This window comes from Streptomyces sp. NPDC087440 (assembly GCF_044744005.1).
Lineage (GTDB): Bacteria > Actinomycetota > Actinomycetes > Streptomycetales > Streptomycetaceae > Streptomyces.
Window position 1 is genome coordinate 1 of sequence record NZ_JBIUXN010000019.1, and the last position, 56,535, is coordinate 56,535.

The window sequence follows — 56,535 nt, forward strand, 5'->3', positions numbered from 1 at the left end:
CCAGATGTGGAAGCCCGGTAACGGGTGGAGCTGACTGGTACTAATAGGCCGAGGGCTTGTCCTCAGTTGCTCGCGTCCACTGTGTTAGTTCTGAAGCAACGAACAGTTGCTGGTAAGAGCAGAACCCACTTAATTGAAGAGTGTGCTTGTTCGCTCGAAACCGATAGGGTTTCGGTGGTCATAGCGTTAGGGAAACGCCCGGTTACATTTCGAACCCGGAAGCTAAGCCTTTCAGCGCCGATGGTACTGCAGGGGGGACCCTGTGGGAGAGTAGGACGCCGCCGAACAATCTTTCAAAAGGACCCTTGGTCCCAGCGTTCATGCTGGGACCAAGGGTCCTTTTTGTTTTTCTGCCCGAAGCGCGTCGGATGCCCGACTGCGCGAGAATGACTGCGTTGCCCGAAGACTAGGAGTCACCCATGTCCACCAACTCTCCTGACGATCGTCCGGAGCGCGAGCCGCGTCACCGCGACAACAACGGTGACCGGGGCGGATACCGCGGTGGTCGTGACAACGACCGCGGCCCCCGCCGTGACAACGACCGGGGTGGCTTCCGTCGCGACGACCGTCCCAGCGGTGAGCGTGGCGGGTTCCGTCGCGACGACCGTGGTGGGGACCGCCGGGACGACCGTGGTGGTCGTCCGTCCGGTGGTGGCTACGGCCGGCGCGACGACAACGCGTCCGGTGGCGGCTTCAGCCGCGACGACAACCGGGGCGGTGGCGGCGGGTTCCGTCGCGATGACCGTTCCGGTGGTGGCGACCGCGGGGGCTTCCGTGGGCGTGACGACCGTGGTGGGCGTCCCAGCAGCGGTGGCGGCTTCGAGCGTCGCGACGACCGTCGTGATGACCGGGGCGGCGACCGTGGGGGCTTCCGCCGCGACGACCGGCCGACCGGTGACCGCGGTGGGTTCCGTCGTGATGACAACCGTGGTGGGCGTCCGGGCGGCTTTGAGCGTCGGGACGACCGGGGCGGGGAGCGAGGCGGCTTCCGTCGCGATGACCGTTCCGGTGGCGGCGATCGCGGGGGCTTCCGTCGGGACGACAACCGTTCCGGTGGCGGCTTCGAGCGTCGGGACGACCGCGGTGGCGACCGTGGGGGCTTCCGCCGTGATGACCGGCCGAGCGGTGACCGCGGTGGGTTCCGTCGCGATGAGCGTTCTGGTGGTGGCGACCGTGGGGGCTTCCGTCGGGACGACAACCGTTCCGGTGGCGGCTTCGAGCGTCGCGACGACCGCTCCGGTGGCGACCGTGGCGGGTTCCGTCGTGATGACAACCGTGGTGGGCGTCCGGGCGGCTTTGAGCGTCGGGACGACCGGGGCGGGGAGCGGGGCGGGTTCCGTCGCGATGACCGTTCCGGTGGTGGCGACCGCGGGGGCTTCCGTGGGCGTGACGACCGTGGTGGGCGTCCCAGCAGCGGTGGCGGCTTCGAGCGTCGCGACGACCGTCGTGATGACCGGGGCGGCGACCGTGGGGGCTTCCGCCGCGACGACCGGCCGACCGGTGGTGGCTTCGAGCGTCGGGACGACCGCTCCGGTGGCGACCGTGGCGGGTTCCGCAGGGACGACCGTGCGCCCAGGCGTGACGACGACCGTGGGTTCCGTCGGGACGACCGGCCGAGCGGCGACCGTGGTGGGTTCCGTCGGGACGACCGCCGGGACGACCGGGGGCCGCGTCGTGACGACCGGTCCGGTGGTGGCTTCCGTGGTCGGGACGACCGGGGCGGGGACCGTGGGGGATACCGGGGCGGGCGGGACGACCGTCGGGACGACCGCGGTGGTGACCGGGGCGGCTTCCGCCGCGAGGACCGCGACCGTGAGCCGATCAAGCGGCTGCCGATCCCGGACGACGTCACGGGCCACGAGATCGACCCGGACGTGCGCCAGGAGCTGATGAGCCTGCCGAAGACGCTCGCCGAGGACGTCGCCAGGAACCTGGTGATGGTCGCCAAGCTCATCGACGACGAGCCGGAGGAGGCGTACGCGTACTCGCGCATCGCCCTGCGGCTGGCGTCGCGAGTGGCCGCCGTGCGCGAGGCCGCCGGCTTCGCCGCGTACTCGACGCAGCGGTACACCGAGGCGCTCGCCGAGTTCCGGGCGACGCGTCGGATGACGGGGACCGTCGACCTGTGGCCCGTCATGGCGGACTGCGAGCGTGGCCTCGGCCGCCCCGAGCGTGCGCTGGCCATGGCCGGTGAGCCCGAGGTGCAGAAGCTGGACAAGGCCGGTCAGGTCGAGATGCGGCTCGTGGCGGCGGGCGCACGTCGTGACATGGGGCAGATCGACGCCGCCATCGTCACGCTGCAGGGCCCGGAGCTGGGTTCCAACTCCGTACAGCCGTGGACGGCGCGACTGCGGTACGCGTACGCCGACGCTCTGCTGACGGCGGGGCGTGAGGACGAGGCGCGCGAGTGGTTCGCGAAGGCCGTCGAGGCGGACAAGGACGGCACGACCGACGCGTCCGACCGGCTGGCCGAGCTGGACGGCGTCGAGTTCGTCGACGCGCTGGCCGAGGACGAGGACGACGAGCCCGCGGTGATCGAGACCGTCGTGGTCGAGACCGCCGAGGCCGAGACGGCCGAGGACGTCGTCGAGGTGCCGGTCGAGGAGGAGCCCGTGGCGGCTCCCGCCGAGGCCGAGGCGCCGGTCGAGCGTGAGGCCGACAAGGGCTGAGTGTGAAAAAGGAAGGGCGGCACTCCGGGATTCCGGGGTGCCGCCCTTCTGTGCGTTCAGGGGAGGTGCGTCAGGTGACGTCGAGGCTGCGCAGGACCAGGCCGGTGGCGGGTTTCGGGCCGAAGGACGTGGACTTGCGGGGCATGGTGACGCCCTGGCGGGCCAGGTCGCGTACGACTTCCTCGCGGACCGGGTGCATGAGGACGGCGGTGGCGTTGTTGCGTTCGGCCTGCTCGACGGCGGCCTGGGTGTCGTGGATGTAGGCGATGTCCTCGGGGGCGTCCGGGACGTGCCAGACGTGGGCCAGGAGGGTCTCGTGCAGGACGGCCGCGTCCAGGGTGCGCCAGGCGTCCGGGCGGTCGCGGCGGACCGTGCGGGAGAGGAGTTCGGGGTCGGGCCGGTCCAGGAGGTGGTACGAGCCGTCGCCCGCCAGGAGGAACGCGTTGCCCTGCGTGGCCGACTCGGCGAGGGCCGCCGTGGCCTCGGAGAGCGGCACCTCCAGGTGACGTACCCGGAAGGAGTGGCCGACCGCGGCCAGTGCCTCGGACACCGGGAGGCGGTGCAGCAGGCGGTGGATGGCACGGACCTGGAGGGGGTGACGGGCCGTGTCGACCAGGAGGACCAGGCCGTAGTCCCAGGCGCTGGCGGCGGGGCCGTGCTCCTGCTGGAGGCGCAGGTAGGTGGCCCAGCGGTGGTGGCCGTCGGCGATGAGCGCCTGGTGGCCGGAGAGGTCGGAGGCGGCCTCGGCGATCTCGGCCTCGTCGGTGATCGCCCACAGGCGGTGGTGGAAGCCGTCCTCCGTGGTGGTGGCGAGGAGCGGGGGGCGGGCGACCGTGCGGTCGATGACCGACGCGGTGTCGGCCGGGCCCGGGGTGCCCCGGTAGGTGAGGAGGAGGGGCTCCAGGTTGGCGGCCGTCGCGCGCATCAGGGCGGCGCGGTCCGCCACCACGTGCGGCATGACGTCCTCGTGAGGGAGGACGACGCCCGCCTCGGGGGCGGACAGGGCGAGGGCGCCGATCAGGCCGCGTTGCAGGAGGCCGTCGCGGGACTGCTCGTAGACGTACAGGGCGGGGACCGGGTCGGGGGCGAGGATGCCCTCGGCGATCCAGTCGTGGAGCGTGCGCGCGGCCTGCTGGTGGCGGGCGGCGGCGGTGTCCGCCTGGGGGAGGATCAGCCGCACGATGTTGTGCGGGTCCGCGGACTCCAGGTGGAGCAGGCCGTCGGGGCGGACCACGACGTCGTACGGAGGAGAGGTGACGGCGGACAGACTGCCGACCGCCTCCGGGACGTAGCGAAGTCCGCGCAGGGGGACTAGTCGCAGGCCGTGGTCCCCGTCCGGCCCTGGTGTGGTCATTGGTGCATCGTAAGTGGGGTGGGGAGATGGGTGATGATCGGGGGAAAGGCAGCGAGCGAGGAGCGGACCAGAATGAGTCAGCGGCAGGGCAGGAACCGTCCGGGCAGCAGTGAGAAGGCGCTCCGGGAGGCCTATGACACGGCGCTGTTGGACCTCGACGGGGTGGTGTACGCCGGGGGCGAGGCGATCGCGCACGCGGTGGACGCGCTGGGGGTGGCGCGGGACGGCGGGATGCACCTCGCGTACGTCACGAACAACGCGCTGCGGACGCCGGAGGCCGTCGCGGCCCATCTGACGGAGCTGGGGGTTCCGGCGGAGGCGGGGGACGTCATCACGTCGGCGCAGGCCGTGGCGCGGCTGATCTCCGAGCAGGTGCCGGAGGGTTCGCGCGTGCTGGTGATCGGTGGGGAGGGGCTGCGGGTCGCGCTGCGGGAGCGGGGGCTGGTGCCGGTGGAGTCGGCGGACGACGAACCGGTGGCGGTGGCGCAGGGGTACGGCGGGCCGGACATGGCGTGGAGCCGGTTCGCGGAGGCGTCGTACGCGATCAGGGCGGGGGTGCCGTGGTTCGCGTCGAACACCGATCTGACGATTCCGAGTGCGCGGGGGATCGCGCCGGGGAACGGGGCGGCCGTCGAGGTCGTACGGATCGCCACCGGGGCGGAGCCGCAGGTGGCGGGGAAGCCGTTGCCGCCGATGCACCGGGAGACGATCCTGCGGACCGGGGCGGAGCGGGCGCTGGTGGTCGGGGACCGGCTCGACACGGACATCGAGGGGGCGAATGTGGGGGGTGTGGATTCGCTGCTGGTGCTGACCGGGGTGACGGATGCGGTGCAGCTGTTGAGGGCGGAGGCGAAGTACCGGCCGACGTATGTGGACGCGGATCTGCGGGGGTTGCTGGTGGGGCAGCCGGAAGTGGTGGAGCGGGGTGGGGGGTTCGGCTGTGGGGGGTGGACGGCTTCGGTGAAGGGGGAGGCGTTGGTGGTTGAGGGGGAAGGGGATGCGATGGATGGGCTGCGGGCGATGTGCGCGGTGGCGTGGGGGGCGGCGGGGGACGGGGCGTGTGGGGTGGAGGTGGGGGAGGCGGTGAAGAGGGTGGGGTTGGCGTAGGGGGTACAGGGGTGGGGCCCTTTGGTGGGGCGCCCGGTGCGGGTGCGGGGCGGGGGTTCCCGGGGTGGGCCGGGAGCGGGAGGGGCCGCCCCCTTGCCCGCCCGTTCCGCCCCCGGGGGGCGGCCCCGCCGCCCAAGGGGGCTACGGGGAAGGGGAAGGGCGGTCCCGCCGCCCAAGGGGGCTCAGGGGGAGGGCGGCCTCGATGCCCAAGGGGGCTCAGGGGGAGGGCGGCCTCGATGCCCAAGGGGGCTGAGGGAAGGGGAGGGTAGGCTAGCCTTACTGGGTGTTGGTTGAGAGTGTCGTTGAGCAGGGCGTGGAGCGTGATTCCGCTCCGGCGTCGGGACGTAAACGGAATTCCGTCCGGACGCTCGGGCTCCTCGTAGCCCTGGGTGTTCTGGTGCTGGTGGTGCTGGCGAGCATCGCGGTCGGGGCGAAGAACATTCCGCTCGGGGACGTGTGGCACGGGCTGTGGCACTACTCCGGGACCGGCAACGACGTCATCGTGCGGGACGTCCGGGTGCCGCGCACGATCCTGGGCATCCTGGTGGGCGCCGCCCTCGGTACGGCCGGTGCGGTGATGCAGGGGCTCACCCGCAATCCGCTGGCCGAGCCGGGAGTCCTGGGCGTGAACGCGGGGGCGTCGGCCGCTGTCGTGAGCGCGATCAGTTTCCTCGGGGTGACGTCGCTGACCGGGTACGTGTGGTTCGCGTTCCTCGGGGCCGGGGTCGCCTCCGCCGTCGTGTACGTGCTCGGGGGCAGCCGGGGGGCCACGCCCGTGCGGCTGGCGCTGGCCGGTACCGCGGCGACCGCGGCGCTCTTCGGGTACGTGAATGCCGTACAGCTGCTGGATTCGGCGGCTCTGGAGCGGCTGAGGTTCTGGACCGTGGGGTCGCTGGCGTCCGCGGACATGGCGGTCGTCGGGAAGGTGTGGCCGTTCATCGTGGCGGGGCTGGTGCTGGCGCTGGTGCTGGCACGACCGCTGAACGCGATGGAGATGGGCGAGGACAGCGCGCGCTCGCTCGGGGTGCACCTGATGCGTACGCGAGTGCTGTCGATGGTCGCCGTGACGCTGCTGTGCGGAGCGGCCACCGCCGCGTGCGGGCCCATCGTCTTCGTCGGGCTGATGGTGCCGCATCTGGTGCGGGCCGTCACCGGCCCGGACATGCGGTGGATCCTGCCGTACGCGGCCGTGCTAGCGCCCGTGCTGCTGCTGGGCTCCGACGTGGTCGGCCGGGTCGTGTCCCGGCCCGCGGAACTTCAGGTCGGGATCGTGACCGCGCTCATCGGCGGGCCGGTCTTCATCCACCTCGTACGGCGTCGGCGGATGGGGCAGCTGTGAGCATCGACATGGACAAGCGGGCAAGCACGCGGAGCAAGCGCCGGGCGCTGCGGTTCGGCGGCGGGCTCTCCGTGCGGTACGACGCCCGGGCGGCGCTGTTCGCGCTGCTGATCGGCGGGGTGGCGCTGGCCGTCGCCGTGGTGCTCGTCCTCGTGGGCGGCGGCGACTTCCCGATGTCGCCCGGCGACGTGGTCCAGACGCTGCTGGGCAACGGCGCGATGGCCCAGGAGTTCATCGTCCTGGACGTCCGGCTGCCCCGGGTGCTGACCGCGCTGCTGGTCGGTGCGGCGCTCGGGCTGTCCGGGGCGGTCTTCCAGTCGGTCTCCCGCAACCCGCTCGGCAGCCCCGACATGCTCGGATTCAGCCAGGGCGCGATGGTGGGCGCGCTGGTGATGATCGTGGTGTTCCGCGGGAACAGCTGGACGATCGCCCTGGGAGCCCTCGTCGGCTGTCTGATCACGGGTGTGCTGGTCTATCTGCTCGCCTGGAAGCGGGGCGTGCACGGCTACCGCCTGGTGCTGGTCGGCATCGCGGCCTCGGCCATGCTGACCGCCGTCATGCAGTACCTGCTCACCAAGGCCAACCTGGCGGACGCGACCGAGGCGATGGTGTGGCTCACCGGCTCGCTGGACGGGCGCGGCTGGGAGCAGGTGTGGCCGCTGGCCGCCGTGTGCGTCGTGCTCGTACCGCTGGTGCTGCGGCACGGGCGGTCGCTGCGGATGATGGAGATGGGCGACGACGCGGCGCACGCGCTGGGAGTGCCCGTGGAGCGGACCCGGGTGGCGCTGATCGTGCTGTCCGTGCTGCTGATGGGCGCCGCCACGGCGGCCGCCGGGCCGATCATCTTCGTGGCGCTCAGCGCGCCGCAGGTCGCACGACGCCTGACGCGGGCGCCGGGGCCGAACCTGGTGGCCTCCGCGCTGATGGGCTCGGCGCTGTTGATCGTGGCGGACTGGGCCGCCCAGTCGGCGTTCGGCGAGCGGCAGTTGCCGGTGGGCGTGGTCACCGGTGTGGTCGGCGGCTGCTATCTGCTGTGGCTGCTGGTGACCGAACGCAAGGCAGGCCGGATATGAGCAAGAACGATCAGAGGAGTACAACGTCCATGCAGCGCCTTGCCGCCGAATCGGTCACTCTCGGCTACGACGAGCGGGTCATCGCCGAGAACCTCTCGGTGGAGATCCCGGACAACTCCTTCACCGTCATCGTCGGCCCGAACGCCTGCGGCAAGTCCACGCTGCTGCGGGCCCTGTCGCGGATGCTGAAGCCCGCGCAGGGGCGGGTGCTGCTCGACGGACAGGTCATCCAGTCGCTGCCGGCCAAGAAGGTCGCCAGGACGCTCGGGCTGCTGCCGCAGTCGTCGACCGCGCCCGACGGGATCACCGTCGCCGACCTGGTGGCCCGCGGCCGCTACCCGCACCAGGGCCTGCTGCGGCAGTGGTCGCCCGAGGACGAGAAGATCGTTGACGAGTCGATGGCCGCCACCGGGGTGGGCGAACTCGCCGAGAGGTACGTCGACGAGCTGTCCGGCGGGCAGCGGCAGCGGGTGTGGATCGCCATGGCCCTGGCCCAGCAGACGCCCCTGCTGCTGCTGGACGAGCCGACCACCTTCCTCGACATCCAGCACCAGATCGACGTACTGGACCTGTGCGCGGAGCTGCACGAGACGCAGGGGCGCACCCTCGTCGCGGTCCTGCACGACCTCAACCACGCCGCCCGCTACGCCACCCACCTGATCGCCCTGCGCGACGGCGAGGTGGTCGCCGAGGGCGCGCCGTCGGACATCGTGACGGCGGAGCTGGTGGAGCGGGTCTTCGGGCTGAAGTGCCAGGTGATCGAGGACCCCGAGACGGGGACGCCGCTGGTGGTTCCGGCGGCGCGGAGGGCACGTACCGCTGTGGCCTCTTGACGTGTGCGCGAGCACCACGACCGGTGCTCGCCATGCGGCGTGCGCGAGCGCCACGAGCGGTGCTCGCCGCTACAGCAGTTTCCTGAGGTGCAGCAGGTCGCGGAAGCCCGCCTCCAGGCGGACCCGGCCGGACGCCCACGCCTTGGCGAAGTTCAGCTCGCCGCCGACGAGGGCGACCAGGTCGTCGCCCGTCATCGCCAGGCGGATCTGCGCGCGCTCGCGCGGGGGGCCGGGCCGGGTGTCCTCGACGGTGATCCGGCCGTCCGACAGACGACCGGTGAAGGTCGTGTCGAGGTCGGTGATGTGGCAGCTGAGCGTGCGGTCGAAGGCCGCGACGCCGCGCACGCCGTCGTGGTCGGAGCGGGTGAGGTTCTCCGAGAGTTTGTCGAGTGCGTCGCGGCACTCCTGCATGGTCGCCATCACGGCCGACCGTACCGCAGGCCTTCGCGGTAGCGTCATGACCATGGACGAAGAGGACGCAAGGGCCACCGGGGACGCGGGCGGCGAGGCCGCCGGCATGGTGGCGTACGACCCGGCCGCCCCGGCCCCGCTGGAGGTCGTACGCACGCCGACGGGGCATCCCGAGGTGGACGCCCGCCTGGAGCGGCTGGCCGACGTCGACCACCTCACGGCCGACGGACACATCGAGGTGTACGAGGATGTACACCGGGGGCTGCGCGAGACGCTGACCGCACTCGACGCACGCCCGGGACCTCCGGCGCCCCCCGCTTCACCGCACGACAACAGGAGCTGAACGCACGTGGCAGGAGTGGCACGCCGCCGCCTGGACGCCGAGCTGGTCCGCCGGAAGCTCGCCCGCTCGCGGGAGCACGCGAGCCAGCTCATCGCCGCGGGCCGGGTCAAGGTCGGCAAGACGGTGGCCACGAAGGCCGCGACGCAGGTCGAGACGGCCGCGGCCCTGGTGGTGCTCCAGGACGACGACGACCCCGACTACGTCTCGCGCGGCGGCCACAAGCTGGCCGGGGCGCTGGCCGCCTTCACCCCGCTGGGCCTGAAGGTCGAGGGACGCAGGGCGCTGGACGCCGGGGCCTCCACCGGCGGGTTCACGGACGTACTGCTGCGCGCCGGCGTGGGGCACGTCGTCGCCGTGGACGTCGGGTACGGGCAGCTGGCGTGGTCGCTCCAGTCGGACGAGCGGGTGACCGTCAAGGACCGTACGAACGTCCGGGAAATGACCCTGGAGATGATCGACGGGGTGCCCGTCGACGTGGTGGTGGGCGACCTGTCGTTCATCCCGCTGGGGCTCGTGCTGCCCGCGCTGGCGCGGTGCGCCGCCCCGGACGCGGACCTGGTGCTGATGGTGAAGCCGCAGTTCGAGGTCGGCAAGGAGCGCCTGGGCAGCGGAGGAGTGGTGCGCAGCCCCGAACTGCGCGCCGATGCCGTACGCAATGTCGCGCGGCAGGCGTGGGGGCTCGGGCTCGGGGTGCAGGGCGTGACGGCCAGTCCGCTGCCCGGGCCTTCCGGGAATGTCGAGTACTTTCTGTGGCTGAGGGCCGGAGCTCCCGAGCTCGACCCTGCGGATGTGACGCGTGCGGTGGCGGAGGGGCCTCAGTGACCACGACAGGGACGACCGGAACGTCAGGTGCGCCGGAGGCGGCGCGGGTGCTGGAACCGGCTGCGGAGCGGACTGTGTTCCTGCTCGCGCACACCGGGCGGCCCGCCGCCATCCGCAGCGCGGAGCTGGTCGTGGAGGGGCTGCTGAAGAGCGGCCTCGGCGTGCGCCTGCTGGAGTCGGAGGCGGTGGACCTGCCGCTTCCCTCGTCCGTGGAGACGGTCGTCGAGGCCACCCCCGACGTGCTCGACGGGTGCGAGCTGCTGATCGTGCTGGGCGGCGACGGCACGCTGCTGCGCGGCGCGGACATCGCCCGTGCGTCCGGGGTGCCCATGCTGGGCGTCAACCTGGGCCGGGTCGGCTTCCTCGCGGAGGCCGAGCGGGACGACCTGGACAAGGTCGTGGACCGGGTCGTCACCCGTTCGTACGAGGTCGAGGAGCGGATGACGCTCGACGTCCTGGTGCACAACAACGGCGACGTCGTGCACGAGGACTGGGCGCTGAACGAGGCCGCCGTCCAGAAAGTGTCACCGGAGCGGATGCTCGAAGTGGTGCTGGAGATCGACGGGCGCCCTGTCACCGGCTTCGGCTGCGACGGCATCGTGTGCGCGACACCGACGGGGTCCACTGCTTATGCCTTCTCCGCCGGTGGCCCTGTGGTGTGGCCGGAGGTGGAGGCCCTGCTGATGGTGCCCATCAGCGCGCACGCACTGTTCGCGAAGCCGCTGGTGACGTCACCGACGTCGGTGCTCGCGGTGGAGGTGCAGCCGCACACCCCCAACGGGGTGCTGTGGTGCGACGGGCGCAGGACCGTGGAACTGCCTTCGGGGGCGCGCGTGGAGGTGCGCCGGGGAGCCGTTCCCGTACGGCTGGCCCGGCTGCACCACGCGTCGTTCACCGACCGCCTGGTGGCCAAGTTCGCGCTGCCGGTGTCGGGGTGGCGGGGCGCGCCCCACTGACGGCCGCCGCACGAGGGGCAGTTACGCCGTCGCGCCGACCACGGTGATCGCGCGGCGGCGCAGTGCCGCCCCCACGGGCACCGCGGTGGCCAGCACCGTCAGCAGCAGGACGCCACCGCCGACGCAGGCCACGACCTGCCACGGCAGGTACGGCAAGGGCGAGCCGAAAGCCTGCACCAGCATCGGTGCCATCGTCGCGAGGGAGATCAGCCCGCCCAGCACCAGCGCAGTCACCGCGACCGTCGCCGCCTCCCAGCAAGCCATCGCCCGCACCTGGCGCGGCAGCGTGCCGACCACCCGCAGCAGGGCGATCTCCCGGCGCCGCTCGAAGGAGATCATCGCGAGGGTGTTCGCGGCGGCGATGGCGGCGAACCCCGCATAGAGCCCCGTACCGACGTAGTCGAGCCAGACCTCGCCCGGCGCGCCCGCGCTGCCCGAGTGGTGCGCGGCCGTCGTCCGCATCCCGATCTTGGTGAGGCCGAACCCGGTCACCAGAACCAGCGGAACCATCGCCGCGGCGAACCTGCGCGGCTGCGCCCGGACGTTCAGCATCGCCAGCCGTGCGCTCCCGCCGAACTTGCGTACGGGCGCCGACACCAGCCACGCCGCCGGGCCCACGATCCGCGGCCCCAGCAACCCCACCCCGGCGCAGAACAGCAGCAGGACCAGGAACGACGCCTGCCCCGCCTTGTCCGACTGCGTCTTCGTCAGCAGTACGGACAGCAGCACGCCGCCCGCGACCGCCAGGACGCCCAGCGCGGCCCGCAGCCACCCGAGGCCCGTGCGCTCCGCTGCCGCCTCGTCCAGGGCCCGCGCGGGGCGCAGCAGCGAGAACCGTACGGAGGACAGCAGGGCGGCCAGCGGGGACGTCACCACGGCCACGCCCAGGCAGACCGGCAGCGTCACCCAGCTGAAGCGCAGGACGGTCCCGGCCGGGATCATCCCGCACGCCTGCATCCCCGCGAACCAGGGACGCGCCAGCAGGGCGCCGAGCGCGCACCCGACCAGCGCCGCCGGGGCGGCCGCCGCCACCGCCTGCACGACCACCGCACGCCGGACCTGGCGGGGGCGGGCACCCACGGTGCGCACCAGCGCCAGTTCCTTGTGCTGCTGGGCGACGGCCGTGCCCATCGTGGACGCCACCACGAAAATCGACATGTAGATGGAACCGATCAACAGGACAACCGCCATGTCACCCACTTCGGCCAAAACTCCGGGAGCGGCCGTCACCGACAGCATCGTCGTCGCCGCGCTCACCACCGTCGCGGCGAAGAGCGCGGCCACCGCCGTGCCCACGAAGGCCGGTCGGTGGCCGCGAAGTGCAGATCGTGCGAGTCCTGTTGTCATGGATCAAGGCTCCGTCGGCCGGGCAGGTGCGCACCATGACGCAAGCCGCAGAGATCAAGGTGGGGATTTCCCCAGATTCCGTACCGCTCCGGAAGAGGGCGGCGGACGGGGGCCGTCGCACGGGGGGCTTCGGACCTCGTAAGGTCGTGTCCGTGTTGGAGGAGATGCGGATACGGTCGCTCGGAGTCATCGACGACGCTGTCGTCGAGCTGTCACCCGGCTTCACGGCGGTGACCGGCGAGACCGGAGCGGGCAAGACCATGGTCGTCACCAGTCTCGGGCTGTTGCTCGGAGGCCGGGCCGACCCTGCCCTGGTACGGCTCGGGGCCAAGGCGGCGGTGGTGGAGGGGCGGCTCACCGTGCGCCCCGGCGACCCTGCCGCGCTGCGTGCCGAAGAGGCCGGGGCCGAGATCGAGGACGGGGCGCTGATCGTCAGCAGGACGGTTTCTGCCGAGGGGCGTTCGCGCGCCCACCTCGGCGGGCGTTCGGTGCCGGTGGGCGTCCTCGCGGAGCTCGCCGACGACCTGGTGGCCGTGCACGGGCAGACCGACCAGCAGGGGCTGCTGCGGCCGTCCCGGCAGCGGCAGGCCCTCGACCGGTACGCGGGCGACGCCGTCTCGGTGCCGCACGCCAAATACGTGACCGCCTACCGGCGCCTGAAGGCCGTCTCCACGGAGCTGGACGAGATCACCACGCGGGCCCGGGAGCGGGCCCAGGAGGCCGATCTGCTGCGCTTCGGGCTGGAGGAGATCGCCGCCGTCGAGCCCCTGGCGGGGGAGGACGTCGAGCTCGCCGCCGAGGCCGAGCGGCTCGGGCACGCGGAGGCGCTCGCCTCCGCGGCGGCGCTCGCGCACGCCGCCCTGGCGGGCAACCCCGAGGACCCCGAGGGCGTCGACGCCAACACCCTCGTCGCGGGCGCCCAGCGGGCCGTGGACGCCGTACGGGCGCACGACCCGGCGCTGGCGTCGCTGGCCGAGCGGATCGGCGAGATCGGCATCCTGCTGGGCGACGTGGCGGGCGAGCTCGCCGGGTACGCCGACAACCTGGACGCCGACCCGCTGCGGCTGGCCGCCGTCGAGGAGCGCAGGGCTGCCCTCACTCAGCTCACCCGCAAGTACGGGTCGGACATCGACTCCGTGCTGGCGTGGGCGCAGGAGGGCGCCGACCGGCTCACCGAGCTGGACGGCGACGACGACCGGATCGGCGAGCTGACCGCCGAGCGCGACGTGCTGCGCGACGAACTGTCGCTGCTGGCACAGGCGTTGACCGACGCCCGCACCGAGACCGCCGCACGGTTCGCCGACGCGGTGACCGAGGAGCTGGCGTCGCTGGCGATGCCCCACGCCCGGGTGTCCATCGACATCCGGCAGACCGAGGACCCCACCGGCGGCATCGAGGTCAACGGCCGTCCGGTCCAGTACAGCTCCTCCGGCGCCGACGAGGTCGAGCTGCTGCTCGCCCCGCACCCCGGCGCGCACCCCCGGCCCATCGGCAAGGGTGCTTCCGGCGGTGAGCTCTCGCGGGTGATGCTCGCCGTGGAGGTCGTCTTCGCGGGGTCCGACCCCGTGCCGACGTACCTCTTCGACGAGGTCGACGCCGGTGTCGGCGGCAAGGCGGCCGTGGAGGTCGGCAGGCGGCTCGCGAAGCTGGCGAAGTCGGCGCAGGTGGTGGTGGTGACGCACCTGCCGCAGGTGGCGGCGTTCGCGGACCGGCAGCTGCTGGTGGAGAAGACGAACGACGGCTCGGTCACCAGGAGCGGTGTCACCGTGCTGGAGGGCGAGGACCGGGTGCGGGAACTGTCGCGGATGCTCGCCGGCCAGGAGGACTCCGAGACGGCACGGGCGCACGCGGAGGAACTGTTGGCGACGGCGAGGACGGACGCGTAAGTGGCGGGGAACATACGCGGGCGTTCCGCGGGGGTGCTGAGCGCGCTGGGGGCGTCCCTGGCGGTACGGGCCGGGATGCGGCGGTGGCCGCCGGGGGAGGCCGCTCTGTGGGAGCGGAAGAACTACGAGGGCACGGTCGTCGACCTGTACGCCGGTCCCGCCACCGCCCTCGGCGCTGCCGCGTCCGTCGCCGCGTCCCCCGCCGTTCCGGTGCGCGACAAGGCGGCGGCCGTGCTCGCGGTGCTCGCCGCCGGGGGCTGCGGGGCATACGACGACATGGTCGCCACGAACGACCCGCGCAGGGGCTTCCGCGCACACCTCGGCGCCCTGCGCCGGGGTGAGGTCACCAGCGGTGGCGTCAAGCTGCTCGGCATCGGTGCCGCCGGACTGGCGGCAGGCGCACTCCTCAAAGACGGTGTCGTGGACCGGGTGCTCGCGGGAGTGGTCGTCGCGGGCACCGCGCACCTGGTCAATCTTGTCGACGTACGGCCCGGGCGGGCCGTCGCGTCAGTGCTCGCGCTCGGTACTCCCGGCCTCCTCAAGGGCGGTGCGGCGGGAGCGCTCGCCGCAGCACCCGTGGGAGCCGCCGCAGCGGTGCTGGAGGACGACCTCAAGAGGCGCTCGATGATCGGTGACACGGGGGCGCACGCACTCGGCGCCGCCCTCGGTGCGGCGATCGTCGCCGGGAACGGACGCACCGGACTCGCCCTGCACGCCGCTGCCCTGGTCACCGCCGCGGCCTGCGGCGACAGGGTCAGTCGTGCGGCGGGCGCGTCCTGAAGGGGCGATCACTCGTGCGGGTGGTACCGGGCACGAAGTGAAAGGGCCGGGGCACTTGTGGTGCCCCAACAGCCCTGCGGGCTGGCATCCTTGGCGCCGTAATGCGCACAAGTGCAGCAGAAGTTGTACGAGGAGCGCAGTTCGGCCGCATGTGTGCAGCACAGCCCGCAGAGGCCCCCACTTCAGGAGCACCCACCACCGTGAGCAGCACCCCGCCCCCGCCGTACGGACAGTCGCCGCTCCGCGCCGTCCAGGTCCTCGGCGGCGGCAGCGCGGGCAGCAGCGCGCACGTCAGGTCGTTGACCGCAGGGCTCGTCGCGCGGGGCGTACGGGTCACCGTGTGCGCCCCCGCCGAACTGGAGAGCGCCTACGACTTCGCGGACGTCGGCGCCGACGTGGTGACCGTCCCCCGGCGCAGCGACCCGGTGTCGGTGGCGGCGCTGCGGGCCGCCTGCGCCGGTGCGGACATCGTCCACGCGCACGGCCTGCACGCCGCCGTGCGGACCGCGTTCGCGCTGAGCGGCCGGGCGGCGGCGACCCGCCGGCCCGGGCCGCAGGGCCCGCACGCGGGACGCGGCGGCCGGGTGCCGCTGGTGGTCACCTGGCACACCCGGGCGCACGCGGAGGGGCCGCGCAGCCACGTCGTACGGCTCATGGAGCGCAGCGCGGCGCGGGCGGCCGCCGTCGTCCTGGGCACCTCCTCCGACCTGGTCGACCGGGCCCGCAGCAGGGGCGCCCGCGACGCCCGCCTCGCACCGGTGACGGTGCCCGCGCCGCGGCCGTCGGAGGACTTCCGGGAGAGCAAGGCGCGGGCCGAACTGGGTGCGGTGGAGCGGCCGTTACTGATGGCCGTCGGCAGCCTGGTGCCGTACCGGGGCTACGACGTCCTCCTGGACGCCTCCCGGGCCTGGCGCGACCTCGACCCCGCCCCGCTGGTCACCATCGCCGGAGAGGGCCGTGAGCGGGCCGCGCTCCAGCGCCGGATCGAGGCCGAGGACCTTCCGGTGCGCCTGCTGGGACGCCGGGACGACATCTCCGAACTCCTCGCCGCCGCCGACGTCGCCGTGCTGCCCAGCCGGTGGGAGGCGCGCTCGGTGCTGGCGCAGGAGGCGCTGCGCGCGGGGGTGCCGCTGGTGGCGACCCGGGTCGGCGGCATTCCGGAACTGGTCGGGGACGCGGCCGAATTCGTACCGTACGGAGATCCGCAGGCGCTCGCGCGCACGGTGCTCGGGCTGCTCGCCGACCCGGACCGGCGGGCGGTGCTCGCCGAGGAGGGCAGGCGGCAGGCCGCCACCTGGCCGACCGAGGACGAGACGGTGGCCCAGGTGCTCAGCGTGTACGACGAGCTGACGGGCCAGAGCTAGCGCCCCTGGGGGTGGCCTTCTGCGCGCCTACGAAGCGTGCCGTCGTGCCCGCAGTGCCAGACTCAGCGCCAGCACCGTCTGCGGGTCGTCCAGGTCGGTGCCCAGCAGCTCCGAGATGCGGGCCAGGCGGTTGTAGAGGGTCTGCCGGTTGAGGTGCAGTTCGCGGGCGGTCTCCGCCTTGCGGCCCGCGTGCGCGAGATATGTCTCCAGGGTTGGCAGCAGGGGCGGGCGCGAGGTCTTGTCGTGGTCGCGCAGCGGGCCGATCGCCCGGTCGACGAAGGCCGCCAGGTCCGGATGGTCGCGCAGCCGCCACAGCAGGAGGTCGATGTCGAGGCGCCGGGCGTCGTACCAGGGCCGGTCGTGCAGTCCCTGTGCCGCCGTCGCCGTCTCCGCCGCGTGCCGCAGTCCGGCGGAGGCGGCGGCCCAGCCGCCCGCGACGCCGACCACCACGACCGGAGGGTGTGCGCCCGCCCTGCCGAGCCCGGCGCGCTCCACGCCCGCGCGCAGGGCGGCGGCGACCCGGTCGGCGACGGCGGTGCGTTCCGACTCCGTACGCAGCCCCAGCAGCAGCGGCACCCGCCCCTCCACGGGACGCACGCCCAGGAGAACGGGCACCCCCACGGACGCCAGTTCCTCCAGGACGGCCCGCGCCAGCACCGCCCAGTTCCCCGACGGCGACAGCTCGGCCGCCAGCCGCATCACCACCGGCAGCAGCGGCCCCTCACCGGGCTTGAAGCCCAGCACCCGGGCCTGCGCCGGAGCCTCGTCCGCCGAGATGCGGCCCTGCGCCAGGTCGGTGAGGAAGTCGCCGCGACCGCGCGCCGCGAGCTCCTCCTCCTGGCGGGCCTGCATCAGGACCACCGCGAGGATGTCCGCCGCCCGCTCCGCCGCCATCCGGTGCACCGGCAGCAGCGGGTGCGCCACCCCGAGCAGCACCAGCCGGGCCCGCACCGAGCCCACCCCGTGGCCGCCGCCGGGCACGTCGACCAGTACCCCGTTGGCGGGCGGCCCCGACTCGCGGGCCTCGCGCTGGCCGCGCAGCCCCTCCCAGACCTGGAGCGGATCGGCCCCCGAGTCCACGGCGGTGGGCCCGGCGGCGTACAACAGCTGACCGTCGGCGGTCTCCAGGAAGACGGGGTTGGCGGTGAAGTCCGCGAGGATGCCCAGCACCTGCGGCACCCCGCCCCCGCCGAGCAGCGCCTCCGTGCAGCGGCGGTGCACCTCCTCCGCCTGGCGCAGCAGCGTGTAGTGCCCGTTGACGATCTCGGTGTGCACCTCTTCGGTGACGGACACGAACGGCACCTCGCGGTGCAGCTGCACCAGCGGCAGACCGGCCGCCCGCGCCGTCTCCACGAGGGTGGAGGGCAGCCTGCTGAAGCGCGGCCCCAGCTCCACGACGAGCGCCGCGATGCCCCGGTCGGCGAGCCTGCGCACGAAGGCGCGCTGCTCCGCCGGGCGGGTGCCGAGCCCCAGGCCCGTCGTCAGCAGCAGCTCGCCGCCCTTGAGCAGGGAGGCGATGTTGGGGACCTCCCCGGCGTGCACCCAGCGCACGGTCCGGTTGAGCCGGTCGGCGCCCGCCACGACCTCCGGGAGTCCGCTGCGGAGTCCCGGCAGTTCAAGCGCCCGTTGCACGGTGATTCCGCCCTGCGTGTCCATGAATCGGGACGGTACCCGGGCGCATGTTCCAGGAACATCACCCGGGGGTTACAGGGCGAGTCCCCGGGCCGAGGGCCCCGACAACTCGTCGCGCGACGGCCGTATTTGGGCGACCGGTTGCCGATTGTGGCGTACGTCACGCGGCGGGAGACTGCGGCGCCGCCCCCTCCCCATCCCTCCGCCGGAAGAGAGAGCGCTCCATGTCGGACAGCGCACCAGGCTCCCCGCACCAGGCCACCACCCCCCGTCAGGCCGCCACGCCCCCGGTGAACCGGCTCAAGGCCAACTCCGTCGGTCTCGTCGGCGTCGTCTTCATGGCCGTCGCCACCGCCGCCCCGATCACCGCGATGACCGGCAACCTCCCCATCGCCGTCGGCTTCGGCAACGGCACCGGCGCCCCCGCCGGATACCTCTTCGCCACCCTCGTGCTGACCGTCTTCTCGGTCGGGTACGTCGCCATGGCCAAGCGCATCACCGCCGCCGGCGCCTTCTACGGGTACATCTCACACGGCCTGGGCCGTATCGCCGGGATGGCCTCCGGCATGCTCGCGGTCCTCGCGTACGTCGTCTTCGAGGCGTCCATCGTCGGGATCTTCGCCTACTTCGCGCAGACCACCCTGGAGGCGCAACTCGGCGTCGACCTGCCGTGGATCGTCTACGCGGCCCTCATGCTCGCGGTGACGGCGGTCCTCTCGTATTTCGACATCAACCTCACCGCGAAGGCGCTGGGCGTGATGCTGGTCGGCGAGATCGCCGTGCTCTTCGCGGTCGCCACCGCCGTCCTGCTGGCGGGCGGCGGCCCCGACGGCATCCCTGTCGAGCCCATCAACCCCGTCAACGCCTTCACCGGTACCTCGGCCGGGCTCGGCCTGTTCTTCGCCTTCTGGTCGTGGGTGGGCTTCGAGTCGACCGCGATGTACGGGGAGGAGTCCCGCAACCCCAAGAAGGTCATCCCGCGCGCCACCCTGATCTCGGTGATCGGCGTCGGGCTCTTCTACATCTACGTGTCCTGGATGACCATCGCGGGCAACGGACTGGACGGCGCGGTGAAGGTCTCCTCCTCCGCGAGCCCGCTCGACCTCTTCTTCGACCCGACCCGCACCTTCATCGGCGGCTGGGCCGTCAACGCCTTCCAGTGGCTGCTGCTCACCGGGTCCTTCGCCTGCGGGATGGCCTTCCACCAGTGCGCCTCGCGCTATCTGTACGCCGTCGGGCGCGAGGGCTTCCTGCATCCGGCGCTGGGGCGCACCCACGCCGCGCACGGCTCCCCGTACGTGGCGTCCTTCGTGCAGTCGGGGATCGCGGTGGTGCTGGTCGGCGCGTTCTGGCTGACGGGCCAGGACCCGTACACCCACCTGTACACGTTGCTCGCGATCCTCGGCACGATGGCGATCCTCATCGTCCAGACGCTGTGCTCGTTCGCGGTGATCGGGTACTTCCGCAGGAACCACCCCGAGGACCGGCACTGGTTCAGGACGTTCACCGCACCGCTGCTCGGTGGCATCGGCATGATCGCCGTCGTCGTCCTGCTGGTGATGAACATGGAAACGGCGGCCGGTCTGGCCGCCGATTCGCTCTTCTTCACGGCGATCCCCTGGATCGTGGGGGTCGTCTTCTTCGGGGGGCTCGGCCTCGGGTTCTACCTCAGGGCCAAGCGCCCCGACCGGTACGCGGTGATCGGCCGGATCGTCCTGGAGGACTCCGCCGAGCGCACCGAGTCACCGCAGGAGTCAGCCCCCGTACGCCCCTGATGCCGTCAGCCGCAGTGCCGTGTCGATCAGCGGCACGTGGCTGAACGCCTGCGGGAAGTTGCCGACCTGGCGCTGGAGGCGGGAGTCCCACTCCTCGGCCAACAGCCCCAGGTCGTTCCGCAGGGAGAGCAGCTTCTCGAAGAGCTTGCGGGCCTCGTCGACCCGGCCGATCATCGCCAGGTCGTCCGCCAGCCAGAACGAGCAGGCCAGGAACGCGCCCTCGTCGCCCTCCAGGCCGTCCACGCCCGCGTTGTCCCCGTCGGTGGGGTAGCGCAGCACAAAGCCGTCCGGGGTGGACAGCTCGCGCTGGATGGCCTCGATGGTGCCGATGACGCGCTTGTCGTCGGGCGGCAGGAAGCCCATCTGCGGGATGAGCAGCAGGGAGGCGTCCAGCTCCTTGGAGCCGTAGGACTGCGTGAAGGTGTTGCGCTCGGGGTCGTAGCCCTTCTCGCAGACGTCGCGGTGGATCTCCTCGCGCAGCTCGCGCCAGCGCTCCAGCGGGCCGTCCGCGTCGCCGCCCTCGATCAGTTTGATCGTGCGGTCGACGGCGACCCAGGCCATCACCTTGGAGTGCACGAAGTGGCGGCGCGGGCCGCGCACCTCCCAGATGCCCTCGTCCGGCTGGTTCCAGTGGTCCTCCAGGTAGCGGATCAGCTTGAGCTGGAGGAGGGAGGCGTAGTCGTTGCGGGCCAGGCCCGTCATGTGCGCCAGGTGCAGGGCCTCGGTGACCTCGCCGTAGACGTCGAGCTGGAGCTGGTGGGCGGCGCCGTTCCCGACCCGTACCGGACCCGAGTTCTCGTATCCGGGCAGCCAGTCCAGCTCCGCCTCGCCGAGCTCGCGCTCGCCCGCGATCCCGTACATGATCTGGAGGTTCTCGGGGTCGCCCGCGACCGCGCGCAGCAGCCACTCGCGCCAGGCGCGGGCCTCCTCGCGGTAACCGGTGCGCAGCAGCGAGGACAGCGTGATCGCGGCGTCGCGCAGCCAGGTGTAGCGGTAGTCCCAGTTCCGGGAGCCGCCGATGTCCTCCGGCAGGGAGGTTGTCGGCGCCGCGACGATGCCGCCGGTCGGGGCGTACGTCAGCGCCTTCAGCGTGATCAGCGAGCGGACCACTGCCTCGCGGTAGGGGCCGTGGTACGTACAGTGCTCGACCCACTCGCGCCAGAAGTCGACCGTGAGGTCGAGCGCGCCCTCCGGGTCCGGCAGCGGCGGCGGCTCCTTGTGCGAGGGCTGCCACTGGATGGTGAACGCGAGCCGCTCACCGGGCGCCACCGTGAAGTCGGAGTGCGTCGTCAGGTCCTGGCCGTGCGTCTCGACGTCCGTGTCCAGCCATACGGAGTCGGGGCCCGCCACCGCCACCGTGCGGCCGTCCACCCGGTGCACCCACGGCACGATCCGGCCGTAGCTGAAGCGCATGCGCAGCGCCGAGTGCATCGGCACCCGGCCGCTGACGCCCTCCACGATTCTGGTGAGCTGTGGAGCGCCGTCGCGCGGTGGCATGAAATCCGTCACCCGGACCGTGCCCCGCGGGGTGTCCCACTCCTGTTCCAGGACGAGGGAGTCCCCCACGTAGCGGCGGCGCGAGGCCGCGGGGGCCTCGGCACCTTCCGCGTAGGAGGGTCCGATCCGCCAGAAGCCGTGCTCCTCGGTTCCGAGGAGCCCGGCGAAGACGGCATGGGAGTCGAAGCGGGGCAGGCACAGCCAGTCGACTGAACCGTCCCGGCAGACCAGCGCCGCTGTCTGCATGTCTCCGATGAGTGCGTAGTCCTCGATGCGCCCGGCCACGTGCAATCTCCAGTCGAACGGCCACATTCACCCCCCACGGAAGGGGGCTGCTGCGGTCAGGGGATCTTCGACGGCGAGCTTCAGGGGCCGGGAGCGGCGGGATGGATGCCTTCGCCGGCCGGCTCGCAGCGATGTTCCGTGAAGGATACGACGCAGGAAGCTCATCTGCGGGAGGTCATCGCAAGGTGAGTGGGCCGAACGGGTGAGGCACAGGTGACGCCTGTGTGTCTGTACGGTGAAGGCGGCTCGAACGGGTGGCCGGAGCACTGCCCCCAGGGGTTCCGCGCGTCCACGGGCGTCTTCACAGGTACGTATACGAAGACGACCGAAAACCCGTGGGAACGGGCCCTCGGCAGCCGCCCGGTGCACCGCCGCGACGGACGCAGGAAGCAGCCTCCCGGAGTCGCTGTTACCCTGGTAGCCCGTGGGCGGTGGGAGCAAAACCCCCCGAACCGCAGCGACGACGCCCCCAGAAATCACCGGTGGAGACACCGGCGATCCCTCGTTGGGAGGCCGGAAACGCACCCTCACCTCGCGACCACGGGAGCCCCGTCTTGGCCATGCAGCCCAAATCCACGACGACCAAGCACATCTTCGTCACCGGGGGTGTCGCCTCTTCCCTCGGCAAGGGTCTGACTGCCTCCAGCCTCGGTGCGCTCCTGAAGGCCCGCGGTCTTCGGGTCACCATGCAGAAGCTCGACCCGTACCTGAACGTCGACCCCGGCACGATGAACCCCTTCCAGCACGGCGAGGTGTTCGTCACCAACGACGGCGCCGAGACCGACCTGGACATCGGCCACTACGAGCGCTTCCTCGACGTCGACCTCGACGGCTCGGCCAACGTCACCACCGGCCAGGTCTACAACACCGTCATCGCCAAGGAGCGCCGCGGCGAGTACCTCGGTGACACCGTGCAGGTCATCCCGCACATCACCAACGAGATCAAGCACCGCATCCGCCGCATGGCCACCGACGACGTCGACGTCGTCATCACCGAGGTCGGCGGCACGGTCGGCGACATCGAGTCGCTGCCCTTCCTGGAGACCGTCCGCCAGGTCCGCCACGAGGTCGGCCGCGACAACGTCTTCGTCGTGCACATCTCGCTGCTGCCCTACATCGGCCCCTCGGGCGAGCTGAAGACCAAGCCGACCCAGCACTCGGTCGCCGCCCTGCGCAACATCGGTATCCAGCCCGACGCGATCGTGCTGCGCGCCGACCGCGAGGTCCCGACCGCCATCAAGCGCAAGATCTCGCTGATGTGCGACGTCGACGAGGACGCCGTGGTCGCCGCCATCGACGCCAAGTCGATCTACGACATCCCCAAGGTGCTGCACACCGAGGGCCTGGACGCGTACGTCGTCCGCAAGCTGGACCTGCCGTTCCGCGACGTGGACTGGACCGTCTGGGAGGACCTCCTGGACCGCGTCCACAACCCGAACCACGAGGTCACGGTCGCGCTGGTCGGCAAGTACATCGACCTGCCCGACGCCTACCTCTCGGTGACCGAGGCCATCCGGGCCGGCGGTTTCGCCAACAAGGCCCGCGTCAAGGTCAAGTGGGTCACCTCCGACGACTGCAAGACCCCCGCCGAGGCGCAGAAGCAGCTCGGCGACGTCGACGCGATCTGCATCCCCGGCGGCTTCGGCGAGCGCGGCGTGACCGGCAAGGTCGGCGCCATCCAGTACGCCCGCGAGAACAAGGTTCCGCTGCTCGGCCTGTGCCTCGGCCTGCAGTGCATCGTCATCGAGGCGGCCCGCAACCTGGCCGGCATCGAGGACGCCAACTCCACCGAGTTCGACGCCGCCACCGCCCACCCGGTGATCTCCACCATGGAGGAGCAGCTGGCGTACGTCGAGGGCGCGGGCGACCTGGGCGGCACCATGCGCCTGGGCCTCTACCCGGCGAAGCTCGCCGAGGGCTCCATCGTGCGCGAGGTCTACGGCGACGAGCAGTACGTCGACGAGCGCCACCGCCACCGCTACGAGGTCAACAACGCCTACCGTGCCGAGCTGGAGAAGAAGGCCGGGATCCTCTTCTCCGGCACCTCCCCGGACAACAAGCTGGTCGAGTACGTCGAGTACCCGCGCGAGGTGCACCCCTACCTGGTCGCCACCCAGGCGCACCCGGAGCTGCGCTCGCGCCCGACCCGCCCGCACCCGCTGTTCGCCGGTCTGGTGAAGGCGGCCGTGGAGCGCCAGCAGGGCAAGTAGGTCACAGGTACTACGGTTGACCGGGGTAGGAGCCGCTTCCAGGCTCCTGCCCCGGTTTTCTCGTTGCATGGAGGCGTACGTGGCGATCAAGGACACCCCCCAGGAGTGGCGGGTCACCGAGTCGGTGACCCCGTTCGAGGGGGCCAAGACCAGTGTCCGCACCGACAGCGTGGTCATGCCGGACGGCTCCGTCGTGGGCCGCGACTACCAGGTGCACCCGGGCTCGGTCGCCGTCCTGGCGCTCGACGCCGAGGGGCGGGTCGCCGTCCTCTCCCAGTACCGCCACCCGGTGCGCCACAAGCTCTGGGAGATCCCGGCCGGACTCCTCGACGTACCCGGCGAGAACCCGCTGCACGCCGCCCAGCGCGAGCTGTACGAGGAGGCGCACATCAAGGCGGGGGACTGGCGGGTGCTGACCGACGTGTACACCTCGCCGGGCGGTTCCGACGAAGCGGTACGGATCTTCCTCGCTCGCGACCTCTCCGAGGCGGAGGGCGAGCGGTACGAGGTCTCCGACGAGGAGGCCGACATGGAACACGCCCGGATTCCGCTTCCGGAGCTGGTGCGGGGTGTCCTGGGCGGTGAGCTGCACAACACCTGTCTGGTCGTCGGCGTCCTGGCGCTCGCCGCGGCGACGGCGGGCGACGGGCTCGACGCGCTGCGCCCGGCGGAGGCCGAGTGGCCCGCGCGGCCGTTCTGAGGCACGGGCCTCGTGCGGTCCGGAGCATGAACCTCGTGCGGTCCGGGACGCGAACCCCTTCCCGTCCGGCGTTGATCGTAAAAACTGCTGATCCGATCGGGGGACCTCTCCGCCCGGCTCCTCCGGATCGGTAGCAGAGCGTGAACTAGGCTCGAATCCCCGGCCGCAGTCGCCGCCGGGGATCGTGCGCAGGCGGACGGGAGCGTGGCCCGTGACGGACCAGGCGGTGGACATCGGCAGCGCGGCGGCGGTCACTGCGACCACCCCCGCGACGGCCTCGGCCCATGACTGGGCGACCGGCGAATTCTTCGGCCGCAAACGGGAGTTGAAGGACCTGCGCGCCGACATCGAGCGCACCGGCCTGGACACCCTCACCGGCCGCAAGGCGCCCCGGGCCCGCGTCCTGCTGATCGCCGGACGGCCCGGTTCCGGACGCACCGCCCTCGCCGAGGAACTCGCCCGGAGCCTCTCCGGCGACTACCCCGACGGCGCGTACCGGGCCCGCCTCACCGCGTCGGGCGGACAGCGCGTCCCCACCGAGGAGACCGCCCGGGGCCTGCTGGACGACCTGGGTATCGCCGCCCCGGCGGGGGCCGACGCGGACACCCTCTCCGAGATGGTGCGCGAAGCCCTCGCCGTACGCCGGGCTCTGCTGGTCCTGGACGACGCGGCGGACGCCGAGCAGGTGGACCCGCTGCTCCCCGACAACCCCGCGTGCCTGGTCGTGGCCACCTCGCAGGGGCCGCTCACCGGGATCGTGGACGTGCGGCCGTGCACGCTCGGCGGCCTCGACACCGCCTCCGCCGTCGCCCTCCTCGCCCACTACACCGGCACGGTGCGCATCACGGTCGACCCCACCGCCGCCGACGCGCTCGCCGAGGAGTGCGGGGGGCAGCCCGCGGCGCTGGTGCTGGTCGGCGGGTGGCTGGCGGCCCGGCCCAAGTCGTCGGTCGCCGACGCCACCTTGCACCTCCACGAAGTTCCCGAAGACCCCGAACAGTCGCAGGGTGCCGCCCCGTTGGCGCGGGCACTGCGCCTGGTGTACGAGTCGCTGCCGCAGCCGGCGGCGCGGATACTGCGACTCCTCGCCCTCGCCCCCGCGGGCCTCGCCGACGCGCACACCGCGTCCGCGCTCGCCGGGTGTTCGGTGTCGGCGGCGCAGACCACGCTGGACGACTTCGCGGTGCAGGGCCTGCTGCACCCGGTGCACGGGCCGGTGCCGCAGTACCTGGTGCCCGGCTGCCTGGCGCCGCTGCTGCTGGCGTTGACGGAGGCTCAGGACCGGCCCGCCGAGCGGCAGTTGGCGCGGGCCAGGATGCTGGAGCGGACGGTGCGGCAGCTGCATTCCTGCCGGGCGGTCACCGAGCCGGAGGGCTCACCGGCCCGCAAGAAGCTCGCCGGGCTGCCGCGCTCCCTGCGCTTCGCGAACGAGCGTGCCGCCGCCGAGTGGCTGCGGGCCCGGCAGCCCGCGCTGCTCGCCGCCGCGCGGGCGGCCGTCGAGGACGGGGAGCTGGACACCCTCGCCCGCAGGCTCGTCGCCGCTCTCGTACGGGCGCTGGCCGCGCACCGGGGCACCGAGGCCGCGGCCCCCGAGCTGTACGGGCTGCACCGCCTCGTCCTGGACGTGGCCGAGCGGCGCAACCTGCACCGCGAGAAGGCCGCCGCCCTGCTGAACCTGGCCGACCTGGACGCGGGCACCGGGCGGACCACCGAGGCGCTGGCCCGCTACCGGGCCGCCCTGGACGCCGCCCGCACCGCGCAGGACCCCTACGCCACCGCCCGCGCGATGGAATCCGTAGGAGGGACGTACCAGGAGATGGGGGACTACCCCCGGGCCTCCGACTGGTACGGGCGGGCGCTCGCCCAGCGCCTGGCACGCGGGGAGCACGAGGACGGGGCCCGGCTCTACGGGCGGCTCGGCGCGGTCCACACCTACGCGGGCCGGTACGGAGAGGCGCTGCGCGAATGGCGGGCGGCCGCCGCCGCGCTGCGCAGGCTCGGCGATCTCCCGGGCCACGCACGGGCGTTGAGCGAGATGGCCCGGGTCCAGGAGTACGCGGGACGCCCCGAGGAGTGCCTGCGCACGTGCCAGGAGGCGGTGGAGTGGGCGCGGCGCGCCGACGACGTACGGCTTCAGGCGGCGCTTCAGCTGCGGCTCGCCGACACGCTGGACCGGCTCGGCGACCCCGCTTCGGCCAGGCTGCACCGGTCAGCGGCGGAGAGACTAATGGAAGATGAGGTTCCAGCCTACGAAATCCGTAGCGCATCCGCGTGAGGTTGATGCTTTGTAAGGCTAGACAGGTGGAAATCCTTCATTAGACTTGCTTTGCTGCAACCGTCCGCGGCGTTCCCCAGGCCTGCCCTCTGTGCCTGGTCGTGTGCGGTGAGTGCCCGTTTTGCGGGTACTTGTTGCGCACTCCGTTTCGTACCCCCAGAGTCAAGGACCGTGATCGACGTGAAGGTCGGCATCCCCCGCGAGGTCAAGAACAACGAGTTCCGGGTGGCCATCACCCCGGCCGGCGTGCACGAGCTCGTGCGCCACGGCCACCAGGTCGTCATCGAGAAGGACGCCGGCATCGGCTCCTCGATCACGGACAGCGAGTACGTCTCGGCCGGCGCCCGCATCCTGGACACCGCCGACGAGGTCTGGGCCACCGCCGACCTGCTCCTGAAGGTCAAGGAGCCGATCGCCGAGGAGTACCACCGCCTCCGCAAGGACCAGACGCTCTTCACCTACCTGCACCTCGCGGCCTCCCGCGAGTGCACGGACGCGCTCCTGGAGTCCGGCACCACCGCCATCGCGTACGAGACGGTCGAGACCGCGAACCGCGCGCTCCCGCTGCTCGCCCCGATGTCCGAGGTCGCGGGCCGCATCGCCCCGCAGGTCGGCGCGTACCACCTGATGCGCCAGGTCGGCGGCCGCGGCGTGCTCCCCGGCGGCGTCCCGGGCACGGCGGCCGGCAAGGCCGTCGTCATCGGCGGCGGCGTCTCCGGCTGGAACGCCACCCAGATCGCCGTCGGCATGGGCTTCCACGTGACCCTGCTCGACCGTGACATCAACAAGCTGCGCGAGGCCGACAAGATCTTCGGCACCCAGGTGCAGACGATCGTCTCCAACTCCTTCGAGCTGGAGAAGGCCGTCGTCGAGGCCGACCTCGTCATCGGTGCCGTCCTGATCCCCGGCGCCAAGGCGCCGAAGCTGGTCACCAACGAGCTCGTCGCCAAGATGAAGCCCGGAAGTGTACTTGTCGACATTGCAATTGATCAGGGCGGTTGCTTCGAGGACTCGCACCCGACCACGCACGCCGAGCCGACCTTCAAGGTCCACGACTCGGTCTTCTACTGCGTGGCCAACATGCCGGGCGCCGTCCCGAACACCTCGACCTACGCGCTGACCAACGCCACGCTGCCCTACATCGTGGAGCTCGCGAACCGCGGCTGGGTCGAGGCGCTGCGCCGCGACGCCGCGCTCGCCAAGGGCCTCAACACCCATGACGGCCAGGTCGTTTACCGCGAGGTGGCCGAGGCGCACGAGCTGCCGCACGTGGAGCTGAGCACCCTTCTCGGCTGACCCGTCAACAGGCGTCGTCAACATCACGCGCCCGGCCGGACCTTGCCCCCGCGAGGTCCGGCCGGACGTGTATCCGGCCGCTTTGCGACACTCGCTCAACTCGTCGCGAACGCAACCTTTTCACCGTTTCGCACCCCTGTGAAACGTGTCGGTCGCACCCTGCTTGTGTGCTTGCGCACCCTTGACAGAGGGGTGTTCCGTTGCCGACACATCGACCCGGGTCCGGTGGATTGTGTTGCTGCGGACCGGTGACACGCCATAGAGTCGGCGACCGTCGGCATGGTGCAACGCTGACCTATCGATAAATTTCCTGGTCACGTCCCAAGGAGGTAAGACGACTTGTGAATGAGTCGACATTTACTCCCGGGGGTGGTCGATCGGGAACGCCTGCGCAGGGCCACAGCCCCACAGGGCTCGAAGCCGTCGGCTCGGTAGCGGTCCGCACCTTCGCCACCCATCAGCACATGACGACATCCCACCAGAGCATGGACGGCCTACACGTGAACGCCATGGCCGGCGACCAGAGTGGCGATAAGTCCACCACCGGCTTCGCCGACTTCGACGAGGTGCCCCAGGGGCACTTCTACGATCCCGACGCCGAGTACGAGCCCGACCCCGAGTACGCGGCCACCCTCGCCCCCGACGCTGCCCGCCAGCGCCGCGAGCGGATCGGCCCGACCGGACGGCCGCTGCCGTACTTCCCGATCCCCGGACCGCTGACCGATCACGGCCCGGCCAAGATCATCGCGATGTGCAACCAGAAGGGCGGGGTCGGCAAGACGACCTCGACCATCAATCTGGGCGCCGCGCTCGCCGAGTACGGACGCCGTGTCCTGCTCGTCGACTTCGACCCGCAGGGAGCCCTGTCGGTCGGTCTCGGTGTGAACCCGATGGAGCTCGACCTCACGGTCTACAACCTGCTCATGGAGCGGGGCATGTCGGCCGACGAGGTGCTGCTGAAGACGGCCGTTCCGAACATGGACCTGCTGCCCAGCAACATCGACCTGTCGGCGGCCGAGGTGCAGCTCGTCAGTGAGGTGGCGCGCGAGTCGACGCTTCAGCGGGCGCTCAAGCCGCTGATGAACGACTACGACTACATCGTGATCGACTGTCAGCCCTCGCTCGGCCTGCTCACCGTGAACGCCCTGACGGCCGCTCACAAGGTGATCGTGCCGCTGGAGTGCGAGTTCTTCGCACTGCGCGGTGTGGCCCTGCTGACGGAGACCATCGAGAAGGTCCAGGAGCGGCTCAACCCGGACCTGGAGCTCGACGGCATCCTCGCCACGATGTACGACTCCCGCACGGTGCACAGCCGTGAGGTGCTCGCCCGCGTGGTGGAGGCGTTCGACGATCACGTCTACCACACGGTGATCGGCCGTACGGTGCGCTTCCCGGAGACCACCGTCGCCGGTGAGCCCATCACGACGTACGCGTCGAACTCCGTCGGCGCCGCCGCCTACCGTCAGCTCGCCAGGGAGGTGCTCGCCCGGTGTCACGCCGAGTGAGTCTGCCGGGGGCCGACGAGCTGTTCCGCACGACCGGGGGAATGGGGCTCCAGGCCGCGGGCCGCAGGTCCGGGGCGAACGGTGAGTCGGCCCGGGTCCCGGCCCCCGCCGGGGAGCCCGCCGACCCGGCGCCGGTGGAGTCCGGCGAGGACCCCGAGCACGGCGCCGCGGCCGACGCCGCGGGGCAGCAGCGGACCCGGGGCGCGGAGGCAGCACCCCCGGCCGTTCCCCAGCCGGCCGCCAACCGCCCCCAGGAAGCCCCTGGAGCGCCTCGTGGGGCCGCGCCGGGCGCCACGGGGGCCCAGCCCCGCCGACGCGGCGGAAGGGGCGCCAACCGGCGTCCCAGCGGTCGCGAACGGCACGACGAGAAGATCACGGTCTACGTCTCCGCCGAGGAGCTCATGGACCTGGAGCACGCCCGCCTGGTGCTCCGCGGCGAGCACGGGCTCGCCGTCGACCGGGGACGGATCGTCCGTGAAGCGGTCGCCGTCGTCCTCGCCGACCTGGAGTCCCGGGGCGACGCGAGCATCCTCGTACGGCGCCTGCGCGGGCGCTGAGCGGTGCGGCGGTAGCCTCGCGGCTGCCCCCTCCGTTCCGCTCGCACCCAGGACCCTCTTTGATGCCGCCCGCCCCGCCCGACGACACCACCGGCCGCCCCTCGCGCCGCCGCCCACTGGGGCGCGGTGCGGGGGCGGAGGCGTTTGAGGAGCCCGCCGTGGTGTCTGCGCAGGCGCCGGTGCCGGTGCTCGCGGAGGCCCCCGTCGACGTACCGCATGACGTACCGCAGGAGGCTCCGGAACCGGCGGCCGGGGCCGGTGACGGGAGGTTCACCGTACGGCTGGCGAACTTCGAGGGGCCGTTCGACCTGCTGCTCCAGCTGATCTCCAAGCACAAGCTGGACGTCACCGAGGTCGCGCTGTCCACGGTGACGGACGAGTTCATGGCGCACATCCGTGCCATGGGGCCGGACTGGGACCTGGACCAGACGACGGAGTTCCTGGTGGTCGCCGCCACGCTGCTCGATCTCAAGGCCGCGCGGCTGCTGCCCGCGGCGGAGGTGGAGGACGAGGCGGACCTCGCCCTGCTGGAGGCGCGCGACCTGCTGTTCGCGCGGCTGCTCCAGTACCGGGCGTACAAGAGGATCGCGGGGATCTTCGAGGAGCGGTGGGAGGCGGAGGGACGGCGGTATCCGCGCACCGTGGGTCTGGAGGAACAGCTCGCGGAACTGCTGCCGGAAGTGGTCATCAGCATCGGCGCGGAGGGTTTCGCGAAGCTGGCGGTCAAGGCGATGCAGCCGAAGCCGAAGCCTGAGGTGTACGTCGACCACATCCACGCACCCCTGGTGTCCGTGCAGGAGCAGGCCGGGGTGGTGGTGGAGCTGCTGCGCGAGCGGGGCACCGCCAGCTTCCAGGAGCTGATCGGGGACGCCCCGGACACCCTCACCGTGGTTGCCCGGTTCCTGGCCCTGCTGGAGCTGTACCGGGAGAAGGCCGTCGAGCTGGACCAGGAGCAGGCGCTGGGGGACTTGCAGGTGACCTGGGTGGGCAGCGCGTCCGGCGACCTCGCGGTGACCGGCGAATTCGATCTCGTGGTGGAGGAGAAGGAGTGAGCGGGCAGGAACTGCGCGGGGCGCTGGAGGCCGTCCTGATGGTCGTCGACGAGCCCGCGACGGCCGAGCACCTGGCGAAGGTCCTGGACGTCAAGGAACGGGACGTCACGGACGCGCTGCGGGAACTGGCGGACGAGTACACCGTGCAGGGGCGCGGTTTCGAGCTGCGGCTGGTGGCGGGCGGCTGGCGGTTCTACTCGCGGGCGACGTACGCGGAGGCGGTGGAGGCGTTCGTGCTGGACGGGCAGCAGGCCCGGCTCACCCAGGCGGCCCTGGAGACCCTGGCGGTCGTCGCCTACCGGCAGCCGGTGTCCCGCTCGCGGGTTTCGGCCGTACGAGGAGTCAACTGCGACGGGGTCATGCGCACCCTCCTCCAGCGGGGTCTGGTCGGGGAGGCGGGCACGGAACCCGAAACAGGTGCGATCCTGTACAGGACGACGAACTACTTTCTGGAGCGGATGGGCCTGCGAGGCCTGGACGAGCTCCCGGAGCTCGCGCCCTTCCTCCCCGAGGCAGACGCGATCGAGGCTGAGACGCAAGAGGGTGTGCCGTCGTTCGATCCGGACGCCCCGGAGACTGACGCAGACGACGACAAGACGGATTTTTGATGCGAAGCAACGACAGGAACAGCAGCGGCGGCAACGACCGGAACCAGCGGGGTGCGGGTAACGGACGCGGCCCCGCTGGTGGCGGGCGCGGCGGCGCGGGCGGCGGGCGAGGCGCGGGCTCCGGTGCGGGCTCGGCGGGCGGCTCTCGCGGCGGCTCCGGCGGCCGTGGCGCCTCCGGCGGCGGCCGCTCGGGCGGCGGCCAGGGCTTCGGCGGCGGTCGTGGCGGCTCGGGCTCCGGCGGCGGGCAGGGCTTCGGCGGCGGGCGTGGGACGTCCGGCGGCGGCCGTGACTCCCGGGACTTCCGTGACTCGCGTGACACGCGTGACTCCCGTGACGGCGAGCGCGAGCAGCGGGAGCGTCGTCCGCGTCCCGAGGAGCGGCGTTACGACGTAGGCCCCTCCGCGACCCACCAGGGTCCGCGCAGCGGCCGCGGCGACTCCGCGCGCGGCGGCGCCAAGGGCGGCCCCAAGGCCCCGAAGACCCCGCAGAAGCCGGGACGTCGCGGCAACTACAACGCCGGCGCCTCCCGCCCCCGCGAGCTCGACGCCAAGATCGAGCAGCGCAACCGGGACCGCTACGCGGGCAAGCCCGACATCAAGATCGAGAAGACCTTCCCGGGCGCCGAGCAGGAGGGCGAGCGTCTTCAGAAGATCCTCGCCCGGGCCGGCATGGGCTCGCGCCGTGCGTGCGAGGAGCTCATCGAGCAGTCCCGCGTCGAGGTCAACGGCCAGATCGTGGTCGAGCAGGGCATGCGGGTCGACCCGCACAAGGACGAGATCAAGGTCGACGGTCTGACCGTCGCCGCCCAGTCGCACCTGTTCTTCGCGCTGAACAAGCCCGCGGGCGTCGTCGCGACGATGGGTGACCCGGACGGCCGCCAGAACCTCAACGACTACGTGAACAATCGCGAGACGCGGCTGTTCCACGTGGGACGTCTCGACACCGAGACCGAGGGCATCATCCTGCTCACCAACCACGGCGAGCTGGCGCACCGCCTGACCCACCCCAAGTACGGCGTGAAGAAGACCTACCTGGCCGCCATCCAGGGCCCGCTCCCGCGCGAGCTGGGCAAGCGCCTCAAGGACGGCATCGAGCTGGAGGACGGGTACGCCCGCGCCGACCACTTCCGCGTGGTCGAGAACACCGGCAAGAACTACCTGGTCGAGGTGACCCTCCACGAGGGCCGCAAGCACATCGTCCGCCGCATGCTGGCGGAGGCGGGCTTCCCCGTCGAGCGCCTGGTGCGCACCTCCTTCGGGCCGATCGCGCTGGGCGACCAGAAGTCCGGCTGGCTGCGCCGCCTGACCAACACCGAGGTCGGCATGCTGATGAAGGAAGTCGGCCTCTAGGCCTGCAAGGACTCTTCGGAGTGAGCCCGGGGCCGGGACCTGCTGAGGCAGGTTCCGGCCCCGGGCTTTTTGCTGCCCTTGTGGGAAACGCGCACCGCCTTTATAGTCAACATGACCATTGAGGCGGGGAGGTGCGGCGGTGGACTGGACGGAGGTCGTCGGATTCGTCGCCGGAGCGCTGTGCGTCTGGCTGATCGGACGCCAGCACGTCGCCAACTGGCCGCTGGGCATCGCGGCGAACCTCCTGTTCGCCGTGCTCTTCTCCCGTGCCGGGCTGTACGCCGACGCGGGACTCCAGCTCGTCTTCACCGCCCTCGCCGGGTACGGCTGGTGGGCCTGGACCCACGGGGGTGGACCAGGCCCACGGCTGCCGGTCCGGCGCACGCGCCGGTCCGAGTGGCTGCTGCTGTGCGGGGCGGGGGCGGTGGGGACGGCCGTGGTCACCGTGCTGCTCCAGCGGGCCACCGACTCGACCGTGCCGTTCTGGGACGCCTCGACGGCCGTGCTGTCGCTGCTGGCGACGTACGGCCAGTGCCGCAAGCTCGTCGAGTCCTGGTGGCTGTGGCTGGCGGCGGACGTGGTGCACGTGCCGGTGTACGTGTCGAAGGGGCTGTGGCTGACGGCGCTGCTGTACGTGGTGCTGGGCGGCCTGTGCGTGGTGGGGCTGCGGGAGTGGCGTCGAGATCTGCGAGGGCGGGAGCGGATGTTCCGTACGGAGGCGAGAACGTGACAGAAAGCGACATCCCCGAGGGGTACGACCCGAAAGCATTCGATCCCTTCGCGGTCACGGTCGATCTCGCGGTCTTCACCGTGCGGGAGGCGGCGCTGCACGTCCTGCTGATCCGGCGCGGGCAGGCCCCGTACGCGGGGGCGTGGGCGCTGCCGGGGGGCTTCGTACTGCCGGACGAGTCGGCGGAGCGGGCGGCGCTGCGGGAACTGGCCGAGGAGACGGGGCTGTCGCGGGAGCACGCTTCCGGGCTGCACCTGGAGCAGTTGCGCACGTACAGCGATCCGGGGCGGGACCCCCGGATGCGGGTGGTGTCGGTGGCCTTCGCCGCGCTCGTGCCGGACCTGCCGGAGCCGCGTGGCGGCGGGGACGCGGCGGAGGCGCAGTGGGTGCCGGTGCCCACGGACGTGCCCCTGGCCTTCGACCACGGGCGCATCCTCGCCGACGCGTGGCGCAGGATCGGCGACAAGCTGGAGTACACGTCGCTGGCGATGGGGTTCTGCCCGCCCGAGTTCACGCTCGGGGAGCTTCAGCAGGTGTACGAGACGGTGTGGGGGGTCTCGCTGGACCGGCCCAACTTCCGGCGCAAGGTGCTGGCGACGCCCGGATTCGTGGAACCGGTGGGCGGGGCGGCGCCGAGGCGGACCGGGGGGCGGGGGAAGCCGGCGGCGGTGTACCGGGCGGGGACGGCGACGGCTCTGCATCCGCCGTTGCTGCGGCCCGCTGCTGATTCAACTGGTGATCTTTCTGGGGAAGGGGCTTGACGATGACTGCCGCACAGGCGAAGCGGGCTGCCACCGGGGCGATGGTGGGGCTCGCGCTCGGGGACGCGCTGGGGTTTCCGACCGAGTTCAACGACGTGCCGTCGATTCTGGCGAAGTGCGGGCCGTGGCGGGAGATGGAGCTGCCGCAGAAGGCGTTCGTCTCGGACGACACGCAGATGACGCTGGCCCTGGGGCGGGGGCTGAACGTGGCGCTGTCGCGGGGGCCGCTCGGGCCGAGGCGGATGGAGCGGCCGGTGCGGGAGGAGTTCGTGGACTGGTACCACTCGCCGGAGAACAACCGGGCGCCCGGACGGACCTGCATGGTCGCGTGCCGCCTGCTCGACAGTGACCTGCCCTGGCAGAAGGCCTCGCAGATCGACTCCAAGGGGTGCGGGGCGAACATGCGGGTGGCGCCGGTGGGGCTGGTGCCGGGGCTGGGCCGGCGGGAGCGGGCGGGGGCGGCGCAGTTGCAGGCGGCGCTGACGCACGGGCACCCGACGGGTCTTGCGGCGAGCGACCTCACGGCGCGGGCGGTGTACTTGCTGGCGCAGGGGGTGGAACCGGCCGGGCTGGTGGGGCAGTTGAGGTCGTACGCGCTGGAGAGCCGGGAGCGGTACGACGCGTTGTGGCTGGGGGACCTGTGGACTTACGCGCAGGACCCGACGCCGGAGCACTTCATCGCGCGGGGGTGGGACGAGTGTCTGGGGGTGCTGGAGGGGTTGGAGGCGGCCCTGCGCGACCGCTCGGCGCGTTCGTCGCTGGCGGAGACGGACCCGTGTCTGGTCACGGGGGACGGGTGGGTGGCGGAGGAGGCGCTGGCGACGGCCCTGCTGTGCTTCCTGATGTTCCCGGACGAACCCCTGCTGGCGCTGCGCCGGGCGGCGTGCACGAAGGGGGACTCGGATTCCATCGCGTGCTTGGCGGGGGCGTTCGCGGGGGCTCATGTGGGGGTGGGGGGTTGGCCCGGGGAGTGGGTGGAGCGGGTGGAGTATCGGGGGGAGTTGGTGGGGTTGGGGGAGGGGTGGGACGGGGTGGGCTGAGTGAGTACCAGTTGATCTGGGATGGCCGGTCTGTTGGCGCAGCCGAGCTGTGTGCTCATGGTGCGAGCCAGGCTAGCTGCGAGCATCCCCCGGAAGGATTCGTCGAGGTTGTCGAGACCGCGCTGAACGAGACGGACCGAGAAGGGGACTTCGGCTTCCTGGCGTGCATGGGAACCGGGCACCTTGCAGGGGAAGGCGTATCTGACGTCGGACACATCTTCCCAGGAGGCCGTGACATCACCGCCGGACTGGCGCCACGGAGCTGATTTGACGAGAGGCAAGGGGGCTCCGTACCAGCCAACCCGTGCGGTGAACTGGCGGGTCCCGCCGACAGCGCCCAGTGAGCATGGGACGGAATCGGTGCTGTAGTAATCGGCCCCCGGCCGCCAAGTTCGGCCCATGGAGATCATGCGCTTCGTAACGTCTTGGAGCGCGACGCCTGCATCTGTGTACTCCGCCCCCGTTGCGCCCAACATTTCGCTCAGGGCCTCTGTGTTCGTCTCGCCCAGCAGAGCTCTGCAGGTTTGCCATCCAACAGGCGAGCCCAATTCAGAGGGCGGCTGTTTCTCCCTCGTGCAACTCGCTGCAAACAGCGTGAGAAAGACTGCAATCCAGCGGAGGGTGCGGCGCTGTCCTTGTTTCATGTCAGCCCACCTGCCGAACCGGATCGAGTTTCTGCTTGCCGACTGTGTAGGAATGCTCGATGTCCACGTTCAGAGCACGCTTCTCCGCTCTGGTCATGCCGACGGAATCGGCGTAGTGCGCAACAGGGATCCAAGCCTCTTCCTCACCCAGATGCTGTTGGGCCTGGATTTGCTGGAGGGCTTCCGGGTCGTTCTTGAACTCGGTGTCCTTCAGGTACTGGAGCGTGTGATTTCCGTATGCGGTGCTCACCACTCCGGCTCCCGTTTCAAGGACGACCGGGACGGCGGTAGCGACGGCGACGCCGGCGGCCGGGCCGAGGAGCAGTCCGCTGCCCACGCCGGCGATGGTCGCGGCGGCGCCGCTGACCGCGAACTTACGCCACTCTCCTGCCTTTTCCTTCTCCAGATTCCACTGGTCCTCATCGTCCTTGAAGTCCTCTGCGATCTGATGTGAGCGCGCCGCATCGAGAATCCCGTGCACCTTTGTTGCGTTGTGAGCGAAGCTCACACCGGTGTCACGGTCACCCTCCTGCGCTGCCAGGCCGCTGGCTGCGTACACCTGCTGGGCGCTGGAAAGGCATTTGTAGCCCTCTTCGTCGCCAGCCACCAAGGTCATGAAGTTTCGGGATGAAATCTCACCGAAAGCGGTCCTCGCGGATCCGTCGCTGCTGCGGGCAAAGATGTCGTCCCGACCGAGATCGTCCCCGGAACCTCCGAAGTCCATGGTGGAGTAATTCAGGTCGTCGATGTATGCCGCGCCCATCCGCCCCAGACTGTCCATGATGGCGTCCTGCGGTTTTACGTCGGACGTGGGGCTGTACAGCGTGATCACCTTCTTCATGATGTCGGCCGTCTCCTTGTCCCTGTGCAACCCCGGCCTCGTGTCGTCCCACGGATGACCCGTCGTCGCTGCCTCCAGGGCGTGGCCCAACGCGTCCGGGCCGCCCTCGTGGGAGTTCTCCGACGAGCGGTCGAGGGTGTCTGCGGCCCACTGGAAGTCCGCGCTCGTCAGGTCGTCCAAGTGGCGGCCGTCCTTGAAGAATTCCTTCGCTGCCTGAGGGCTGTGGCCCAGGCCCTCCAGGGCGCTGGTCAGCGGGTCGTAGCCTGCGCCGGAGAGGCCCGAGGGGTTGAAGCCGAAGTCGGGGTCGTCAGAGCGGGTGGGCTTGGTCTCCATGAAGAAGTCGGGGTCTTCTTTGTGGATGCGGAGGATGTCCTCCGCGATGGGGTTGAGGAAACGCGGGTCGTAGTCGCCGTAGCGGAGCAGACCGCCCAGGACCTGGTAGCCGTAGGGGCGGTCGATGCCGAGGGCGGGGGTGGGGAGGGGCTGGGTGCCCAGGGTGCGGAATTCCTTGGCCCAGGAGGCGGGGAGGTGGGTGCGGTTGTCGGGGTCGGTGGCAGAGGCGAGGGCGGTGCCCATGGCGCGTTGGAGGTCCTTGGCCAGGGCGAGGCGTTCGGGCTGGTCGCCGGCCGTGCAGTCCAGGGACATCCGGGCGTAGAAGTCGAGGGCTTGCTTCGGGCCGCCGAGGCCCTGGTAGAACGCCGTCGAGAAGTCGGAGTCCTTGGCGTTGAACGTCAGGATGCCGTTCAGCTCGGTGAACTGGGCGTTGGACAGCATCGGGCCCACCTTCGCCAGTTCCAGGGCCCGTTCGGACTGGGCCTCGTCCAGCGAGCCGTACGACCGGTGGCCGAAGTTCCTGGGATCGCTCCCGTGGGACTTCCGCAGGGCACGGGCCACGGAGGTGTCGATTTCCGCGGCGTGGGCGACCAGCACCTTCAGTCGCTGGTTCAGCTCGATCTCAGCGGGCTTGGTGGGGTTGAGGGAGGGCGCGGCCATCCCGGGCGGGCTGGTGAGGTTCATGCCCAGCTTGGGGGCCTCTACGTCGCGGATGTGGCGTACGGCCTGCTGGATCTTGGTGAGTTCCTGGTGGGCGTCCTCCAGGACGTGGGCGATGCTCGTCGCTTCCGTGCACGCGTCGGTGAATTCCTTTGTCGTCTTGCGGATGAAGTCACGGGTGACGGATGCGTTCACTCCGTCCCAGCGGGCGCGTTCGGATTTCGACAGCAGGCCCGAACGTGCTTGCCCCACAAGCCGCTTGAGGTGGGAGGCGGTTTGTTTCCAGTCGGCGGCCGTGCGGCCCAGCAGGGTCAGGTCGACCTCGGCCACGTCCGTGTGCGTGAGGGTGCTCATGGCCGTATCGCCTACGTGAAGTAGGTGGAGAGGCGGGAGACGGGGACCTCGGGGGTGGTGATGCCGCGGAGGGTGGTGCGGATCTTCGCGTCGTCCCGGGCGTGCGCCGCCTTGGTGTGGTCCAGGTGGTTGGAGATGTGCGCGCAGGCCTGGAGGAGGGCGCGGAGTTGGGAGGTCCAGACGGTGGTGGTCGACGCCAGGGCGGCGCCCATCGCGAAGTGGTGGCGGGTCAGGGTCACTGCCGCGGAGTTCGGTTCGTGGCCCGCCACGTCCGCGTGCTGGAGAAGCGCCCGGTGCAGGACGTACGCCTCGTGGCCGACCGCGCCCAGGTCGTCCTGGTGGGCGACGAGGTCGGCGGCCCGTGGGGTCGGGGCGGACTTCAGTTGGTTCCACTCGTTCCAGGCCACGGGCCGGTTCCTCCCCAGGTGCGTGTTACCTCGACTCCTCGTACGCCAGGGCCGACTCGCGGCGCGTACGGATCAAGAAGTCTTCCACCCGGGCGCGGTCGGGGAGGGCCGGGAGAGGGCTGGCGGAGACGGCGGCGGAGGACTCCTCGACCAGGGCGGCGAGGCGGTTTTCGATGGTGGGCCAGGGGACTTCGCCGCGTTTGACGGCGAGGAGCGGGTCGCGGGCGTCGCCCACGTCGAGGGTGAGTTCACCCGTACGGAGAAGGTCGAGACAGCTCATGAGGAGGCGCAGGAGGTGCATGGCGTGTTTCCAGCGCGGTGCGCCGTACTGGCGTACGTCCGCGTCGATCTTGCGGCGCTGGCTCTGCGCGTACCCGACGAAGGTCTGGTGCACCTGGCGGGAGAGGAAGGCCGGGCGCAGGGAGAGGAGTTCCTCGCCCCGGGGGTCCGTGTGGAGGGGGAGGGGGGAGTGCAGACATTCGAGGATGTTGGGGTTGGCGCGCAGGGCGAGGTCGCAGAAGCGTTCCAGTTCCCAGGAGAACTGTTCCTCGGCGGGGCCTTCGGCGTGGGTGGGGGGTTTGGTGAAGCCCCAGAAGAGCGGGGTCGGGGCGAGGAAGACGCCCCGGACGTCCGTGTCGCTGTCCTCCGTCGCCAGCCCGAACGCCCGCGAGCCCATGACGCAGGAGTAGATCGTGTGGTCGCGGACGAGAGTGTGGGCGGGTGCGGGCGGAGGCGCGGTCATGAAGGGGATTGTCGGGGGTCAGGAGAGGCGGATCGAGCCGTTTTCGACGGTGATGGCGCGGGGCGGGAGAGGGCGGGGTGCCGGGCCGCCCGCGACGGAGGCGTCCGCGACACGGTACTTACTGCCGTGGCAGGGGCAGTTGATGGTGCCGCCCGACACGTCGGCGACCGAGCAGCCCTGGTGGGTGCAGGTGGCCGAGAAGGCCTTGAAACTGCCCGGCTCGGGCTGGGTGACCACCACCTTCTCGTCCTTGAAGACCTTGCCGCCGCCCACCGGGATGTCGGAGGTCGCCGCCAGGGGGGCCGGTTTCGGGCCGGACGGGTTGGTGGCGGCGGGCGGGGCGGCCGGGTCCTTCGCGGGCGGCGGTTCGTTGTCGGCGCCGTCGCCCTCGCCGTACTGGGTGCAACCGGCGGCCGCCAGCACGGCTGCTGTCGTGGCGGCCGCCGCCAGGACCGTCCGGCGGGTCGTGGGTGCGTGCATGAAGGGGCTCCCTGCGTTACGTGGTGACGCCGAAGGTGCGGAAGAACCAGAGGGCCGAGGTCAGCCAGATCACCGTGAGGACGGTGAAGACCAGGCCGCCGACGACCGGCAGCAGCCAGCCCGGCAGCCGCTCCGACCGCAGCAGCAGCATCTTGGCGCTGAACGCGCCGAAGAAGAAACAGCCCGCCAGAGAGTGCCACATCACCCGGCCGCCGAAGGTCTGGAAACCCAGCCCGTAGAGGCAGTGCACAGCGACGGGGACGGCCAGGAGGAAGGCGATCCGGCCCGACCAGCGGTGCACGGGAGACACCCACGGGGCGTTGCGGACGCCCGGCAGACGTCCGTACATCGCCAGCGCGGACAGCACCTGGACGAGCGCGAAGGCGAAGGCAGCCGTCGCCAGCCAGGACTTCACCGCGCCCGTGCTGCTGAACCCGGCCAGGTTGAACGCCGTGCCCGCCGGGTCGTGGATCTTCCCGTACGCCCCGAGGCCGACCGCGACCGCGGCCGCCACCAGCACGGGGACGAGCCAGCGCGCCGGGCCCGGGCGGGCGTGCCCGGAGGCGGGGGAGGGGAACGAGGCGGTGGGGGCGGTGGGGTCGACGTTGCTCATGTCGGGATCACTCCCTGGGGACTACTCATGCCGGGATCACTCCCTGGGAACGGGCCGGACGCCCGAAGGCGCTCGAAAGAGGTCGCGCGGAGGGTGGGGCGAGTGGGCACTAAGGGGTGACGGGTCGGGCGATGAGCCAGGCGTTGTCGATGGCCACCGCGCCGGTGGACGGGTCGATCCGAGGAGCGGCGGACGGCTTGCCGTCCCGGGTGAAGATGCCGACCTGACGGCCGTCCTGGAGGACGATCCAGCCGCCGTCGATCTTCGCGCCGCGCACCTCGTTCGTCGCCCGGTACAGACCGGAGGGCTTGACGGCCTTCGTCGCGGTGAAGTCCTGCTTGCGGTCGGTGACCTCGACCTCGCCCGCGACCTTGCCGTTTCGGGTGGTGGCTTCGAGCTTGGCGCCGTTCTTGCCGGTCAGGCGCATGCTGCCGTCGTCATCGACGTCGCCCTTGAGCCAGGACTCGCGGGTGCGGCCGTCGCAGTAGTACGCCACGGCCTTGCCGTCCCGTACGGAGATGGACACCGCGGCGGTGTTGTCGTCGGTGCGGCCCGCGTAGACGTTCTCCGGGGCTGCCGCGGTGGGCGAGGTGCTCGCGGTGGGGGACGGTGCGGCGGACGAGGGCGGTGGGCTGGTGGTCGAGGCCGGGGGAGGGGGCGGTACGGAGGCGGCGCCCCCGGACCCGTACCCCGAACTCTTCGTGCCCGTCGTCGCGTTGAGCGACAGCATGAAGGCGGCGAGGAGCAGCCCCGCGAGCAGTGTGTAGAGGGGACCGGAACGCTTCATGGAAGGCCTCCCCGGGGCACCGGGTAGGCGGTGCCGGACCCACCATGCAAGCGGACGCCGGGGCCCGGCGTCCATAGTCAGGACGAAGGGGGCGCGACGGTCCGCCGGGCGGGCGTGTGGCGGCGTGCACCCCGCGGAAGCCGGAAGGGGCTCGCCCGGCATGCCGGGGAGGCGGCCGCCCGGGATGCGGGGAGGGGGCCGCCCGAGTGGCAGCTTGACGCCATCTGGGCGAGATTGAACGAGTCCGACGAGTCAGTGGGTGAACGGCGATCTGTCGTGACCGGACTCGACCGATTCGGCTCTCTCGACCTTCTCGAAAGGCAGGACCATGGCGGGCAACGACCTCGGCAGTCTCCTCGGCGGCCTCCTGGGCGGCGGAAACTCCGGTTCCGGCGGCGGCGCGGGCAACATCCTCGGCTCCCTGCTGGGCGCACTCGGCGGTGGTGCCAAGGACGGCTCCAACCCGCTGGGCGGCCTGATGGAGATGCTCCAGAAGTCCGGCCTCGGCGAGCAGGCCCAGTCCTGGATCGGCGGCGGCGAGAACCAACCGGTCAGCGGCGAGCAGGTGGCCGAAGCACTCCCCGACGACGCGCTGGCGAAGGCCGCCGAGCAGGCCGGCGTGACCCCGCAGGAGGCCGCCGACCAGCTCGCGCAGGCCCTCCCGCAGGCCGTCGACAAGCTCACCCCCGAGGGCCAGCTGCCGCAGGCCGCCTCGCTGGAGGACCTGATCAAGCAGCAGGGTCTCTGACCGTTCCCCGCAGCACCGCACGGCTCCGGCCGCCCCGCCCTCGTACGTACGACGGTGTGGGCGGCCGGAGCCGTTGTCGGTGGGGGCCACTACGCTGAACGGATCATTGGAGCAGGTGCACCGAGGAGTACGACGTGGCGGTACGAGCGGTCCGCGGAGCCGTCCAGCTGGACGAGGACGACGCCGCGCACATGGCCGAGCGGGTCGGGGAACTGCTGACCGCCGTCCTGGAGCGCAACGCGCTGACCGCCGACGGCCTCATCAGCATCTGGTTCACGGCCACGCCCGACCTGCACAGCGACTTCCCGGCTGCCGCCGCCCGCCACCTCGGCATCGTCGACGTGCCCCTGATCTGTGCGCAGGAGCTGGACATCACCGGCGCCATGCCCCGTGTCGTACGCCTGCTCGCGCACATCGAGACCGGCCTCGCCAAGCCGGACATCCACCACGTCTACCTCGGCGCCACCGCCGCCCTGCGCAAGGACATCGCCCAGTGAGGACCGCACTCGTCATCGGCACCGGCCTGATCGGCACCTCGGCCGCCCTCGCCCTGGCCGCCCGGGGCGTCACCGTCCACCTCGCCGACCACGACCCCGACCGGGCCGGCACCGCCGCCGCCCTCGGCGCCGGGACCGACGAGGCCCCCGAGGGCCCCGTGGACCTGGCCGTCGTCGCCGTGCCGCCCGCGCACGTCGCCACCACCCTGGCCGACGCCATGCGGCGCGGGGCGGCGCGCGGGTACATCGACGTCGCCAGCGTCAAGGGCGGCCCGCGCCGCGAGCTGGAGGCGCTCGGCTGCGACCTGACGACGTACATCGGTACGCATCCGATGGCGGGCAAGGAGAAGTCCGGGCCGCTGGCCGGGACCGCCGACCTCTTCGAGGGGCGGCCCTGGGTGCTCACCCCCACCCGCGACAGCGACACCGAGGTCTTCAACCTGGCGCTGGAGCTGATCGCCCTGTGCCGGGCGGTCCCCGTCGTCATGGAGGCCGACGCCCACGACCGGGCCGTCGCCCTCGTCTCGCACACCCCGCAGCTCGTCTCCTCGATGGTCGCCGCCCGCCTGGAGGAGGCCGACGAGACGGCCGTACGCCTGTGCGGGCAGGGGATTCGGGACGTGACCCGCATTGCCGCCTCCGACCCCCGGATGTGGGTGGAGATCCTCTCCGCGAATCCGGGGCCGGTCGCCGACGTCCTCGCCTCCGTGGCCTCGGACCTGGAGGGGACCGTGCAGTCGCTGCGCGCCCTGCAGTCCGCCGACGAGGCCAAGCGGCGGGACGGCGCGGACGGCATCGAGGACGTCCTGCGCCGGGGCAACGCCGGACGCGTACGCGTGCCCGGAAAGCACGGGTCGGCCCCCACCGCGTACGAGACGGTCACCGTGCTCATCAGCGACCAGCCGGGCCAGCTGGCGCGGATCTTCGCGGACGCCGGAGCGGCCGGGGTCAACATCGAGGACGTACGGATCGAGCACGCGACCGGACAGCAGGCCGGTCACGTCCAGCTCACGGTGCAGCCGTCGGCGGTGGAGGGACTCACGCGCACGCTGGTGGAGCGGGGGTGGTCGCTGCGGCAGTAGGGGCCTCCCGCGGACGCCACCCGTCAGGGGTACGCCATTCAGCCGGTACCGTAGATGGTTGGCGGTGATGCGTCCCCCATGTGAGGACGTGGCGTCCTCGGAACAGGGACGGTGCTGCCGAACGTCACCCCGCCCCGTGTACCAGGAAGGTGTCCGACACCGTGGAAACCGCCGCCCGGACCGCTCCGGCCGCAGTGATCGTCGCCATCGACGGACCCTCCGGCACGGGCAAGTCCAGCACGTCCAAGGCCGTCGCCGCCAAGCTCGGACTCAGCTACCTGGACACCGGCGCCCAGTACCGGGCGATCACCTGGTGGATGCTGACGAACGGCGTGGACACCGCCGACGCCGCCGCCGTGGCCACCGCTTCCGCCAAGCCCGCGATCGTCTCCGGCACCGACCCGTCCGCCCCGACCATCACGGTCGACGGTGTCGACGCGTCCGGCCCGATCCGTACCCAGGAAGTGACCTCCAAGGTCAGCGCGGTCAGCGCCGTCCCCGAGGTGCGCACCCGGATCACCGAGCTCCAGCGCGAGATCGCCGCCGGGGCCCCGGAAGGCATCGTCGTCGAGGGCCGCGACATCGGCACCACCGTGCTCCCCGACGCCGACCTGAAGATCTTCCTCACCGCCTCCGCCGAGGCCCGCGCGGCCCGGCGCAGCGGCGAGACCAAGGGCGCCGACGTCAACGCCACCAAGGAAGCCCTGATCAAGCGGGACGCGGCCGACTCCGGCCGCAAGACCTCCCCGCTCGCCAAGGCGGCCGACGCGGTCGAGGTCGACACCACCGACCTCACCCTCGACCAGGTCATCGAGTGCGTCGTCACCCTGGTCGAGGAGAAGCGGGCCGGAAAGTGACCGACACGGACGCACCCGGCGTCGCCACCCGCCGTGGCGCCGCCGTCGGGCGAGGCATCGGCATCGGCCTGATGTACGGCCTGTGGAAGCCGCGCGTGCTGGGCTCCTGGCGGGTCCCGGCCACCGGACCGGTCATACTCGCGGTGAACCACGCGCACAACATCGACGGCCCGATGCTGATGGGGACGGCACCCCGCCCGGTGCACTTCCTCATCAAGAAGGAGGCCTTCGTCGGCCCCCTCGACCCGTTCCTGCGGGGCATCGGCCAGCTGAAGGTCGACCGGTCGACCACCGACCGGACGGCCGTCACCGACGCGCTGGGCGTGCTGCGCGACGGCGGGGTCCTGGGGATCTTCCCCGAGGGCTCGCGCGGCGAGGGCGACTTCGCCTCGCTGCGCGCGGGCCTCGCCTACTTCGCCGTACGGTCGGGGGCGCCCATCGTTCCCGTCGCCGTACTCGGCGGGGCGGAGCGCCAGGGGCGGCTGATCAGCGCGCTGCCGCCGCTGCGCAGCAGGGTCGACGTCGTCTTCGGCGACGCGTTCGAGGCCGGGGACGGCAGCGGACGGCGTACGAGGAAGGCGCTGGACGAGGCCACGGTGCGCATCCAGGAACGGCTGACCGCCCACCTGGCGGGGGCCAGACGGCTCACCGGGCGATAGGCGTTAGCGCGCCGCCCGAAGGTGGGCGAGACTTGAGTAGTGGGTCGCGGGGAAACGCGGCCCATCGATGATGAACGAGGACAGGACTTCATGAACGACCAGATCCACTCCGGCGACGAGCACGGACCCGAGCAGGGCGCCGACCACGGTGCGCTCGGCGACGCCGAGTACGCGGAGTTCATGGAGCTCGCGGCACAAGAGGGCTTCGACCTCGAGGACATCGAGGGCGCCCTCTCCGAGGCCGCCGCCGGTCCGCTGCCCGTGCTCGCCGTCGTCGGCCGCCCCAATGTCGGCAAGTCGACCCTGGTGAACCGCATCATCGGCCGCCGCGAGGCCGTCGTGCAGGACAAGCCCGGCGTCACCCGCGACCGCGTCTCCTACGAGGCCGAGTGGGCGGGCCGCCGCTTCAAGGTGATGGACACCGGCGGCTGGGAGCAGGACGTGCTGGGGCTCGACGCCTCGGTCGCCGCCCAGGCCGAGTACGCCATCGAGACCGCCGACGCGGTCGTCTTCGTCGTGGACTCGACGGTGGGGGCCACCGACACGGACGAGGCCGTCGTACGGCTGCTCCGCAAGGCGGGCAAGCCCGTCGTGCTGTGCGCCAACAAGGTCGACGGCCTGTCCGGCGAGGCCGACGCCACCGCCCTGTGGTCGCTGGGCCTCGGCGAGCCGCACCCGGTCTCCTCCCTGCACGGCCGCGGTACGGGCGACATGCTCGACGCCGTCCTGGAGGCGCTCCCGGAGGCCCCCGCGCAGACCTTCGGCTCGGGCACCCCGCTCGGCGGGCCGCGCCGCATCGCGCTCATCGGCCGTCCGAACGTCGGCAAGTCCTCGCTGCTGAACAAGGTGGCCAAGGAGGACCGCGTCGTCGTCAACGAGCTGGCGGGCACCACCCGCGACCCGGTCGACGAGCTGATCAACCTCGGCGGCACGACCTGGAAGTTCATCGACACCGCGGGCATCCGCCGCCGGGTGCACCTCCAGGAGGGCGCGGACTACTACGCCTCGCTGCGTACCGCCGCCGCCCTGGAGAAGGCCGAAGTGGCCGTCATCCTGATCGACTCCAGCGAGTCCATCTCCGTGCAGGACCAGCGCATCGTCACGATGGCGGTCGAGGCCGGACGCGCCCTGGTGCTCGCCTTCAACAAGTGGGACACCCTCGACGAGGAGCGCCGCTACTACCTGGAGCGCGAGATCGAGACGGAGCTGGGCCAGGTCGCCTGGGCCCCGCGCGTCAACGTCTCCGCCCTCACCGGTCGCCACATGGAGAAGCTGGTTCCGGCGATCGAGACGGCGCTGGACGGCTGGGAGACCCGCGTGCCCACCGGCCGCCTCAACGCCTTCCTCGGCGAGCTCGTGGCCGCCCACCCGCACCCGGTCCGCGGCGGCAAGCAGCCGCGCATCCTGTTCGGGACGCAGGCGGGCGCCAAGCCGCCGCGGTTCGTGCTGTTCGCCTCGGGCTTCCTGGAGGCGGGCTACCGGCGCTTCGTGGAGCGCCGGCTGCGCGAGGAGTTCGGCTTCGAGGGAACGCCGATCCACATCTCGGTGCGGGTGCGCGAGAAGCGCGGACGCAAGAAGTAAGGGCCCGCGAAGGCTCTAGTAGCCCCTGCGGGGGCCGGGCGGCAGTGCTGCGGGGAAGTGGTTCCCGTGGTGCTGCCGCCCTTGGTTGTGCTGGGTGTGCAGGTTGTGCCAGGTGCTCAGGTGCGAGGGCTGGACCGGCTGCGGGACCGGGGCGATCTGGTAGTGGCCCTGGTAGCCGCCGTGGCCGTGGTGGTGGCCCATCCCCGCTCCCATGCCCATGCCCGCGCCGAAGGCCGTGAAGCCGAGGTCCTCCTCGCCGCTGCGGTCGCCGGGCAGGGCCCGGAACGAGCGGCGGTACTCGGAGTACAGCGCGTCGTAGATCGGTGTGTACGTCGGGAAGGCCTGCGGCGCCTCCTGCGCGGGCCGCATCGAGGGGATCTGGCTCTGGTACGGGCGAGTGGGGTCGTATGAGTGCACGTACGTGCCAACGACCCCACTGCCCGTCGGATGCGGGTACGGAGCGTACGGAGCGACCCGAATCCGGATACGCAGCGTAGGTGCGCGCCCGCGCCGGGGACGGGGCCCCGGGGTGGGCTCAGGTGCCCGCGAGGGGCATCGTCGCGGCCACCAGACGGCCGTTCGCCGCCGCCTTGTCCAGGGCGCCGCGCAGCAGGTCCTCGCGCGGCTGCTGGCCGATGGAGCCGACCGGCGCGGCCAGCACCAGGATCTTCTGCGACTTGTTGGCGGCGGCCCGCCAGCCGTCGGTGACCTGGAGCGGGCGGTGCGCCTGCCACCAGGCGACCGGGCCGGAGCCGCCCGACCCCGGCTGCAGGACGGCGTGCAGCTGGCCCGCGGCGAGCAGCACGGACCAGCCGGGCAGCACCTCCGGGACCGTCTTCAGGTCGGCGACCGGGTGGAAGCCCTGCTCGATCAGGAGCGGCAGGAACTCGTCGCCGTCCTGCGAGCCGGGGCGGGCGATGGCGGCGGTCGGCTCGACCACCAGGGCGGGCCGCAGTTCGCCCTCGATGAGGACAAGACCGCTGGTCACGCCGAGAACGGCCTGCTCGGGCAGGGCGTCGGGGCCCGCGCCTGAGCCGTCCTGGCTCGCGGTGATGGACCGCACCGCGCCCTGGAGCTGCTCCTCGGAGACCGGTACGACCTGGGAGGGGATGCAGGTGGCGTGTGCGAAGGCGAGGACGGCGGTCTCCTCGCCGACGAACAGCACGGTGGAGGTGGCCTCCTGCCCGGAGTCGCCGGGGGTGCGGCAGGAGGTGCAGTCGTAACTGCCGGGGGCGTTCTCGCCGGCGAGCAGCCGGTCGGCTTCTACGTCGCCGATCTCGGCGCGTACGTCGTCGCTGACGTCGAGCATGCGCGACACGGGTGGCTCCTCGAACTGGGTGCTGGCACCGGGCGGTTCCCGGAGCGTCAAGAAGACAACGGGCGATCTGTGGGCAGGGTCACGCGGGACGGGGAACGGAATCGACTCATCCGACGCGGAGCGTGAGCCCGCACCCGGACCCCCTCACTCCCCGTCAACTCCTGGTGCATGCACGGAAGTTGGGGCGGTGAGCTGAGTCACAGATCGCCGGGGCGAGTGGTGGACAAATCCTGATATCAGGGAATCAAATGGGTGTCCGGAATTGGCTGTTACCGGGGGTAGTGGGCAACTGGCCTGGAATGACAAGGACTTGGTTGATTGCGGGGCGCGCGGGTCCATAGATTCCACCGCCGTGTGCATCGAGCACCGCCCGGATGCGCCCCCGCCGACCGTACGACGCACGACCGCACGGCGCGGGGCGGGGTGGCACGGAAGGGGGCGCCGGACGCGCTCGTGACCGTACCGCCCGGGGGAGTCCGGGTCCTGCGAGAGGGACTCCATGACCGTATGTTCCAGTGCGATACGCCGCGGTGGTCGTCGTCGTGAGACCGCAGCGCTCGTCGGGGCCGCCCTGGTGGCCCCGCTGGCCCTGATCGCCGCGACCGGCCGGCCGGCCGCCGCGGCCGACCGCGGAGTGTGGGACCGCATCGCCCAGTGCGAGAGCGGTGGCAACTGGCACATCAACACCGGCAACGGCTACTACGGCGGACTCCAGTTCTCCGCCGGGACCTGGCGGGCGCACGGCGGCGGGGCGTACGCTTCCCGCGCCGACCGCGCCAGCAAGGCCCAGCAGATCGCCATTGCCACCAAGGTCCAGCGCAAGCAGGGATGGGGGGCCTGGCCGAGCTGTTCGCGCCGGGCCGGGGCGTCGGGCAGTGCCCCGGCGGCCGTCGTGAACAACGTGAAGAGCACGAAGAACCTCGCGAAGAGCACAAAGAACGTGCAGAAGGACCGGGTGGCCCCGCGTGCCGACCGGAGCGCGCAGCGCGCCCCCGTGACGGGCGGGCGCGCACACGTGGTGCGCTCCGGGGAGACCCTGGGAGGCATCGCGCAGCAGTACGCGATGGGCTGGCGGAAGCTGTACGCGGCGAACCGGGCCGCGGTGGGCGCCGACCCGAACGTGATCCTGCCGGGGTTGCGCCTGAAACTGTGAGCGCACCCGGCTGAGGCACGTCAGCCAGGGCCCCGCCCGGTCGCCCGACCGGGTGGGGCCCGACGGGTCCCCGCGCGGCACGCGCGCGCGGGGGCGTCGCGGTGATGGGGTGGGCGGGTGTTGAAGCCTCGATTCCGGTTCCTGTCCTGCGGCGTGCTCGGTGCGCTGCTCGCCCTCTCCCCGCTGGCCGGTGCCGTCGCGGCCCCCGCGGACGCTCCTGTCGTACGGGCCGTCGAACCGCCGCCCACGGCGCGGGGGTTCGGGCCGTACGGCTGTGCCGCGAGCCAGTGGCCGTGGAGTTGCCTCGCCGCGTGCGAGAGCGACGGCGACTGGGCGACCAACACCGGCAACGGCTACTACGGGGGACTCCAGTTCGAGCAGCCCACCTGGGAGGAGCACGGCGGCCTCGCGCACGCGCCGCGCGCCGACCTCGCCACCCGCGCCGAGCAGATCGAGGTCGCCAAGGAGGTGCTGACCACCCAGGGGTGGCAGGCGTGGCCGCAGTGCTCGCGGAAGTACCAGCTGGGCGACCGGCGCATCCACATCGTGAAGAAGGGCGACACGCTGGCGTCGATCGCCGCCAAGTACAAGGTCAAGGGCGGCTGGCAGGCCCTCTACAAGGCCAACAAGGACATGATCGGCCCCCGGCCCGACGGGCTGAACGTGGGGACCTGGCTGGTCATTCCGAAGGGGTCGGGCCGGGCGCTGGTGCGGCCGGTGCGGCTGCCGTCGGCGCCGGGGGCGGCGTCCGTGGACGCCGCGTCGGAGAGTTCGCTGTCCGGGAGTGTTCCGATGCTTCGCCTGTGAAGACGATCCGGCCCCGGTCGAGTTCGTGAACGAGCACCGGGACTGGTGCGAGCAGTGACGGCAGCCGTTGTTCCGCGAGGACGACGGCTGTCGTCGTGCCGAGGGCCGACAGGAGTGCGTACGTACGGGCCGCGACCTGGGGCGACATGCCGAGCGTGGGTTCGTCCACCAGCACCACGCGCGCGCGTGCCGCGAGGACGACGCGGGAGAGGGCGAGCATGCGCTGTTCGCCGCCGGACAGGGTGCCCGCGGTGCGGGGCAGCAGCGGGCGCAGTTCCGGGTACGCCTCCAGGGCCGGTGAAATCGGGCCTCCGGGGCTGGTGTTGAGGGCGAGGTTGTCGGCGACCGTCAGACCTGCGTACACCGCTTGCAGATCCGGTACGTAGCACAGGCCGCGGCGGGCCCTGGCGTGGGCGGGCAGCCGGGTGACGTCCTCGCCGCGCCGGCGCACGCTGCCCGCGCTGAGCGCGACGGTGCCCGCGAGGGCGCGCAGGGCGGTGGTGCGGCCGGAGCCGTTGCGGCCGAGCAGGACGGTGAGGGCGGCGACGGGCACGGGGAGGTCGATGCCGTGCAGGGCCTCCAGGGGGCCGTAGCGGACGCGGGCCGCGTGCAGGGAGAGCTCGACGGTCATGGGGGCGGCTCCGGGGCGGGGGGCCTGGGCGTGAGGGTTCCGGCGGTGAGGACGTGCACGGTGTCGGCGATGTCCGCGACCAGGTCGAGGTCGTGTTCGACGACGAGGATCGCCGTGCCGTCGGCGGCGAGGGCGGCCAGCACCCGGGCCAGGGCGGCCGTTTCGGCGGCGTCCAGGCCGGCGGCGGGCTCGTCGAGGAGGAGGGTGTGCGGGCGGCCCGCGAGGGCGCGGGCGAGCTCGACGCGGCGCAGGGTGCCGGTGGGGAGGTGCGCGGCCGGGTGGTGGCGGACGGGGCCTTCGAGGGCGAGGAGGCGCAGGGCGGCCTCCGTCGCCTGCTGGGCGGGCAGGTCGCGGCGGTGGCCGTGTTCGGCGCCCAGGAGGACGTTCTCCTCGACGGTGAGGGAGGGGAAGACGGCGAGCTGCTGGAAGGTCCTGGCGATGCCGAGGCGGGCGCGGGCGTGGGCGGGACGGCGGGTGATGTCGACGCCGTCGAGCTCGATGCGGCCGGAGGTGGGGCGGAGGGTGCCGCAGAGGCAGTGGAAGAGGGTGGACTTTCCGGCGCCGTTGGGGCCGATGAGGGCGGTGAGGTGGGCTGGGGGGATGGGGAGGGTGAGGTGGTGGAGGGCGGTGGTGGGGCCGTAGGAGAGGGTGAGGTGGGTGGCTTGGAGGGGGGTGTGGGGGTACGGGGGTGGGGTGGGGGCCCCTTGGACGGGCGTCCGGTGTCCGGGTGGGCCGGGGGCCTGGCGAGGTCCTTGCCCGGTGTCGGGGCGGGGCGGGGGCACCCGGGCGGGGCCGGGAGCGGGAGGGGCCGCCCCCTTGCCCGCCCGTTCCGCCCCCGGGGGGCGGCCCCGCCGCCCAAGGGAGCTCAGGGGGAAGGGAGGGCGGGTCTGCCGTCCGAGGAGGCTGGGGGAAAGGGGAAGGCGGCCTCGCCGCCCGAGGAAGCCGCGGGGGAGGAAGAGGGCCAGGGTTCCGGTGAGGAGGGTGGCGAGGCCCGGGGAGGTGCCCGCGTCGAGGAGGACGAGGAGGGCCGCCCCCGTGCAGGCCGTCAGGAGGCGGTCCGCGCCCAGCAGGACCACCACCGCGAACCACAGCAGCCCCCGCACCGGGTCGAAGGCGCTCGGGGTGAAGGCCTGCGCGGAGAGCGAGAGCAGGCCGCCGCCCAGGGCGGCCAGCGCGGCACCGGTCACGAAGGCCAGCAGCTTCCAGGCCGGGACGCGCACACCTGCCGCCGACGCCCCCGCCTCGTGGTCGCGCAGTGCGGCCAGGGCCCGCCCCGAACGCCCCCTCCTCAGCCGCGTCACCAGCAGCAGGCACAGGAGCAGGAGGGCCAGCTCCAGCAGGTAGAAGGCGCGGTCGGAGGTGAAGCCCGCCGGGCGGGCCACGCCGAGGCCCGCCGTCGCGTACGGCTGGTCCAGTACGAAGCGGCTCACCGCCACCCCGAAGGCCAGCGTCGTCAGTGCCAGGGCCAGCCCGTGCCGGCGAATGGCGGGCCACCCGGTGAGCAGCCCCAGGGGCGCGGTGAGCACCACGGCAAGCAGCAGCGAGGGCAGCACCGGGAGCGGCGGCAGCCCGGGGAGACGCCCGTCGGCCAGCAGGGCGGTGAAGAGCGCGCCGAGGCCCGCGTACGCCGCCTGCCCCAGCGAGATCTGCCCGCTGCGCCCGCTCACCACGACGAGCGACAGCAGGACGACGGCGGTGGCGGGCACCGGGAGCGCCGTCCGCAGCCCGCCGTCCGCGAGCCCGAGCGGCAGCAGGAACAGTGCGACCACCACGACCGGTACGGGCCGAATGTGCCGCAGCAGTTCGCGGAGGGCCCCTTCCTCCCTCAAGAGGTGCTCCCGGACACGCCGTTCCGGCACCTCCACCGGGCGCGGGGCCGTCACCGCCGCAGGAGCGACGGCCCCCGCCCCCGGTGACGGATACAACAGTGCCGCCGCCAGCAGGGCCACCGTGAAGAGGTTGGCGCCGAGGGACTGCAGGAGGGGGCCCGGCCAGCCGTCCGGGTGGAAGCGGGTCAGCTGGGACTGGGCGATGCCCAGCAAGAGCGCCGCGCCGATCGCCACCGGCAGGCTGCGCATCCGGGCCAGGGCCGCGACGGCGACGACCTCGACGACGAGGAGGGGCAGACCGTACGGGTCCAGGCGCACGGAGGGGGCCAGCAGCACGCCCGTCAGGCCCGCCGTGAAGGAGCCGAACGCCCAGCCGACCGCCGCCACCCGGTCCGCGTCGATGCCGCCCAGCACGGCCAGCGCCCGGTTGTCGACCACCGCCCGCAGCGAGCGCCCGAAGCGGGTGAACCGGGTGACCCCGCCCACCACCAGAGCGACCAGCAGCACCGCCGCCAACGGGGGCCAGGGGGAGTCCCCGAAGACCTCCGGGGCGTCCGCCCGGGCCCCCTCGCCCCACACCAGCGCCGCCCCGCCGACCAGCAGCACGAACACCCCGATCGACGCCACCAGCGTGCGCGCCGGGTCCGCCCCCCGCAGGGCGAGCGGACGGAAGACGGCACGGTCGAGGAGCAGGCCGACGCCGGGAGCGACGACCAGCAGCGTGCAGGCGGTCGCGAGGGGGAGCGGCCAGTGCCACTCCACCGCCGTCTGCCGCAGTACGTACGCGCAGAGCATGGCCACCGCACCGTGCGCCAGGTTCAGCACGCCCGTCGCCCGGTGCGTGACGATCAGGCCGATGCCCGACAGCGCGGCGGCGCTGCCGATCGCCAGCCCGGCCAGGGTCAGTTCGTACGTGAGCGAGGCCACCGGCGGTCATTCCCCGGGGGAGGGTGCGGGCGGCTCGCAGACCGGACAGGGCGTCAGGTCCGGTATGCCGTCGGCGGGTTCGCTCTCCGGCTTGCCGAGGACCAGCGGGCAGTCCGGGCGGTGCGCCAGCGTGCCGCCGGGCAGGTGCACGAGCGGCCCGTCCGAGAAGGGGCCCGCGGGCCCGAGGCCGTCACCGGCGCCGGACGTCGTTTCGCGGGTGTCACCGTCGTACGGGGAAGGGAGGGGCTCACCCCGGGTCCGTATCGCGAGGGAACGGACGTGGGCGGCCAGCAGTACCGCCCCCGCGACGATCAGTGCCGCCCCCGGGAGCGTGCAGGACGCGAGGTAGGGCACCTGGCGGGCGGTGAACCGCTCGCCGGACACTCCGTACCAGCCCGCCACGCACAGCACCGCGCCGCAGCACACGGCGGCCAGTGCCGCCCAGACGTAGGGTGCCCCGCGCATCGCGCCCCCCTGTCCAACCCCTGTCCAACACGGACGATTCCTTGCACTATGCCCTGTGTGGGACCGAGCCAGAAGGTGGTGGGCGTGATGCGCGTCAGAGGGAAGTCCCGTTCCGTCGCGTGGGCGGCGGCAGCCGTGCTGGCGCTGACCGCCTCCGCCACCGCCTGCGGCGACGCCGAGGACCCGGCGCAGCCCCCGCCGAGCACGGCATCGACCCCGCCGCCCTTCGGCATCGACCCGCAGCCCTCGGACTCCGCGTCCGCGAGCGGGCCCGCCGACAGCGCGAGCGCCGAGCGGCAGATCCGGTCGAACTGGCAGTCGTTCTTCGACCCGAACCTGACACTCGACGAGAAGGCGGTGCTCCTGGAGAACGGCCAGACCATGAAGCCGGTGCTGAAGGCCTTCAACGGCGACAAGCGCGGCGGCCAGACCTCCGCAGTCGTCAAGAAGGTACGGCTCAACTCGGCGACCCTGGCGACGGTGACGTACGACCTCCAGCTCGACGGCGTCCCGGTGCTGCCGAACGCCACGGGCACCTCGGTCCTCCAGGACCAGAAGTGGAAGGTCTCCGTGAAGTCCCTGTGCGCCCTGGTGAAGCTGAGCGGCAATGCAGCGGCCCCGGGCTGCTGAACCCCCCTCCGGCCGACTGCTGCGAACGGCCCTGACGGCCCTCCTGGTGCTCTGCGCGGCCGCCTGCGGCAGCCGCCTGCCCGAGAGCGCCTTCGAGCCGCCCACGGCCGCACCGCGGCAGGCGGAGCCGCTGCGCGTCGGCATCCTGGTCAGCGCCACCAGCCCGATCGGCGGCGAGGCCTTCACCGGGCCCGGCGACGGCGCACGCGCCTTCTTCGACGTGCTCAACGCACGCGGCGGCATCGGCGGCCGCCGCGTGCAGGTGGAGACCTGCGACGACGGCGGCAGCGGCATCGGCAACACCGGGTGCGTGCACGAACTCGTCGACGAGAAGAAGGTGTTCGTGCTTGTCGCCACGACGGCGCTCGACTACGCGGGCGCCTCCCTGGTCTCCGCCGCCGGTGTCCCCGACATCGGCGGCCAGCCGATCGGCACCGCGTACGAGACCTACCCCCACCTGTACGGCATCTACGGCAGCAACGCGCCCCGGCAGGGCCAGAAACCCGGCTGGAACGGCACCCTCTACGGCGGCACCGAGACCTACCGCTACTTCCGGCGCGAGCAGGGCGCGCGCACCGCCGCCGTCGTGTCGTACAACCAGGCGTCCTCCGCCGCGTACGCCCGTCTCACCGCCCAGGGGCTGCGCAAGGAGGGCTACACCGTCGTCGAGGAACAGGTCGACTTCGCGCTGCCCAACTGGCGTGCGGTGGCCGCCGACCTCAAGGACCGGGGCGCCGACCTCGTCCTGGACGCCCTCGACACCCACGGCAACGCCCAGCTGTGCAAGGCCATGGACGCCGTCGGCGCGGACGTCACCGCCAAGGTCACCAACGTGCAGAACTGGTCCTCCACCGTCCCCGCCGACTACCGGGACTCCCCGCGCTGCCGCAACGCCCTGTGGGTGACCGGCGCCAGCCGCAACTACGACGACCGTGACGACCCGCAGGTGCGCGAGTTCCGCACCGCCGTGCAGAACAGCCTCAAGCGGAGCGGGCGCGACCCGGGCGCCCTGTCGCAGTGGCAGCTGGAGGGGTGGGCCGCCGCCATGTGGTTCACCGACGCCGCCGCCTCCTGCCCGCCGGACGCCCTCACGCGTGCGTGCGTGGAGCGCTACCTCAACCGGGCCGAGCCGTACACGGCGCGCGGGCTGCTGCTGCCCGTCAGTTACGCCCCCCTGGCCTCCCCGCCCGCCGAGCGGCGCACCTGTGTGTCGGTGGCGCGCTGGCGCGACGGCACCGGCTGGGTGACCCAGGGCGACATGCGCCGCACCTGCTTCACGGTGCCCCAACTGCCGTACAAGCCCTGAGGGTTCCTGATGTGTACCAAAGCGTTCCACCCCGCCCGCGGCGGCGGCCGGGCCAGTAAAGTCCCCTGCGGAAGGCACGACGGCGGCCCTCGCGAGCGGACCGCCGCATACCAGGGGGACGCGCCGCCGTATGCACATCTCATTCCTGCTCCACAACGCGTACGCCGTCGGGGGCACCATCCGCACCACGTTCAACCTGGCCCGCGCCCTGGCCGAGCAGCACGACGTGGAGATCACCTCCGTCTTCCGGCACTGCGACGAACCTTCCATGGGCGCCCCCGCCGGAGTGCGCCTGGAGCACCTGGTCGATCTGCGCAAGAAGAGCCCGCAGTACGACGGCGACGACCCCGACCACCGGCGCCCGGCGCGGATCTTCCCGATGGGCGACGGCCGCCACCACCAGTACAGCCGCCTCACCGACCGGCGGATCGGCGAGTACCTGCGGGAGTTGAAGACCGACGTCGTCGTCGGCACCCGGCCGGGGCTCAACGTGCACCTGTCCCGGCAGGCCCGCCCCGACACCGTGCGGGTCGCCCAGGAACACCTCACCCTGGACAGCCACCGGTACCGGCTGCGGCGCGAACTGCGCTACCGGTACGCCACGCTGGACGCCGTCACCACCGTCACG

50 protein-coding genes, 1 rRNA gene and 2 pseudogenes (1 of these 53 only partly in view) are annotated in these 56,535 nt (G+C 72.1%); 37 read left to right on the top strand and 16 right to left on the bottom strand.

Annotation, left to right across the window (positions count from 1 at the left end):
* Positions 1-170 precede the first annotated feature (170 nt).
* The 3 genes and pseudogenes from rrf to ACIO3O_RS30765 all read left to right on the top strand — a co-directional run bounded on the left by rrf (position 171) and on the right by ACIO3O_RS30765 (position 2,669).
* Positions 171-287: ribosomal RNA gene (gene rrf / locus ACIO3O_RS30755) — 5S ribosomal RNA — on the top strand.
* A 531-nt stretch (positions 288-818) separates the two neighbouring features.
* A pseudogene (locus ACIO3O_RS30760) lies at positions 819-1,715 on the top strand (hypothetical protein); the annotation flags it as partial.
* A 159-nt stretch (positions 1,716-1,874) separates the two neighbouring features.
* Positions 1,875-2,669, top strand: a complete 795-nt coding sequence (locus tag ACIO3O_RS30765; RefSeq protein ID WP_401751815.1) for a hypothetical protein — start codon at positions 1,875-1,877, stop codon at positions 2,667-2,669.
* Positions 2,670-2,739: 70 nt separating this feature from the next.
* Here the strand turns inward: ACIO3O_RS30765 and ACIO3O_RS30770 are convergent, their stop codons facing one another.
* Positions 2,740-4,023 (bottom strand): DUF1015 family protein, encoded by a 1,284-nt coding sequence (locus ACIO3O_RS30770; protein ID WP_401751556.1) that lies wholly within the window; start codon positions 4,021-4,023, stop codon positions 2,740-2,742.
* 72 nt (positions 4,024-4,095) lie between these two features.
* Between ACIO3O_RS30770 and ACIO3O_RS30775 the strand changes: the two genes are divergently transcribed.
* The 4 genes from ACIO3O_RS30775 to ACIO3O_RS30790 all read left to right on the top strand — a co-directional run bounded on the left by ACIO3O_RS30775 (position 4,096) and on the right by ACIO3O_RS30790 (position 8,375).
* On the top strand, positions 4,096-5,130 hold the full coding sequence (locus ACIO3O_RS30775) for an HAD-IIA family hydrolase (protein WP_401751558.1): 1,035 nt from the start codon (positions 4,096-4,098) through the stop codon (positions 5,128-5,130).
* A gap of 286 nt (positions 5,131-5,416) precedes the next feature.
* Entirely contained in the window at positions 5,417-6,469 is a 1,053-nt protein-coding gene (locus ACIO3O_RS30780) for a FecCD family ABC transporter permease (RefSeq protein ID WP_401751817.1), read from the top strand.
* A gap of 8 nt (positions 6,470-6,477) precedes the next feature.
* Positions 6,478-7,542: a FecCD family ABC transporter permease gene (locus ACIO3O_RS30785; protein WP_401751819.1), complete on the top strand. Its 1,065-nt coding sequence runs from the start codon at positions 6,478-6,480 to the stop codon at positions 7,540-7,542.
* Between the two features lie 29 nt (positions 7,543-7,571).
* Positions 7,572-8,375, top strand: a complete 804-nt coding sequence (locus ACIO3O_RS30790) for an ABC transporter ATP-binding protein (protein ID WP_401751560.1) — start codon at positions 7,572-7,574, stop codon at positions 8,373-8,375.
* A gap of 69 nt (positions 8,376-8,444) precedes the next feature.
* Here ACIO3O_RS30790 and ACIO3O_RS30795 read toward each other — a convergent pair whose 3' ends face one another.
* Complete coding sequence (locus ACIO3O_RS30795; RefSeq protein ID WP_401751562.1) at positions 8,445-8,795, bottom strand: SCP2 sterol-binding domain-containing protein; 351 nt, start codon at positions 8,793-8,795, stop codon at positions 8,445-8,447.
* 97 nt (positions 8,796-8,892) lie between these two features.
* Here ACIO3O_RS30795 and ACIO3O_RS30800 point away from each other — a divergent pair, with 97 nt between their 5' ends.
* From ACIO3O_RS30800 to ACIO3O_RS30810, 3 genes are read left to right on the top strand one after another with little or no spacing between them, the layout of a single operon-like run.
* The gene (locus ACIO3O_RS30800) at positions 8,893-9,129 is read left to right on the top strand and encodes a hypothetical protein (RefSeq protein ID WP_401751820.1); all 237 of its coding nucleotides are present in this window, start codon (positions 8,893-8,895) and stop codon (positions 9,127-9,129) included.
* A gap of 6 nt (positions 9,130-9,135) precedes the next feature.
* Positions 9,136-9,951, top strand: coding sequence for a TlyA family RNA methyltransferase (locus ACIO3O_RS30805; RefSeq protein WP_401751564.1), 816 nt, complete (start codon positions 9,136-9,138; stop codon positions 9,949-9,951).
* A gap of 50 nt (positions 9,952-10,001) precedes the next feature.
* Positions 10,002-10,907 (top strand): NAD kinase, encoded by a 906-nt coding sequence (locus ACIO3O_RS30810; RefSeq protein ID WP_189827319.1) that lies wholly within the window; start codon positions 10,002-10,004, stop codon positions 10,905-10,907.
* Positions 10,908-10,928: 21 nt separating this feature from the next.
* On the opposite strand, the gene ACIO3O_RS30815 is transcribed toward ACIO3O_RS30810, so the two are convergent.
* Positions 10,929-12,254, bottom strand: a complete 1,326-nt coding sequence (locus tag ACIO3O_RS30815) for an FtsX-like permease family protein (RefSeq protein ID WP_401751566.1) — start codon at positions 12,252-12,254, stop codon at positions 10,929-10,931.
* A gap of 164 nt (positions 12,255-12,418) precedes the next feature.
* Here ACIO3O_RS30815 and recN point away from each other — a divergent pair, with 164 nt between their 5' ends.
* From recN to ACIO3O_RS30830, 3 genes are all read left to right on the top strand, one after another.
* A complete protein-coding gene (recN, locus tag ACIO3O_RS30820) occupies positions 12,419-14,140 on the top strand; it encodes a DNA repair protein RecN (RefSeq protein WP_401751824.1) in 1,722 nt (573 codons plus the stop codon).
* A gap of 75 nt (positions 14,141-14,215) precedes the next feature.
* The gene (locus ACIO3O_RS30825; RefSeq protein ID WP_401751826.1) at positions 14,216-14,920 is read left to right on the top strand and encodes a hypothetical protein; all 705 of its coding nucleotides are present in this window, start codon (positions 14,216-14,218) and stop codon (positions 14,918-14,920) included.
* Positions 14,921-15,120: 200 nt separating this feature from the next.
* Positions 15,121-16,284, top strand: a complete 1,164-nt coding sequence (locus ACIO3O_RS30830) for a glycosyltransferase family 4 protein (RefSeq protein WP_401751568.1) — start codon at positions 15,121-15,123, stop codon at positions 16,282-16,284.
* A 27-nt stretch (positions 16,285-16,311) separates the two neighbouring features.
* Here ACIO3O_RS30830 and ACIO3O_RS30835 read toward each other — a convergent pair whose 3' ends face one another.
* Complete coding sequence (locus ACIO3O_RS30835) at positions 16,312-17,940, bottom strand: PucR family transcriptional regulator (protein ID WP_189827190.1); 1,629 nt, start codon at positions 17,938-17,940, stop codon at positions 16,312-16,314.
* 200 nt (positions 17,941-18,140) lie between these two features.
* Here ACIO3O_RS30835 and ACIO3O_RS30840 point away from each other — a divergent pair, with 200 nt between their 5' ends.
* On the top strand, positions 18,141-19,691 hold the full coding sequence (locus ACIO3O_RS30840; protein ID WP_401751570.1) for an APC family permease: 1,551 nt from the start codon (positions 18,141-18,143) through the stop codon (positions 19,689-19,691).
* Here ACIO3O_RS30840 and ACIO3O_RS30845 read toward each other — a convergent pair.
* The gene (locus ACIO3O_RS30845) at positions 19,671-21,473 is read right to left on the bottom strand and encodes a glycoside hydrolase family 15 protein (protein WP_401751572.1); all 1,803 of its coding nucleotides are present in this window, start codon (positions 21,471-21,473) and stop codon (positions 19,671-19,673) included. The two genes, ACIO3O_RS30840 and ACIO3O_RS30845, sit on opposite strands and share 21 nt — an antisense overlap.
* A gap of 560 nt (positions 21,474-22,033) precedes the next feature.
* Between ACIO3O_RS30845 and ACIO3O_RS30850 the strand changes: the two genes are divergently transcribed.
* From ACIO3O_RS30850 to ACIO3O_RS30905, 12 genes are all read left to right on the top strand, one after another.
* Entirely contained in the window at positions 22,034-23,683 is a 1,650-nt protein-coding gene (locus tag ACIO3O_RS30850) for a CTP synthase (RefSeq protein WP_401751574.1), read from the top strand.
* Positions 23,684-23,762: 79 nt separating this feature from the next.
* Positions 23,763-24,383, top strand: coding sequence for an NUDIX domain-containing protein (locus ACIO3O_RS30855; RefSeq protein WP_401751827.1), 621 nt, complete (start codon positions 23,763-23,765; stop codon positions 24,381-24,383).
* Positions 24,384-24,594: 211 nt separating this feature from the next.
* The gene (locus ACIO3O_RS30860) at positions 24,595-26,658 is read left to right on the top strand and encodes a tetratricopeptide repeat protein (RefSeq protein WP_401751576.1); all 2,064 of its coding nucleotides are present in this window, start codon (positions 24,595-24,597) and stop codon (positions 26,656-26,658) included.
* Between the two features lie 180 nt (positions 26,659-26,838).
* A complete protein-coding gene (gene ald / locus ACIO3O_RS30865; RefSeq protein ID WP_401751829.1) occupies positions 26,839-27,954 on the top strand; it encodes an alanine dehydrogenase in 1,116 nt (371 codons plus the stop codon).
* Positions 27,955-28,295: 341 nt separating this feature from the next.
* A complete protein-coding gene (locus ACIO3O_RS30870) occupies positions 28,296-29,459 on the top strand; it encodes a ParA family protein (RefSeq protein WP_401751578.1) in 1,164 nt (387 codons plus the stop codon).
* Positions 29,456-30,016 carry a hypothetical protein gene (locus tag ACIO3O_RS30875; RefSeq protein ID WP_401751830.1) on the top strand — a complete coding sequence of 187 codons (561 nt, stop codon included), beginning with the start codon at positions 29,456-29,458 and terminating at the stop codon, positions 30,014-30,016. The genes ACIO3O_RS30870 and ACIO3O_RS30875 overlap by 4 nt, the downstream gene beginning before the upstream one ends.
* 62 nt (positions 30,017-30,078) lie before the next feature.
* Positions 30,079-31,068: a segregation/condensation protein A gene (locus ACIO3O_RS30880; protein WP_401751579.1), complete on the top strand. Its 990-nt coding sequence runs from the start codon at positions 30,079-30,081 to the stop codon at positions 31,066-31,068.
* Positions 31,038-31,676, top strand: coding sequence for an SMC-Scp complex subunit ScpB (gene scpB, locus ACIO3O_RS30885; RefSeq protein ID WP_401751832.1), 639 nt, complete (start codon positions 31,038-31,040; stop codon positions 31,674-31,676). Before ACIO3O_RS30880 ends, scpB begins: the two co-directional genes overlap by 31 nt.
* A complete protein-coding gene (locus ACIO3O_RS30890; RefSeq protein WP_401751581.1) occupies positions 31,676-33,025 on the top strand; it encodes a pseudouridine synthase in 1,350 nt (449 codons plus the stop codon). Before scpB ends, ACIO3O_RS30890 begins: the two co-directional genes overlap by 1 nt.
* A gap of 139 nt (positions 33,026-33,164) precedes the next feature.
* The gene (pnuC, locus tag ACIO3O_RS30895) at positions 33,165-33,755 is read left to right on the top strand and encodes a nicotinamide riboside transporter PnuC (protein ID WP_401751583.1); all 591 of its coding nucleotides are present in this window, start codon (positions 33,165-33,167) and stop codon (positions 33,753-33,755) included.
* A complete protein-coding gene (locus ACIO3O_RS30900; RefSeq protein WP_401751584.1) occupies positions 33,752-34,516 on the top strand; it encodes an NUDIX hydrolase in 765 nt (254 codons plus the stop codon). Before pnuC ends, ACIO3O_RS30900 begins: the two co-directional genes overlap by 4 nt.
* Positions 34,517-34,518: 2 nt before the next feature.
* Positions 34,519-35,556 (top strand): ADP-ribosylglycohydrolase family protein, encoded by a 1,038-nt coding sequence (locus ACIO3O_RS30905; RefSeq protein ID WP_401751586.1) that lies wholly within the window; start codon positions 34,519-34,521, stop codon positions 35,554-35,556.
* Positions 35,557-36,201: 645 nt separating this feature from the next.
* On the opposite strand, the gene ACIO3O_RS30910 is transcribed toward ACIO3O_RS30905, so the two are convergent.
* From ACIO3O_RS30910 to ACIO3O_RS30935, 6 genes are all read right to left on the bottom strand, one after another.
* Positions 36,202-38,364 (bottom strand): hypothetical protein, encoded by a 2,163-nt coding sequence (locus tag ACIO3O_RS30910; RefSeq protein WP_401751588.1) that lies wholly within the window; start codon positions 38,362-38,364, stop codon positions 36,202-36,204.
* 35 nt (positions 38,365-38,399) lie between these two features.
* Positions 38,400-38,795: a hypothetical protein gene (locus ACIO3O_RS30915; protein WP_401751589.1), complete on the bottom strand. Its 396-nt coding sequence runs from the start codon at positions 38,793-38,795 to the stop codon at positions 38,400-38,402.
* A gap of 25 nt (positions 38,796-38,820) precedes the next feature.
* A complete protein-coding gene (locus tag ACIO3O_RS30920; RefSeq protein ID WP_401751591.1) occupies positions 38,821-39,537 on the bottom strand; it encodes a DNA polymerase beta superfamily protein in 717 nt (238 codons plus the stop codon).
* An 18-nt stretch (positions 39,538-39,555) separates the two neighbouring features.
* The gene (locus ACIO3O_RS30925; RefSeq protein WP_401751593.1) at positions 39,556-40,017 is read right to left on the bottom strand and encodes a Rieske (2Fe-2S) protein; all 462 of its coding nucleotides are present in this window, start codon (positions 40,015-40,017) and stop codon (positions 39,556-39,558) included.
* Positions 40,018-40,033: 16 nt separating this feature from the next.
* The gene (locus ACIO3O_RS30930; RefSeq protein WP_401751594.1) at positions 40,034-40,630 is read right to left on the bottom strand and encodes a DUF6529 family protein; all 597 of its coding nucleotides are present in this window, start codon (positions 40,628-40,630) and stop codon (positions 40,034-40,036) included.
* Positions 40,631-40,739: 109 nt separating this feature from the next.
* Positions 40,740-41,417 (bottom strand): hypothetical protein, encoded by a 678-nt coding sequence (locus tag ACIO3O_RS30935; protein ID WP_401751596.1) that lies wholly within the window; start codon positions 41,415-41,417, stop codon positions 40,740-40,742.
* Between the two features lie 328 nt (positions 41,418-41,745).
* Between ACIO3O_RS30935 and ACIO3O_RS30940 the strand changes: the two genes are divergently transcribed.
* The 6 genes from ACIO3O_RS30940 to der all read left to right on the top strand — a co-directional run bounded on the left by ACIO3O_RS30940 (position 41,746) and on the right by der (position 46,841).
* A complete protein-coding gene (locus ACIO3O_RS30940; RefSeq protein ID WP_401751598.1) occupies positions 41,746-42,165 on the top strand; it encodes a YidB family protein in 420 nt (139 codons plus the stop codon).
* 134 nt (positions 42,166-42,299) lie between these two features.
* Positions 42,300-42,662 (top strand): chorismate mutase, encoded by a 363-nt coding sequence (gene aroH / locus ACIO3O_RS30945; RefSeq protein ID WP_401751600.1) that lies wholly within the window; start codon positions 42,300-42,302, stop codon positions 42,660-42,662.
* On the top strand, positions 42,659-43,744 hold the full coding sequence (locus tag ACIO3O_RS30950; protein WP_401751602.1) for a prephenate dehydrogenase: 1,086 nt from the start codon (positions 42,659-42,661) through the stop codon (positions 43,742-43,744). Before aroH ends, ACIO3O_RS30950 begins: the two co-directional genes overlap by 4 nt.
* A gap of 149 nt (positions 43,745-43,893) precedes the next feature.
* Entirely contained in the window at positions 43,894-44,601 is a 708-nt protein-coding gene (gene cmk, locus ACIO3O_RS30955) for a (d)CMP kinase (protein ID WP_401751603.1), read from the top strand.
* Positions 44,598-45,260: a lysophospholipid acyltransferase family protein gene (locus ACIO3O_RS30960; protein ID WP_401751604.1), complete on the top strand. Its 663-nt coding sequence runs from the start codon at positions 44,598-44,600 to the stop codon at positions 45,258-45,260. The genes cmk and ACIO3O_RS30960 overlap by 4 nt, the downstream gene beginning before the upstream one ends.
* A 90-nt stretch (positions 45,261-45,350) precedes the next feature.
* Positions 45,351-46,841, top strand: a complete 1,491-nt coding sequence (der, locus tag ACIO3O_RS30965) for a ribosome biogenesis GTPase Der (protein ID WP_401751606.1) — start codon at positions 45,351-45,353, stop codon at positions 46,839-46,841.
* Between the two features lie 15 nt (positions 46,842-46,856).
* Here der and ACIO3O_RS30970 read toward each other — a convergent pair whose 3' ends face one another.
* Both ACIO3O_RS30970 and ACIO3O_RS30975 read right to left on the bottom strand, forming a co-directional pair.
* Positions 46,857-47,258 carry a hypothetical protein gene (locus ACIO3O_RS30970; protein WP_401751607.1) on the bottom strand — a complete coding sequence of 134 codons (402 nt, stop codon included), beginning with the start codon at positions 47,256-47,258 and terminating at the stop codon, positions 46,857-46,859.
* Positions 47,259-47,376: 118 nt separating this feature from the next.
* Positions 47,377-48,159: a hypothetical protein gene (locus tag ACIO3O_RS30975; protein ID WP_401751609.1), complete on the bottom strand. Its 783-nt coding sequence runs from the start codon at positions 48,157-48,159 to the stop codon at positions 47,377-47,379.
* Between the two features lie 499 nt (positions 48,160-48,658).
* Between ACIO3O_RS30975 and ACIO3O_RS30980 the strand changes: the two genes are divergently transcribed.
* Together ACIO3O_RS30980 and ACIO3O_RS30985 are read left to right on the top strand one after the other, a co-directional pair.
* Positions 48,659-49,312 (top strand): transglycosylase family protein, encoded by a 654-nt coding sequence (locus ACIO3O_RS30980; RefSeq protein WP_401751611.1) that lies wholly within the window; start codon positions 48,659-48,661, stop codon positions 49,310-49,312.
* A 153-nt stretch (positions 49,313-49,465) separates the two neighbouring features.
* A pseudogene (locus tag ACIO3O_RS30985) lies at positions 49,466-49,939 on the top strand (transglycosylase family protein); the annotation flags it as partial.
* A 52-nt stretch (positions 49,940-49,991) separates the two neighbouring features.
* On the opposite strand, the gene ACIO3O_RS30990 reads toward ACIO3O_RS30985, so the two are convergent.
* Genes ACIO3O_RS30990 through ACIO3O_RS31000 form a run of 3 tightly spaced genes read right to left on the bottom strand, consistent with a single transcriptional unit; the run spans position 49,992 to position 53,971 of the window.
* Entirely contained in the window at positions 49,992-50,750 is a 759-nt protein-coding gene (locus ACIO3O_RS30990; protein ID WP_401751613.1) for an ATP-binding cassette domain-containing protein, read from the bottom strand.
* Complete coding sequence (locus tag ACIO3O_RS30995) at positions 50,747-53,506, bottom strand: ATP-binding cassette domain-containing protein (protein ID WP_401751614.1); 2,760 nt, start codon at positions 53,504-53,506, stop codon at positions 50,747-50,749. Before ACIO3O_RS30995 ends, ACIO3O_RS30990 begins: the two co-directional genes overlap by 4 nt.
* Before the next feature lie 6 nt (positions 53,507-53,512).
* A complete protein-coding gene (locus ACIO3O_RS31000; protein WP_401751616.1) occupies positions 53,513-53,971 on the bottom strand; it encodes a hypothetical protein in 459 nt (152 codons plus the stop codon).
* Positions 53,972-54,028: 57 nt separating this feature from the next.
* Between ACIO3O_RS31000 and ACIO3O_RS31005 the strand changes: the two genes are divergently transcribed.
* From ACIO3O_RS31005 to ACIO3O_RS31015, 3 genes are all read left to right on the top strand, one after another.
* The gene (locus ACIO3O_RS31005) at positions 54,029-54,601 is read left to right on the top strand and encodes a hypothetical protein (protein WP_401751618.1); all 573 of its coding nucleotides are present in this window, start codon (positions 54,029-54,031) and stop codon (positions 54,599-54,601) included.
* On the top strand, positions 54,579-55,907 hold the full coding sequence (locus ACIO3O_RS31010) for an ABC transporter substrate-binding protein (RefSeq protein WP_401751620.1): 1,329 nt from the start codon (positions 54,579-54,581) through the stop codon (positions 55,905-55,907). Before ACIO3O_RS31005 ends, ACIO3O_RS31010 begins: the two co-directional genes overlap by 23 nt.
* A 130-nt stretch (positions 55,908-56,037) precedes the next feature.
* Positions 56,038-56,535 carry the 5' end (the start) of a glycosyltransferase gene (locus ACIO3O_RS31015; RefSeq protein WP_401751622.1) on the top strand. It continues 774 nt past the right edge of the window, so only the first 498 of its 1,272 coding nucleotides appear in the window; its start codon is at positions 56,038-56,040; its stop codon lies off the right edge, out of view.

Excerpts from the sequence above, each read along its gene's own strand:
- ACIO3O_RS30770 (WP_401751556.1), bottom strand. The coding sequence starts at position 4,023 with ATGACCACACCAGGGCCGGACGGGGACCACGGCCTGCGACTAGTCCCC.
- ACIO3O_RS30775 (WP_401751558.1), top strand. The coding sequence starts at position 4,096 with ATGAGTCAGCGGCAGGGCAGGAACCGTCCGGGCAGCAGTGAGAAGGCG.
- ACIO3O_RS30785 (WP_401751819.1), top strand. The coding sequence starts at position 6,478 with ATGGACAAGCGGGCAAGCACGCGGAGCAAGCGCCGGGCGCTGCGGTTC.
- ACIO3O_RS30790 (WP_401751560.1), top strand. The coding sequence starts at position 7,572 with ATGCAGCGCCTTGCCGCCGAATCGGTCACTCTCGGCTACGACGAGCGG.
- ACIO3O_RS30795 (WP_401751562.1), bottom strand. The coding sequence starts at position 8,795 with ATGGCGACCATGCAGGAGTGCCGCGACGCACTCGACAAACTCTCGGAG.
- ACIO3O_RS30800 (WP_401751820.1), top strand. The coding sequence starts at position 8,893 with ATGGTGGCGTACGACCCGGCCGCCCCGGCCCCGCTGGAGGTCGTACGC.
- ACIO3O_RS30815 (WP_401751566.1), bottom strand. The coding sequence starts at position 12,254 with ATGACAACAGGACTCGCACGATCTGCACTTCGCGGCCACCGACCGGCC.
- recN (WP_401751824.1), top strand. The coding sequence starts at position 12,419 with ATGCGGATACGGTCGCTCGGAGTCATCGACGACGCTGTCGTCGAGCTG.
- ACIO3O_RS30825 (WP_401751826.1), top strand. The coding sequence starts at position 14,216 with ATGCGGCGGTGGCCGCCGGGGGAGGCCGCTCTGTGGGAGCGGAAGAAC.
- ACIO3O_RS30835 (WP_189827190.1), bottom strand. The coding sequence starts at position 17,940 with ATGGACACGCAGGGCGGAATCACCGTGCAACGGGCGCTTGAACTGCCG.
- ACIO3O_RS30840 (WP_401751570.1), top strand. The coding sequence starts at position 18,141 with ATGTCGGACAGCGCACCAGGCTCCCCGCACCAGGCCACCACCCCCCGT.
- ACIO3O_RS30850 (WP_401751574.1), top strand. The coding sequence starts at position 22,034 with ATGCAGCCCAAATCCACGACGACCAAGCACATCTTCGTCACCGGGGGT.
- ACIO3O_RS30880 (WP_401751579.1), top strand. The coding sequence starts at position 30,079 with ATGCCGCCCGCCCCGCCCGACGACACCACCGGCCGCCCCTCGCGCCGC.
- ACIO3O_RS30890 (WP_401751581.1), top strand. The coding sequence starts at position 31,676 with ATGCGAAGCAACGACAGGAACAGCAGCGGCGGCAACGACCGGAACCAG.
- ACIO3O_RS30905 (WP_401751586.1), top strand. The coding sequence starts at position 34,519 with ATGACTGCCGCACAGGCGAAGCGGGCTGCCACCGGGGCGATGGTGGGG.
- ACIO3O_RS30920 (WP_401751591.1), bottom strand. The coding sequence starts at position 39,537 with ATGACCGCGCCTCCGCCCGCACCCGCCCACACTCTCGTCCGCGACCAC.
- ACIO3O_RS30925 (WP_401751593.1), bottom strand. The coding sequence starts at position 40,017 with ATGCACGCACCCACGACCCGCCGGACGGTCCTGGCGGCGGCCGCCACG.
- ACIO3O_RS30930 (WP_401751594.1), bottom strand. The coding sequence starts at position 40,630 with ATGAGCAACGTCGACCCCACCGCCCCCACCGCCTCGTTCCCCTCCCCC.
- ACIO3O_RS30935 (WP_401751596.1), bottom strand. The coding sequence starts at position 41,417 with ATGAAGCGTTCCGGTCCCCTCTACACACTGCTCGCGGGGCTGCTCCTC.
- ACIO3O_RS30940 (WP_401751598.1), top strand. The coding sequence starts at position 41,746 with ATGGCGGGCAACGACCTCGGCAGTCTCCTCGGCGGCCTCCTGGGCGGC.
- der (WP_401751606.1), top strand. The coding sequence starts at position 45,351 with ATGAACGACCAGATCCACTCCGGCGACGAGCACGGACCCGAGCAGGGC.
- ACIO3O_RS30980 (WP_401751611.1), top strand. The coding sequence starts at position 48,659 with ATGACCGTATGTTCCAGTGCGATACGCCGCGGTGGTCGTCGTCGTGAG.
- ACIO3O_RS30990 (WP_401751613.1), bottom strand. The coding sequence starts at position 50,750 with ATGACCGTCGAGCTCTCCCTGCACGCGGCCCGCGTCCGCTACGGCCCC.
- ACIO3O_RS31000 (WP_401751616.1), bottom strand. The coding sequence starts at position 53,971 with ATGCGCGGGGCACCCTACGTCTGGGCGGCACTGGCCGCCGTGTGCTGC.
- ACIO3O_RS31010 (WP_401751620.1), top strand. The coding sequence starts at position 54,579 with ATGCAGCGGCCCCGGGCTGCTGAACCCCCCTCCGGCCGACTGCTGCGA.